Source organism: Cryobacterium sp. M23, assembly GCF_002929655.1.
GTDB lineage: Bacteria > Actinomycetota > Actinomycetes > Actinomycetales > Microbacteriaceae > Cryobacterium > Cryobacterium sandaracinum.
Genome location: NZ_PJJV01000056.1, coordinates 1 through 55260 on the forward strand (window position 1 = coordinate 1; position 55260 = coordinate 55260).

Below are 55260 nucleotides of genomic sequence, written 5' to 3' on the forward strand. Positions count from 1 at the left end.
TCCCCGAACTCGCCGCCGCCTAAACTAGGATCACTGACCCGCATGGTGTTGAGAAATTCCACCACTCAGCGGGACGTGACCCGCGGCACTCAGCGAAAGCGATCCCGCGCGCTACAACCCGACTAGGTTCCAAGTCACCCTAGCCAAGGCTCTGCTTCACGATTCGTCCGCGGTTGTTTTGACTCCAGCCAGGCTGACTCAGGAAATTGCGATTGCCAAGTCTCCGCTCGCGAATCCCACACCTGTACCTCAGACCTGGCCGAAGCTGCCAAGGGGACTCAAAGAGACAATCAACGATGAGCTGTTGGGCATCACTGTGGAGTCACAGCCGATTCCTCGCCTCGCAGAAAATAGCAGCCTGGCAGACTGGATTGAGACTGGCATGCAGTTTCACGCGCCTGACGACGTCTGTAAATTCTGTCAGCAAGGGACTGTTACAGCTGAATCACTGGGCGCTTATGCACAACACTTCAGCGAAGCTCTAGACGCGCTCAGGGAGCGACTGCGGAAGGCAGTCGTGTACCTCACGGACAATCGCGCTGACGTCAGGGCTTGGCTCGACACGCTTCCGTCGCCACACTCGCTTCTCGTAAACCACCGGGACGCAATCCAGATCGAAGTGGAACGGCTAGCAAAACTGGGCAGTGCACTCCAAACGCAGATTGACACTGCCATCACCCTTATCGAAGCGAGACTGGCCGACCCACTCAAACCCCTTGGTGCTGAACAACGTCTCACTGATGACTTCCACGACCCCGATGCCTCCGAACTCCTGCAATTGGTCAATGGGAACAATGCGGCATGTAGCCAGCAAGCAGAGAGAAAGAAAGAAGCTCAGACCGCTGTAGAAGGGCACTTCGGTGCAGCCTACGGGGTTGCCTACAGGCGCTGCGAGGGTCGAATAAGGCTTTCCGAGCGAGCAGCTTTAACTCTCGACAGACGCGAGAGATCTCTCCAGACGCGCGCTGGCGAGCTTGAGCAAGCTCAGGAGGACACGGGCCGCATGGCGATCGCGATCGATGCAGATCTTCGCGAACATTTCGGACACGGACACCTCAAAATCTCAGTGTCCGAGGACGGAAAGGGCTATCTGGTTGAGAGAGGATCAAAAGGCGCAAAGCGACTGAGCGAGGGCGAGCGAAACGCGATCGCATTCGCATACTTCCTCCGTTCGCTTGAGAGCGAAGGCGTCGATCCCGCACAGACGATCGTCGTAATCGATGATCCCGTGTCAAGCATGGACAAAGAGTCACTCTTCGCTGGCTTTGCTCTCGCCGAGGAACGCACCAAGTTGTTTGCCCAGGTGATCGTCCTCACACACGATTACGAGTACTTCCGTCTTCAGCTCGGACAGCGCGCGAACGCTCGAAAAAGCTCAGAGAAGAAGATCCGGGAGAACGACTCGAACGAACGAGCGTTCCCAGCAGTTTCCATCCTGGAGATCCGCGCATCGGTGAACCCCACCAGTGACAGTCGCGTCAGCTCAATGCGAAAGCTGCCTCCGAGTCTTTTGCAGCATCCCAGCGAGTACCACTACTTGTTTCTCAAAGTGGCTGAGGCAGTCCGAGACGGCGATCACGAAACGCTTCCGCTCCTGGGCAACGCGGCCCGAAGGCTTCTCGAAGGCTTCATCTCGTTCCGGGCACCGAGCGGCGGCAACTTTCAACAGAAAGTCGATTTGATCACGAAGGCGGCGTCCATCGACGGCGTTCTTGCGCGTCGAGTAGTCAAGTTCATGCATGGTCAGTCTCACCGGGAGGAACCACGCCCGACCTCTGCCCTGGACTTTCCTTCAGTAGAGGCAGAGCTGAGGGCGGCGCTCGATTTCATGCGCCGCGCCGATGGCCCCCACTTCGAGGAGATGTGTAAGGCCGTCGACGTTGATCACACGACCATCATCGCGGCGTTAGGGACTAACACGGTGACGCGCCCGGCGGCCGCCTAGTCGAAGAGTTGCGGTTCGCCTTAGCTCGTCTGCATCGTACGAGGAAGTGGACACTAGATGTGTTTGGCCAAGCGGTCGGGGGGGCTGGCGCAGAAGTTTGGTTCAACGGGAGGCCGGCGAATCGCGTGGCTCGGTTGAAACTTGGTTCAAACTCGCCGAAGCATTCGGCATAGAAATCGGTGGACTCCTGTCCGCACCATATGTGCCCTACTCGCCAACGTCGTCGCTGAAATACTCCTGCTGCATCACAAATTCTTCTTTCACGAAGAAAGCACTGGAACAGCCCGCCCTATGCGCTCGGCTCCGTAGGCGAATCGATTGCGGGGGTGGCGAGGTACCGGTAAATCGTCGCCGTCCCGACACCGAGCATCGTTGCTATCTCGGCTACGGCGTGATTGCCGGACTCATACAACGTCCTGGCGGTCTTCGTCTTCTTCAGGTCCATTACCTTTGGTCGTCCACCAACGCGCCCCTGCGCCTTGGCCGCTGCGAGACCAGCGCGCGTGCGCTCGATGATGACATCGCGCTCCAACTGATTGAAGGCAGCCAGAACGGTGAGCATGGCCTGCCCCATCGGACCTGTCGTGTCCAGACCCTCGGTGATGCTGCGAAAACCTACCCCGTTCGCCTTGAGCTGGTCGATTGTCTCCAGGACGTTCTTGGTACTTCGTCCCAGGCGATCTAGCTTCCACACGACGAGCACGTCGCCCTCCCGCACGTATTCGAGCGCCTTGTCCAGCTCTGGACGCGAGGCGAGTGTTCCGCTGACGCCGTGGTCTCTGAACACTTTCGCTATCCCCGCATCAGCGAACGCCTTGTCCTGAAGAGCGAGGCTCTGGTCCGCAGTGCTTACCCGTGCATAACCAACATCAACCATGTGGCTCCTCTTCATTATCAATACTCGTCTATCATAACACCCGAGCGCCCTTAAATATGGAGACGAGTTTTGAGAGACCAATCCGCGCGCTTATTGCCCATACGAAGGTCTCGGACTGTGTCGCAGATAAACGACCGTTAGTGAGAGGCAACAAGTCAAGGGGAGTCGGGGATTGCTAGCCCCGCCAGTCGGTCGGCGTTGCATGAAGGAGAACTGAGAAGACGTGCTCTATGGTCTGGTGTCGGAGCCAGACACCGGACGGTGCGACTCTCTGCCTCCAGGAGACCATCCACGTCGAAGACCGTGCAAAACGCTCTTTTTGGGCGTCTAGTGGCTGGACGCTGACCGCATGTCTGGCGGCTAGAAAGAACGATGGACAAATCGAAGGCGCAGGTTGCTCACGAGGTTGTCACCCTGTCCTGTTGAATATTGTGTCGCTCCGCTGTAGGCCACCGCCAGCCAATCGCCAATAGAAACGATCCGGTGCGCAGCCGCAATCTAGAGCATGAAGCCTTTGAGAGCCATCGAGAAAATGGTGCCCACTCCCCCGAGCACTATCCCCCAAATGGCACGCCTACGGCCGATGGGATCATTTCCTTCGCGCTCCCACTTGTTGGCACGTGCCACCCCGAAGCTGCCCCACAAAATGGCACCAATCCCAAAGAGCAGAAACGGATTGATCAAGAGCGAGATGATTCCAAAGACAAGGCCGTTGGTGGCAAGCGTGTTCTTGCCCGCAGCGAGGTCACGCCCCGGCTTGTAAGGGCTATACCCGCGCCCGTTCAGTGTCACTTTTTCGCCTACCAGGATCGACGCAGGTGCGGCCTTGGACGGCACCGCCAGAGCTGTGGGTGCCGGCACGGCAGGGGCCATCGGGGCCGTCACATAATGCTGGGGCGTTGGGACGACCGGATCGGCGGAGACCAGTGGCGCTAGGTGTTCCGTCCAAACCTGTCCATTCCACCATCTCGACTGGCCCGCCACATTCGAATCGGGATACCACCCGGCCGGGGGAAAGGTTGGTGCTTGATCCGTCACTTGAACCTCGAGTCTGTCGAATGCCTACTCCAGCGACGGTAGTGGTAGCGCTCCGAGTCCGCATCGTCCCCGAAAGGGGCGATGCGATCCCAGCGCAACTGGCACGTTGAGAATCTCTAAGATCTCGTCACGAATCCGCCGACAGGCGAAGCTCCGGCCTGGGGCTGCTCTACACATCGCTGGGTCCCAGCACCCGAGCATGTTCGGCGCTCGCCATCGAGTCAAGTTTGTCCAGGTGGTAGACAAGGAGGTTGAACCAATCATGTCCAGCGCTTGGACAGTGGTGCCCACGGGCCGTCCCCAGCAGTTGGACGGTCGCACCCGCGTGGTGTGCCTCTACATGCGAGGTCAGAGCCCTAGCCAGTACTCATCAAGGATTCGTTCGTGCAACCAGCGACTCTGAACCCCGGATTGCCAAATGTAATCAGCGGATTACACAAATCGTTGGCCTTCGGATTACATTCCTTTTTGAAAACGAGCAACAGCCCCGTTTAAATCCGCAGCCAGCACTCCGACTGCATCCTTCAGAATTCGATCACACCAACTCTGCGGGACGGAAGCTTCAGCTAACTCTTCCCACCGTGGCCACGGAAGGCACCACCGGTGGCGCGCCAGTTTCGGCGCTTCTTCTGTGCGAAGAACTTCGCGAACTCCAGCCAGAGGCCGGCTGCATCCGCGTCGCCCTTCTGGTACTCAGCCAGGATCTCGGCGAGGGTCTGCTGCCCTTCGCGCTTGGAGGCGGTCATGATGCCCTTCGTGGCGTATTTGACGCTGCCGTGTACGTCGGAGTGCACCTTGATGTCCTGACCCCGCAGGGACGCTCCTACGCCCTTCTGCCGGGCTGCATCGCACCAGCGGTTTGGCACGTCGTTGAGGAGGAGTGCAACCTCCGCGTGGCGGCTCGTTTCCAGAAATAGTAACCAGTGCGTGTGGACGTGCCAGCCGGCAGCAGAGTGCGTGATTTCCGTTTCGCGCATCCAGGCGCTCGTGCGCTTGGTGAGCCAGCGGTTGGAGAGAAACTGTGTCGCGACCGTCCTCTGCGCTTCCCAGCCGTCGTCGAAGGTTTCAAAGCTCTCGGTTGTACTGGTCCAGGCGATGGCCTGGTTGTAGGTAAGCGCCAGCGGCTGGACACTGCGGCGGGTGCTTGCCGTGACGCGGCGAGCGCACCATGGACAGAACCTCCGCTTGCAAGGGTTGCGTTTGCTGCAGTGCTTCATTGCTTTCATGTCGCTGTGCTCGAAGATGAACTGTTGAAGCTCTGCAGTGAGAGGGAGAACACTTTTAGGTCTGTCATTGAGATGGACAGAGAGTGAGGATCGATCGAACTGGACCCGATGCGTGCCGCCCTCTGGCGGTGCGATGACCATCGACAGGCCTAGACCGAGATTGCCGGCTGTCGACCCGCGTCAACGAAGGCATCGAGGTCCCTGGTGTCGAACCGTACGAGGTGGCCGAGCTTGACGAACGGGATCTTACGGTCTCGCACCAGGCGTCGAACAAAGTGGATGTTGACGTGCAGGTATTCAGCCGCCTCAGGGACGTCGCGGAGCAGCGGATTCTGCGGAGAAGAAGTTGGTTTCATATCAAGTGCTACGCCGCTGAAGCTTGATCGACCACCGTGCCTACGAGCGGATGTGCTCAGCATTCAAAATGCCCACAACGAAGACTCCACAACACGATCCCGAGTCGCCCGCAAGCTCCTCCAAAGCACTACCTGCTAGGACAATTGCCGTCCAACCCGCCAGAATGGAAATGAGAGCAGGGGGCGCTCATGAATTTCGACTATTACGTCAAAGAGGACATCGGCAGGCTGTTTCGGTGGGTCCCGGCCACCAATCGGCAGGAGCGGTGGGATGACACCACCAGCACTTGGATCAATGTGGCTCCCAACCTCGCTGACGATATCTTTTCGGGTCGGGTAGATCTAGACGAGATCACTGCCGACAAGGCAAAAAAGGACTACCCGAAAGCATTCGGCGAACGTCGATTCCTCACCGTGGACATGATGAATAGGATCCAGGTCGCCATCGCACAGAAGACCACTGTCGAGGAGTTCATCGCCGACTACCCGGTCCCCGGGCCCGAACAGGCCGCAGTAGAGAAGTTCTACGCTGACCTCCACAAGGAAATGTCGGAGCGCAAGCTGGCCCCCGGTCAGTTCTGGGACGTCTCCTCCGAGTGGAGTTGATCTAGGAGATGAAGCGCGCGGTCTCGCCACTGGGCTAGGACCGCGCCCGGTGAGGAGCGGATGATCTTCCGCGCTGACTTGAAGACGAAGACCACGGAGGTGACGACACTATGGCCAAGCAGGTAAGTCTGGATGGATTCGACGAAGCATTCCCCGCCCGTGCCGCGTATGTCCTCCCTGAGGGCAAAGAGCACTTCGAGGTCGTGCACTTCGAGGTCAAGGACGAGCCGGTTATCGGCCTGCTCGGCTGGGCACTTCCCAACAAGGACATCGTTCTCATCCCCACCGCCATCGAGATCCGGGACGATGGGTGGGTCCTCACGACCGCTGAAGGCCGGTACCTCCTGAAGCCAATGGGACAGGCCAAGGCGACGGCCATAGAAATCGCAATGGAGGACTTCTGATGCTGTACCTAATTCAGAAAACAATGGTTGGGGAGCCGGTCGGCATCCACAGCGAGGATGGCCAGAGCTACTTCTGGCCGGGCCGTGACCAGCAGGCCGGGCTCGGCAGGGCCATCGCGGGCACCAAGGGAACCAAGGTCCCCTGGGACGTCTTCGTGGACCACAAGTCGGGAGCGGTGAACCATCAGATGTTCTGGGGCGCGGCTGACTCCGACACAGATCTTCAGTCCACTCTGAACCAAGCGCGGGACAAGTACTTCGCTAACCACAGTTAAATCCCGTGCCCTTCGCGCGCCCCTAAGGGTGCTAAATAGGGGCACACAGCGCTAAACAGCGCTCAATACAAACCCTCAGCTTCGTTGCAAACACGCGGAACTTAGGGCATCCTGACAGAGCTTGGATCTAATTCCCAAGCTGATAGCGCGGGTTCGATTCCCGTCATCCGCTCACTTGCCATATTTCCCGGTCCTGTGATGCGGCTCTGTGATGAGGCTCTGTGCTGCCCCACGTCGGCGGCCTCCGGTATCGTCGAGACCATGACCGACCCGACACTGCGTATGCCGAACACCGTGCTGCGGGTGGTGCTCGACCTCGGCGTGCTGCCCCTGGACATCCCCCCGCTGCCCCCGCGTTTCCGGCACCCGGAATTCGACGCGGACTGGGACGACGAGGAGCAGGTCGCCGGCATCTTCCTCGGCTTCGACGACGGAGAGTTCCACCTGGACATCCTGGAAGAAGGAGTCGAGTACCACTTCCACAACGCGGACGGGTCTTCGAGCGATGACAGTCCGTGGCCGGCCGCCGACACCCAGGCCCTCGTCGACTGGGCGACCGGCTTCGTGCTGCACGTCGCACCGCGCCTCCCGGATCTGCTGGAAGACGCGGATGAGGCCGCCGAATGGCACCATGTGGGGCTGCCGGTGTACTCCCGCGATTACGGGCCGGTCCCGCTCGAAATCATCGACGTGGAGTTGGAGGGCGAGCAGCTGATGCTCCCCTGGCTCGGCTCCGGCCACATCGCCGACGATCACCTCGACGGATCTGACCACCCGATCGCGCTCCTCTGGAATCCGGAGCACGAAGATCCGGATATCCCGATCGCACGGGTGTGGCTGAACCCGAAAACCGGGGAACCGACAGCGCGCGCGGAAGCAGGGGTGGACTGGTCGGCCGTGGGGCTCACTAAAGCGGAAGTTCTGTCATGGGCGGAGAGCCTGTACCTGAACAATCACGTGATCGGTGACCCGGCCCAGATGATCATGCGAGCCGCACTGGAACGCATGGCAGGGCTCGACCGCTAACTGTGTGAGTCCCAACCCGTTGGGTTGCATGGCTCCCGATAGCTCCGATCCGACAGCCCGCGTGGTCTTTGTTCCTCAGCGGCGGAGCGCCGGGTCCGTCGTCGCACCAATTCGACGGAGATTCTCGTATATGGGACCATTTTTTCGGGTTTCCGGGCCGTTTCGGGCAAAAACTCCGTCGAATTCGTTCGTGCCGGCGTTGAGGCCCGACGATCTCGGACTCGCTCGGTCAGCTGCGTGCAGCGAACGGGCGGTCTCACGTCCGCAGTAACGTTCAGGGTCACCTCGATCAGACGGCGCCGGCGGTCGAGGCTCTCCTCACCGCTCGATAACTTAAAAGCCGCGATGATGAGTTATTTTTCGCGGAAACGGTATGTTTATCGCGGGGGGCTTGACGGGGCGATTTTTGGGCCGATTTTTTTCCCCAACCACCGCGTCAAGGGAGAACAATGAATCGTCGTTTGCAGACCGCACTCATCGCGACAATGGCCGTCGCCGCCTTGGGCCTGACCGGGTGCGCGTCGGATGCCGGCGGCGGAACCGGGGCCGGCGGCGAGCTCACCTACGAGGACAGCCCGCTCAATAAGTACCTGTCCGCCGCCTATGGCGACTACGACGAGGAGCAGGCGATCGCCGACTCCAAGAAGTCCGAAGAGGCAACCGCGGCCTGCATGGCCGAGGAGGGCTTCGACTACATCCCCGTCGACCAGTCGCAGAACATGTCGTTCGACGACGCCGACATGGAGGAACGTGAGACCGAGGAGTGGGTCGCGGCCAACGGCTATGGGATGACCCAGAGCCCCGAGGAAATCGCGGCCCAGCAGGAGCAGTCCGAAGCCTACGTCGACCCCAACCAGGACTACGTCGCCTCGCTTTCGGAGACCGAACAGAGCGCGTTCTACGAAGTGCTCTACGGCCCGCCGCAGACGGAAGACATGACGAACGAAGACGGTTCGTCGGAGTACAACTGGGAAGACGCCGGATGCTCGGGGGCAGCCCAGCACGAAATCAACGGCGACAATCCCTACGAGGATAAGGCCCACAAGCCGCTCTTCGACGCGATCAGCAAGCTCTACGAGAACCTGGCGAAGGATCCCGGCGTTCAGGCGCTCGACGCCGAATGGGCGTCGTGCATGGCGGACTCGGGCAACCCCGACTTCTCCGCCAAGCAGGACGCCATCAACGCGGCGAGCGAACTGTCGAACGTCCTGTACAACAACGAGACCGGCGAGGCCCCGAGTGACGAAGACCTCGCCGAGGTGCGCGAGGGCGAGATCGAGATCGCTCTCGCCGACTTCACCTGCAGCGAGAAGGTCGACTACACCGCCGCGATGCTCAAGCTGCAATTCGCGCTGGAAAAGCAGTTCGTGGCTGACCACAAGGCCGAGCTTGAGGCGTTCTCCGCCGACTACAAGCAGGGTGAGTAGTGTCCGAACGATTCGCAGAGGGCAGCCCGAACGTGCCGGGAGCCGGTGACCTGCCGGGGATCGGTGACCTCGAGGCTGCCGATGCGGGCGTGTCCACGCGCAGCCAGGGCTGGGGACGGTTGCTGAACGGGAATCGCACAATCTGGGTTGTGTCGGCCATCGCCGTCGTGGCTCTGGCGGCCGGGCTCGTGCTCGGCCGGTTCGTCGTGTCGCCGGCGGATGCCGCGAACAACGCCACGGCTCCCGAACCCGGCCTGATCACGGTTCCGGTGGAGAAGAAGGTGCTCGGCAACGACATCACGATCCGCGGTGACGCCACCTACGCGGACTCGGTAGAGGTGACCATCGAAACCGGCGACCTCGGCGGTCCGGCGATCGTCACCGGCCAGGTCCCGGATGTCGGGGCGACCCTCGAGGCAGCGGCGATCGCACTCGAGGTGGCCGGCCGGCCGGTCATCGTGCTTCCCGGCGATCTGCCGGTCTACCGCACCCTGCGCCTTGGGGTGGCGGGCCCGGACGTGCTCCAGCTGAAGCTGGGACTTGAAGCGGTGGGCATCGAAGCCGGGGACGAGACATCCAATCGGTTCGACGCCGACACGGCAACCGGCGTGCGGACCCTGTATGAACGCATCGGCTACCCGTCCCCCGAGGCACCGGAGGGCGTCGCCGCGGCGGTGCAGTCCGCCACGGACCAGGTACGCTCGGCCGAGGACGGCGTGACTCTGGCCGCGCAGTCCCTCGCCCTGGTGAGATCCGGCCCGTCCGCCGTGGACCGGGTTGAGCAGGACAACCTCGTGCGCAGCAGCGAGCGCGCCCTCGCCGCGGCGAAGACGGGCGGAGAACCCGATGCGATCGCGGATGCCGCGGACGCCCTCACCCTCGCGAAAACCCGGCGCGATTCGGTGCTCGCGGCTCGTGACACCACGGCCGAGACATCCGCCCTGCGGTCCGCCGAACAACAGGCGACGAGCGCGCGTGACGCGCTCGCCACGGCGAACGAGGCCACCATGACCTATCTGCCGGCCAGCGAAATCCTGTACCTGCCGGGTCTCCCCCGCCGGGTCGACGAGGTCACCGTATCCCGCGGCACCTCGATCACGGGCTCCGTGATGCGGGTCTCCGGTGCCACGATCCAGATCAGCGCCTCCGCCTCGGCGAGCGATGCCAAACTCATGAAGGTCGGCGACGCCGCCGTGCTCTCGATGCAGGACGATTCCGAGCACGGCGCCACCGTGACATCCGTCGCCGTGGCCGAGGCTAAAGAGGGAACGGATGCGGCGAGCGGACGCTTCACCATCCTGCTCACGCCCGACGACCTCACACCCGGGCAGCTCCAGAGCATCCAGGGCAGCAACCTGCGGGTCACCATCCCGGTCAGCTCCACCGACGGGGAGGTGCTCGCTGTGCCGTTGGCCGCGCTTACCGCCGGCCCGGGCGGGGAATCCCGGGTCGAGGTGTCGACCGGCTCCGGAAAAAAGACCGTGCTGGTCGAGGTGAGCGCCGGGCTCGCGGCTGACGGTTTCGTCGAGGTGCAGGCGGCCGACGGTTCCCTCGAGGAAGGGGACCTCGTCGTGGTCGGGCGATGAGCCGACCGGCCGTCGTGGAGCTCATCGACGTCACCCGCTCCTTCCCCGGCCCGCCCGAGGTCCAGGCGCTCAAATCAATCAACCTGCGGGTAGAGAAGCAGGACTACCTCTCGATCGTCGGGCCGAGCGGGTCGGGCAAGTCGACCATGCTCAACATCCTCGGCCTGCTCGACCGACCGAGCGTCGGCGAGTACTACCTCGACGGAGCGCTCACGGGTCTGGCCGGCGAGGCGGAACGCGCGGCGCTGCGGGGCGGCAAGATCGGCTTCGTGTTCCAGGCCTTCCACCTCATGCCGCACCGCTCGGTGCTCGACAATGTGCTGCTGGCCACGATCTACAGCGGAGTTCCGCGCGCCGACCGCGAACGACGGGCCCGCGCCGCCCTGCACCGGGTGCACCTGGACCACCGGATCGACTTCCTGCCCGGCACTCTCTCCGGCGGCGAGCGCCAGCGGGTCGCGGTCGCGCGGGCCGTGGTGGCCTCGCCCCAGCTGCTGTTGGCCGACGAGCCGACCGGCAACCTCGACGCCTCCACCTCCGGGGAGGTCATGGACCTGTTCGAGGAGCTGAACGCCGACGGCCTCACGCTCATCGTCATCACCCACGACCGGGCCGTGGCGGATCGCGCCGGGCGCACCATCAGCATCACCGACGGCCGCGTGAGCGAAACGACATGAAATTGCGGATGCCGAACCGCCGTCGAGCGAGCAGCGCTCCGGCCCCGGTAAGCGACGGTGACCGCGGGAACGCGCCGGCCATCACCCGCGCCGACCGGTTCTCGGTGCAGGACCTCATCGTCGAGGCCGGCTATGGCATCGGGGCGCGCCCCACCCGCCTGATCATGACCACGCTCGGGACCACGATCGGGATCGCCTCCCTGGTGGTGACAATCGGATTCGCCCAGACGGCGGCCAGCCAGATCGCCCGCCAATTCGACGCGGTCGCGGCTACCCAGGTCGTGATCGAGCCGGGGAGCACCGACGGGATGAACGGCTCGGAGCGCGCGACCGGGCGATTGCCTTGGGATGCCCCGGACCGGGTCAGCCGCCTGGCCGGGGTGGAGCTGGCCGGCCTCGTCAGCGAGGTGCCCCTCGATGCCGTGACCATCACCGCGGTGCCGGTCAACGACCCGTCGGAACCGACAACCCTGGGCCCATCGCTGATGGCCACCTCCCCCGGACTGCTCGACGCGGTTCGCGGCAACATCGTGACCGGCCGGTACTTCGACACCGGCCACGATGCCAGGGCCGATCGGGTGGCGGTGCTCGGTTCGCGCGCGGCTGAGCGCCTGGGCATCAACCGCGTCGACAGCCAGCCCTCCATCTTCATCGGCGACTCCTCCTATACCGTGATCGGCATCATCGAGGGGATGGAGCGACGCTCCGACCTGCTCGACGCGGTGGTCGTGCCGATGGGCACCGCGCGCGCCGACTTCGGCCTGACCGGCCCGGATGAACTGCAGATCCGGATCGCTCTCGGCGCCGGCAAAGTGGTCGCGGAACAGGCTCCGATCGCCCTGGACCCCAACGCTGCGGAGAACTTCGAGGTACAGGCCCCGTCGGCTAGGTCCGCCCTGCGCGAGAACGTGCAGGCCGACGTGAACGTCATCTTCCTGATTCTCGGCGTGCTCGCCCTCGTCGCGGGCGGACTGGGGATCGCGAACGTCACCCTGCTGTCGGTGATGGAAAGGGTGGGCGAGATCGGGCTGCGCCGGGCCCTGGGCGCCACCAAGCGCAACATCTCGAGCCAGTTCATGGTCGAATCCGTGGTCATCGGCCTACTCGGCGGCCTGATCGGAGCCGCACTCGGGGTCTTCGCGGTGGTGATCGTGTCGGCCATTCAGCAGTGGGCGCCGGTCGTCGACCCCTGGCTCGCAGCCGGGTCGGCGCTGCTCGGGGCCGTCGTCGGCCTTGCCGCCGGGGTCTACCCCGCTCTGAAGGCGTCGAATATCGAGCCGATCGTCGCCCTGCGCGGGGGCAACTGACGCACCCTGTCGGCCCCGCCTCGCATCAGCCGCGCGCCTCGTCGGCGGCGAGCGCGAGCTCCACGAACGCGCGCACGGCAGCCGACGCGCGCCGCTTGCGCGAGGCCGCCAGGTACACCGTGAAATCGGGCAGATTCGCCACGGGAAGCCGGTGCACGTCGAGCGCGTCGTGGGCGGTGAATTCGGGCAACAGGGCCACTCCGAGGCCGTTGGTCACGTATTCGGCGGCCGTTCCGATATCGGAGACCTCGATCATCACCCGCCGCTCGAGGCCGGCAGCGGTGAAGGCATCGTCCACGATCTGACGGCTGGCGTAGCCGGGCGGCAGATCGATGAACTCCTCCGGCACGAGGTCGCCCAGGCCCACGGCCGACGCGGAGGCGAGCCGGTGGCCTTTCGGCACCACCAGCACCATCGGCGACGAAGCGATCGGCACGGCCAAGAGCGCCGTCGGCGCCGGGCCGCTGAGGGCGAGGAAGGCCAGGTCCAGTTCGCCCGAGACGAGCTCGTCGACCAGCCCGGCCGACCCCCGCCGGGCCGCGCGCAGCCGCACGCCGACGCCCGGATGGCCGGCGCGGAAGAGACCGAGCAGCCGAGGCACATTGACGAGCGTGACCGAGGTCATCAGCCCGATCACGATGGACCCGGTGACGGCGCGGGTGGCGTCCTGGGCGGCGTCGCGCACCTCGTTCACGGCGTCGAGGGCGTCGCGCACCTTCGGAAGCAGCAGTTCGCCAGTCGTAGTGAGCCTGATCTGGCGGCGGCTGCGATCGAACAGTTCGACGCCCAATTCGCTTTCGAGCGATCGAATGCCGGCCGAGACGGCTGACTGGGCGATGGTGAGCCGGTCCCCGGCGCGCGTGAAGCTCAACTCACCGGCGACGGCGCTGAAGAATTCGAGCTGTCTCAATTCCATGGGCCTAAGCATCTCATTTTCAGATCGTTTGCATCGCTACTCGGCGTTGCTTCTTATTGAATGAGCAGCGACGATGGAGGGGAGACCGATTCTGAACGGCGATCCGGGAGGCATCACAATGACCACTACTTCATCGCTCCAGAGCGACGACGACACAACCGAGACCACGCTCGTGCGCTCTGACGCCGACACCCCCGCTCCGTCCACCCGCTCCGCCGAACGCGTGGTGGAATGCCTGAAGGCCTACGGCGTGCAGTGGGTCTTCGGCGTTCCCGGCGCCAAGATCGACCCGGTCTATGACGCTCTCATCGACGACGGACCCGAGGTGATCGTGGTGCGTCACGAGCAGAATGCGGCCTTCATGGCCGCGGCCGTCGGGCGTCTGAGCGGCCAGCCGGGCGTCGTCCTGGTGACGAGCGGCCCAGGCACCTCCAACCTCGCGACGGGCCTGCTGACGGCGACGACCGAAGGCGACCCGGTGGTCGCCCTCTGCGGCGCGGTTCCGCGCGCAGACCGGTTGAAGCGTACCCACCAGACAATGGATGCCGTGGGCATGCTGTCCGCCGTGACCAAGTCCGCCGGCGAGGTGAGTGTCGCCGACAACGTGCCGGAAGCAATCGCGAACGCGTTCCGCGAGGCAACCCAGGAGCCCAAGGGCGCCGCCGCGGTTGTTCTCCCCTACGACGTGCTCACGGACTCGACGACCGTGTCGATGACGCATCCGCACTGGGTGCCGCAGCTGGGCGCCGCACCCTCCAAGAGCGTGCAGCGCGCTGCCGCCCTGCTGAAGGATGCGCAGTTCCCGGTCATCCTCGCCGGCGCGCGGTCCGGCTCGGACCAGGCCGTCGCGGCGCTGCACCGCCTGCTGGGCGTCGCCGGACTGCCCGTCGTCGAGACGTTCCAGGCCGCGGGAGTCATCTCGCACGAGCTCGAAGAGCACTACCTCGGACGCGTGGGCCTGTTCCGCAACCAGCCCGGGGACATCCTTCTGCACAAGGCCGACGTGATCCTGACCGTCGGCTACGACTTCGTCGAGTACGAACCGTCGAAGTGGAACAAAGACCACCTGCGCGTGATCATCCACCTCGACGAACTCTCCGCCGACCTCGACGACTACTACCGCCCCACGCTCGAACTGCGCGGCGACGTCGCCGAGACCCTCGACGCCCTCGCCCGCCAGATCAACGGGCTGTCGATGCCGGTCGCCGCCGCGGCCGAGGTCGCCGAGCAGCGCGCCCGCCTCGCGCACGCCGACCAGCCCACCGGTCGCCGGGACGAGTCCGAGGGCGTGCACCCGGCCGACCTCACCCTGATGATGCGCGAACTGCTCCCGGATGACACGACGGTGCTCTGCGACGTGGGCTCCCACTACATCTACATGGCCCGGCACTTCCGCACCTACCACCCGCGCACCCTGCTGTTCTCGAACGGCCAGCAGACCCTGGGCGTGGCCCTGCCCTGGGCGATCGCCGCGACCCTGGTGCGCCCGGGCACACCAGTCGTGTCCGTGTCGGGCGACGGCGGTTTTCTCTACTCCGCCATGGAGCTGGAGACGGCCGTGCGGCTCGGCTCGACGTTCACCCACATCATCTTCAACGACGGCACCTACGACATGGTGGCGTTCCAGCAGATGGGCAAATACGGGCGCACCTCCGGCGTGCAGCTGGGCGATTACGACGCCGTCGCCTATGCCGAATCGTTCGGCGCCCACGGCCACCGGGTGACGCACCTCGACGACTTCGCCGGCATCCTGGCGCAGGCCCTGGCCGAACCCGGCCCGAGCATCATCGACGTGCACGTCGACTACCGCAACAATAGAGATGACCTGATGGCCGATCTGGAAAGCGATGTGCTGCAATGAGCAAATTCACTGTCACCCGACACGAAATTTTCCAGACGAGCCTGATGAGCGCGCTGCTCGACGGCGTCTACGAAGACGAGATGACCGTGCGCGACCTGCTCGGCCGCGGCAGTTTCGGACTCGGCACGTTCAACGGACTGGACGGTGAAATGCTGATCATCGACGGCACCTGCTACCAGCTGCGGGCCGACGGCGGGGTGTCGAAGGCCGACCTGGGCGCGCACACGCCCTACGCCGTCGTCACGAATTTCGTGCCTCATATCGAGAGCCAATTGCCGCAGAACATCGTGCGCGCGGAGGCGTCGACGTTCATCGACAAGCTGACGGCGTCGCAGAACTACATGTACGCCCTGCGCATCGACGGCGACTTCGAGTGGATCCGGATGCGCACGGTCGTCAAGCAGGAGAAGCCCTACCGCCCCATGGTGGAGGCAACCGACGAGGACGCGATCATTGAGTTGCACGACGTCTCGGGCGTCGTGGCTGGCTTCCGCACCCCGCTCTACGAGCAGGGGATCGGCGTGCCCGGCTGCCACACGCATTTCCTGACCGACGACCGCACGGCCGGCGGCCACGTGCTCGACTTCAAGCTGCGCTCCGGCACCGCTGCCCTGTGCCTCGGCACCGACCTGCGTTTGCAGCTGCCGCTGACGGATGCCTTCAAGAACGCCAACCTGTCCCCCGACGACCTCGAGTGGCAGATCCAGAAGACCGAAATGCACCAGTAGCCGAGCGATCCGAATCGATTGGTTGTGTCGCTCTCGAAAGATCACAGCTCAGCGCACCGAGTGAATGCTGCTCATCACAGGGACTCCCTGCCCGGCGTCCAGCCAATTCGACGGAGATTCTGGTGCAAGTCGGCTTCTTCTCAGGATTTACGGCCATTTTTGGGCAAAATCTCTCCGTCGAATTCGTCCGGGATACGGGGTGGAGCGGCTGATGGAGGTGCGAAGCGCGCACGCGCTGCCGCTCATCCGGCGCGCGTTGTGGCCAATTCAGGAGATCCGTCCGGCCGGGCCGAACATCCGCCCCGGTTCCGCACTGGTCCGTGGCGGCCGATGGACTTGGCTGACGGATGTCCTGAGTTGGCCACATGTGTCGGCTCGGCCGGGCCTAACCCACGCACGAGGGCAGCGCGACCGCCATCACGGTGGGCACGAAGGTGCGGGGTATCCGTCTGCTGGATGGCGTGGGCGACCACGACATCGACTGCAAGGTGGACGGATTCGGCTCAATGCGGCTGAAGTCCAGCGTGGTGAAGAAGGTCCAGCCACGAACCGCCCGCTAAGGGGACCGTCAGCGTCCGGAATCCAGCGCTGCCCGACGGTTCGACATCAGCGCCGCCAGATCGGTGTTCACCAGAGTCCGCACCCGTTCCGCCCGCCGCTGCGCGTAGTCGGGCTCCCGGCGGTCGACAACCTGTTCGACCAGCCGGGCGGCGAGCGCGGCGCCGATTTCCTCGCTGGCGTCCGTGCGGGCCCGCTCAAGCAGGTCGGCGACCTGCTCGTCGTCGACGGCCACGGCCCGTAGGGCACCGGCGAGCTTCAGGTGCACACGCCGTCGCAAGGCCAGGTGGCGCACGTGGAGCCTGTCATCGTCGGTGATCTCGAACGCGCTCCGCTGCCGGCCCAGGACTTTCCGCTGCCGGCCGACACGCTCGGCATCTTCCTCGTTCTGCGTCGCCAGCCGGACCAATTCGGAGCGGACGGCCGCGGTGTAATCGGCATCGGCGAAGTCGCGGTGCTCGCGCAGCGCCCCCACGATGATGTGGTTCTTCACGGCCATGCGCACCGCGGAGAGCCCGATGAGAACGCCCTCGTCGACAATCCGCTCAAAGGAGGCCATGGCGATACCCTATGCCCCACGCGCCCGCGGGGGTCTCATGGGCTGCATGACGGCAGGAACCGAAGCCTCGACACGCTGGCCCACCATCCCCAAGAATGTTCGCGCCCTCACGGTGCCGCCCAACCTCGTCGACTATGACGAGACCTGCGCCACCTTCACCTGGGACGAGGCCCGCCACGCTCTTTCGGGGCTGCCCGGCAATCGGGGGCTCAACATCGCCTACGAGGCGGTTGACCGGCATGCCGCCGGTGCCAGGGCCGCTCACGAGGCCCTGCGCTTCGTGCGCGGCGACGGCACGACCCACTCCCTGAGCTATGCAGAGCTCGCCGAGCAGACCGGCCGCTTCGCCAGCGTGCTGCCGGGCCTCGGCATCGGGCGGGGCGACCGGGTCTTCTCCCTCCTCGGCCGCGTTCCCGCGCTCTACGTCGCGGTGCTCGGCACGTTCAAGAATGCCAGCGTCTTCTGCCCGCTGTTCTCCGCCTTCGGGCCGGAGCCGGTACGCCAACGGCTCCAGCTGGGCGGCGGCCGGGCCCTGGTCACAACGCGGGCGCTGTACCGCAAGAAGGTGGCGCCGATCCGGGTCCAGCTGCCGGACCTGCGGCACGTGTTGCTGGTCGACGCCGACGGCCATCCGGACCCGGGCACGCTCGATCTGGCGGCCCTGCTGCGGGAGGCCCCGCCCTACGGCGAGATCGCCGCCACCCAGGGCGAGGACATGGCTCTGCTGCACTTCACGAGCGGCATCACCGGCAGCCCGAAGGGTGCCATCCACGTGCACGACGCCGTGACCGCGCACTACGCGACCGGCCGGTTCGCCCTCGACCTGCACCCCGGTGATGTCTACTGGTGCACCGCCGACCCCGGCTGGGTCACGGGCACCTCCTACGGCATCATCGCTCCGCTGGTGCACGGCGTGGCCGCCATCGTCGACGAGGAGGAGCTGGACGCGGACCGGTGGTACCGGGTGCTCGCCGAGCAGCGCGTGACCGTCTGGTACACGGCGCCGACCGCCCTGCGAATGCTTATGAAAGCCGGCTCAGACCGGGCCGCCGGCCACGACCTGTCCGCGCTGAGGTTCGTGGCCAGCGTGGGTGAGCCGCTCAACCCGGAGGTCGTGGTGTGGGGCCAGGAGACGTTCGGGCAACCCGTGCACGACAACTGGTGGCAGACCGAGACCGGCGGGATCATGATCGCGAACTACGCGGCCACGCCCATCCGCCCCGGCTCGTTGGGGCGGCCTTTGCCCGGCGTCGAGGCAGCGCTGGTGACCGAACCGGATGCCCTGGGCGAGCTGGCACTGCGGCCCGGCTGGGCGTCGATGTTCCGCGGGTATCTGGGCGAGGAGGAACGTTACCGACGAACTTTCGTCGGCGGCTAGTACCTCACCGGCGACCTCGCCCGGCGGGATTCCGACGGGTACTACTGGTTTGTCGGCCGCGGAGACGACGTCATCAAGTCGTCCGGGCACCTGATCGGGCCCTTCGAGGTGGAGAGCTCGCTGATGGAGCACGAGGCGGTGGCGGAGGCCGGCGTGATCGGCATCCGGATCCGGTTGCCGGCGAGGTGGTCAAGGCCTTCGTGGAACTAAAGACAGGGTGGGAGCCCAGCGAGGCGCTGCGCCTGGACATCATCGGCTTCGTCCGCAAGCGCCTCGGCCCGGCCGTGGCGCCGCGGGAACTGGACTTCATCACCTCACTTCCCAAGACCCGCAGCGGCAAGATTCTGCGCCGGCTACTCAAGGCCCTCGAACTGGGTCTGCCCGAAGGCGACACGTCCACCGTTGAGGTGCCCCGATGTGCGCGGAACGGGCGGAGCGTGCCGAGAGGTGTGCGGGCCGCATCACGGCGAACCCGGAGCACGCCCGCGGCCTGCTGCACCAGATGGTGCGGGTGCGGCGGTTCGAGGAGAAGTGCCTCGAGCTGTACAGCGCCGCGAAGATCCGCGGGTTCATGCACGTCTGCATCGGCGAGGAGGCGGTGGCAGCCGGCGTTCTGGTGACGCTCGAACCGGAGGACGCCGTCGTGGCGACCAACCGCGAACACGGCCACGCGCTGCTGCGGGGGTCGCCGCCGGCGCAATCCTGGCCTAGATGTACGGATTCGAACAGGGATGCTGCCGGGGCCGCGGCGGGTCCATGCACCTTTTCGACGCGGCCACCCGGTTCTTCGGGGGCAACGCCATCGTCGCCGGCGGTCTTCCTCTCGCCATCGGTCTGGCTCTGGCCGACAAGATGGCGGGCCGTTCCCGCGTCACCGCCTGCTTCTTCGGCGAGGGCGCCGTCGAGGAAGCCACTCGGCGCGCCGTCGCCGCCGTGAGAGCCGGCGCCGGACCGCACTTCCTCGAGCTCCGCACGTACCGCTTCCGGGCGCACTCGATGTACGACCCCGAGCGCTACCGCGAGAAGGCCGAGGTGGCCCAGTGGCTGGAGCGCAACCCGATCGACCTGCTGCGCGCCGCGCTGGAGGCCGCCGGCGAGCTCCCCGAGCGCATGTGGGCCGACCTGCAGGCATCCGTGGACACCGAGGTGCAGGCCGCCGTCGACTTCGCCGAGGCAGGCACCGCGGAACCGGTCGAAAACCTCACCCGCCACGTGTATACCGAGAGAGACGTCACCGAGCAGGAACGATCATGAAACGGATGCCGAGATGAAAACCACCTATCGCGAGGCCATGCGGGCGGCCATCCGGGAGGCGATGGCGCGCGATGACCGGGTGTTCATGACGGGGGAAGACGTCGGGGCCTACGGCGGCTGCTTCGCGGTGAGCCTGGGTCTGCTCGAGGAATTCGGGCCCGAACGCATCCGGGACGCCCCGCTCTCGGAAACCGGGTTCGTGGGGGCCGGGATCGGCGCGGCCCAGGGCGGGATGCGCCCGATCGTCGAGATCATGACCGTCAACTTCAGTCTGCTCACCCTCGGCCAGATCATGAACAACGCGGCGACCCTGTCCTACATGTCGGGCGGGCAGTTCAGTGTGCCCGTGGTGATCCGCATGACCACCGGCGCCGGGCGCCAGCTGGCCGCCCAACACTCGCACGGCCTCGAGGGCTGGTACGCACACATCCCGGGCCTGCGTATCCTCACCCCGTCGTCCCTGGCCGACGCCCGCGGGATGCTGTGGAGCGCCCTGCAAGACCCTGACCCGGTGCTGATCTTCGAGCATGGTTCGCTCTACAACACTGCCGGCGAGCTCGACGATGACGCCGGCGCGGTCGACATCGACACCGCGGTCGTGATCGACGAAGGCTGGCGCAGCGGCAGCATCTCGGCCGAGATCAGCGCCCGCATCACCGAAACAGCCTTCTTCGACCTGGATTCTCCGGTCGGCCGGGTCTGCAGCGCCGAGGTGCCGCTGCCCTACGCCCGGCACCTGGAGCAGGCCGCCCCGCCATCGGCCGCACGCGTCATCGCCGCCGCCCGGGAGGCGGTGGGCACCCGTGGGTGAGTTCCGGATGCCGGCGCTCGGCGCGGACATGGAGCAGGGCCGGGTGGTGGAGTGGCTGGTCAAGCCGGGCGACTACGTGCATCGCGGCGACATGGTCGCCGTCGTCGACACCGAGAAGGCGGACATCGACGTGGAGTCATTCGAGGAGGGCGTGGTCGCCGAGCTGCTCGTCGAGGTCGGCACGACCGTTCCGGTCGGCGCACCACTCGCCCGGATCACCCAGACCCCGGCGGCCGAGGTCGAGCCCACGGTGCCGACCACGTCCGCGCCGGCCCCGGCGCTCGCCCGGGCGGTCCCGGTGCCGGGCTTCGTGTCTCCCCCTGTGCGCCAGCTTGCACACCGGCTCGGCGTCGACACCGACGCGTTGCACGGAACCGGGAAGCACGGCGCCCTCACCCGGGCCAACGTGGAGCAGGCCGCAACCGCGCTGTCGACCGCCGAACAACCGCCTGCCCGGCACCGGCCGCCTGCCGAACAACCGTCTGCCCCGGCAGCAACCCCGCTGACGGTCCGCCGGGTGCGGTCCTCCCCGCTCGCGCGGCGCGTCGCCGAGAGTCTCGGCGTGGACCTGGCAGTCGTGCCGGGCACCGGCGCCGGGGGCGCCGTCACCGAGGCCGACGTGCGCAGCGTCACCACCGCGCCACCCGTCGCAGAGCCGGCCGCCGCACCAGTGGTCGCACCAACCGCCGGGCCAACCGCCGCTCCAACGGACGCTGCCGAGCGGGCCGCGGGCCTGCTCCGCGCCATCGGGTCGCTGATGGCGCGCTCGAAGAAGACCATCCCGCACTACTACCTGAGCACCACCCTGGATTTGCGGGCGGCACTGGCGCGGATGGAGCAGTACAACTCCGCCCGCCCGATCGCTGAGCGGCTCGTGCCGGCCGCCCTGCTCCTGAAGGCCTCCGCGCTGGCCGCCAGGGACGTCCCCGAGGTCAACGGCTTCTTCACCGAGGGTTCCTTCCAACCGAGCGCCGCAGTGCACCTGGGCGTAGCCGTGGCACTGCGCCGGGGCGGCCTGGTTGCCCCCGCGCCGCACGACGCGGAACCCTGCCGCTGGAGGTGCTGATGAAACAGCTGCGGGACCTGGTGAGCCGGGCGCGCGGCGGTCGGCTGCAGCGCGCGGAGATGGCCGACCCGACCCTGACCGTCACCAATCTCGGTGATCTCGGCGTCGAGAGCGTCTTCGGCGCGATCTACCCGCCACAGGTCGCCCTGGTGGGTTTCGGCCGGGTGCGGGAGGAGCCGTGGGCCCGGAACGGCCTGCTCGGCGCGCGTCCCGCCATCACGGCCACCCTGGCCGCCGACCACCGCGTCAGTGACGGACTGCGCGGCGGGCGATTCCTCGCCCGGATCGACGAACTGTTGCAGAACCCGGAGGAGCTATGACCGAACAGACCGAACAGGAGGCCCGAGCGGCCGTGTATGCGGCCATCCACCAGGTGGCGCCGGATGTCGACACCGACGATCTCGACGAGGGCGCGCGATTGCGCCAGGATCTGGAACTCGACCCGCTGGACTTCTTGCGGCTGATCGAGACGATCCACGAGGCGACAGGCGTTGACATCCCCGAGCGCGACTACGCGGTTGTCACAACGGTGCGAGACCTGATCACCTATGTCGCCCTGCACGGTTGATTCAGTTCTCGAGCATTATTCGGTTTCTTCCCGGCCGAGTCAAGGCCCTCGACGCAGTCCCGCCCAGGATATGTACTGATGTTCCAGCCCGAACTGGAGGAACCCATGACCATTACCGCACATGCATCATCCGTTGCCACGTATAACCGTGCAGCGACGGACGCGTTCGGCGACTACCTGAGAAAAATCGGCAGCGTTTCGCTCCTCACCGCCGAGGACGAGGTCGACCTGGCCAGACGCATCGAAGTCGGCCTGTTCGCCGAGCAACGCAGCGAGCAGGGCGAAATTGAACCCTCTCTCCTCCGCGAGCTGGCCTGGCTTGCCCATGACGGCCGCCGCGCGAAGAACCACTTCATCGAAGCGAATCTGCGCCTGGTGGTCAGCATCGCCAAGCACTACTCCGGACGCGGAATGCCCATCATGGACCTCGTGCAGGACGGCAACATCGGCCTCGTCCGCGCCGTCGAAAAATACGACTTCANGACAAATCCCGCATGATCCGCATCCCCGTGCACACCGCGGAGAAGCTCAACAAGATCAAGCGCATCCGCCGAGACCTCACCAGCACCCTCGACCGCGAACCCACCGTGGCGGAGCTCTCCGAGGCCTCGCAGATCCTGCCGGCCGACGTGATGCGCCTGCTGCGCTATGACAACGAGCCGATGTCCCTGCAGTCGCCGGTGGGCGACGGTCTCGGCGACATCTCCGAGCTGATCATCGACGACGACCTGCCCCAGCCCGAGGAGCACGCCGTGCTCACCATGCGGGCTTCGGACATCGTTTTCTACATGAGTGCCCTGCCGCCGCGGGAGCGGTCGATCCTGATGTCCCGGTTCGGTCTCGACGGGGGCGCGCCCCAAACGCTGGACCAGATCGCCGTCGTTCAGGGCGTGACCCGGGAACGGGTGCGCCAGATCGAGAAGCGCGCACTGGCCCTGCTGAAGGTGCCGTGCCTGGAGCAGTACCTGCGCGATTGACCGCCTCTGGGCGGGGGCCTGACCGGCTGACACAGCGGCCGACGCGACTCGAGGAGTCACGTCAGCCGCTGCGGTTACTCCCCCTGCGCATCCATGGCGCCTAGTGGTTCGGGTCGAAGGCGATTTCAGTGACCCTGCCCAGCGGGGCGTCGATCGGCATTAGGCGCTCGGTCGCGGGAAGCGCGAAAATGGGCTCATGTCCTCCGTAAGCGCTGCACCCAGGTCTCTGCCCGCATCCGTTCGAATCGGAGAGGGCCGCGGTGGTCTCACCGTGGTGAGAGTGGTCGGTCGCGCCGGCTCCGCCGAGATCTACCTGCACGGCGCGCACGTCACCGACTTCACCCCGGCCGGCGGCCGGCCAGTGCTTTTCCTGAGCGACCTGAGCCGGTTCGAGGCCACCGCCGCGATCCGCGGCGGCGTGCCGATCTGCTTCCCCTGGTTCGGTGCGAACGCGCTCGACCCGGCCGCGCCGTCGCACGGTTTCGCCCGCCTGATCGAGTGGGAGCTCGTGGATGCCCACGAATCCGACGACGACGTCGTGCTCACCTTCAGCCTCACCGACACTCCCGCCACACGCACCTCGGCTTGGCCCCACCGCTTCGAGGCCCGCTACACGGTCACCGTCGGCGCCCGCCTGACCCTCGCCCTCCGGGTGACCAACCGGGAGACGGATGCGCTCAGCTACGAAGAAGCGCTGCACACCTATCTGCGAGTGAGCGATGTGCGCGGCACGACGGTCTCGGGGCTGCAGGGCACCGCGTTCCTGAACCAGCTGACCGCTCTGACCGAGCCCGCGGAGAACAACCCCCTGGGCTTCGGCACCGAGACGGACCGCCTCTATCTGGGCAGCCGCGGCAGCGCCACCGTCGCCGACCCGGACGGCCGCACCGTCACGATCGAATCCGACGGATCCGACAGCACCGTGGTCTGGAACCCCTGGGCCGACAAGGCCGCCCGGATGAGCGACTTCGGCGACGACGAGTGGCCCGGCATGGTCTGCGTGGAAACCGCGAACGTGCGCCGGGACCAGGTACGTCTGGACGCTGGCCAGAGCCACACGACGACCGTCGTGTTCGCGGTTTCGGCCTGAGAACCGACCTTCGGGACTGCCCCGCAAAAACTTTCTTTCGGCGCTAGCGTGACGAATTCCCGTCGACCCACGTCATACTAGTGTCGCCCGGCTCGTGCCACGCGCCGCGACAGATTGGAGCACGCCATCGTTGAACAGACGACCTCCGCACGACCAGCCGTCCCTTCAACCGGACCAGGGACGACTGTCATCGCCGATGGCGTCGTCGCGAAGGTAGCCGGCATCGCCGCACGCGAGGTGCCGGGCGTTCACGCGCTCGGCGGAAGCGCGGCCAGGGCTCTCGGCGCCATCCGGGAAGCCCTCAGCGTCGCCGACCTCTCCCCCGGGGTGAGCGTCACCACCGAGGGCGCCGCGGCATCCATCGCGATCTCCATCGTCGTCGAGTACCCGCATGAACTGCAGAAGGTCGCGGGCGCAGTGCGCAACGCGGTCGAGACGGCGATCGAGACAATCGTCGGCATGCAGGTCACCTCGGTCGATGTGACCGTCAAGGACGTGCACCAGGCGTCAGATGACACGGTCGCGGACGTCGACGAGGCAGACACCCCGGACTAGTCCGGCTCTTTTCTCCACTTGACCAGAACTTACCCTCATCAGTTCGCAAACAACAGAAAGACGCAAGGACAAATTATGGGCTTCATCGGATTCCTTATTCTCGGACTCATCGCCGGCGCAATCGCCAAGGCAATCCTGCCGGGCAACCAGGGCGGCGGCTGGGTCATCACCCTCATCCTCGGCGTGCTCGGCGCGTTCCTCGGTGGTTTCCTCGGCTCGGTCATCTTCGGCACCGGTCTCGAGAACTTCTTCGACATCTCGACCTGGCTTCTCGCCATCGCCGGCTCCGTCATCGTTCTCGTGATCTACGGCGCTCTCACGGGGCGTCGTCGCCGGGCCTAAGTCACGGCAGCGCGACAAGCGCGAACGAACGGGCGCACTATTAGGGGGTGCGCCGGTTCGTTCGTGCTTTTTTTTGTTGACTTGTGCCTGCTGACAACCGATTGCCGGTATTCTGCGTGCCGGTGGCGTCAGTCGCCGGCGACGTCGTGCAGGTGGTGCACCGGATCGTGCACGAAATATTGCCCCATCGTGGTGACGGTGAACCGGGCACCGTCGCTGCGGCGACCGGTTCGGCCCTGGTCTGCGGGCGAAACGGCGGCGAAGGAGCCTGCGACGGATGCCGCGGCCTCGGCGAGTTCGCGGGCCACGACCGCCGGCTCCTGCTCGTTATAGCGCTCCATCACCGCGGTGGCGTCCTGGTCCCAGTTCGGGAAAGCCGGGTCGTCCTCGGCGAGCATGAGGGTGAGACGCTCGTCGAAGATGCGGAACACGTCGCGAACATGGGCCGCGTATTCCAGGGCAGACCAGGTCTGCTCGTCGGGGCGCGACGCGACATCCGTTCGCTGCAGCACCGGCTGCCAGCGGGCCGCGTTCTCGCGCACCAGCCGCGGAATGTGCGCGAAATCGACGTCGGCGGCGGAGAAACCGCACTCCGGGCAGGGGCGCTCCAGCACCCAGGTCCAATCTTTTGTATCCGCGCTGATTCCCATCCGGTGATCCTATCCGGCGGTCACGGCTACGCACCGGTGCCCGGCCAAACCGAACCGTCGTTGATTCCGAACAATGGGCGAGCACGGATGCACCGTGACATCTACTGGAGGTCTTCTCATGCGTACATCCCCCAACCGCATCATTGCCACTGTTTTCGGTGCCGTCTACGTTCTGGTCGGCGTGCTCGGCTTCTTCGTGACCGGCGGCGTCGACTTCTTCGCCACCGATGGCGGCCTGCTTCTCGGCATCTTCGCGGTCAACCCTCTCCACAACACGGCCCACCTCCTGATCGGCGCAGCACTGTTGATCGCCGGTCTAGCCACGGCCCCCGCCGCGAAGGCCGTCAACACCACGGTCGGTGCGGTGTACCTGCTCCTCGGAATTGTCGGTTTCTTCATCGCCGACACCGCGCTCAACATCCTCGCCCTCAACACGGCCGACCACTTCCTGCATCTGACCAGCGCCATCGTGCTGCTTGGAGCCGGTCTCGCAGCCGACAAGACCGTACCGCGCACGGTCACCGTCTAGCCCACGCGCGCCACCCACACCGCGGACAGGAATCCCATGACGCAGATCACGCGCCTCTGGATCGCTTTCGCCGCCCTCGGGGCAGGGATTATTCACCTGGCCGTGGGCGCCGGCGCTCCAGCCCTGCTCGCCGTCACCTTCGTCGGGCTCGGCGTCGCCGAGCTCTGCTGGGGTGTGGCGACGCTCGTGCGAGGAAGGCATCTTTGGCCGAACCAGGCCCTCGTCGCCGCCCTTCTCCCGGGCGTCGTTTGGGCTGCAATGGTGGCGCTCCGCAGCACCTCGGCGGTGCCAGCCGACGCCACAGTGCTGCCGGTCTTCCCGATGTCCATCGCCACCCTGTTCGGCGTGTTCGTGGCCGTCTCCCTTGCCCTCACCCGGCGGCGTGCCAGATGCCGGGCGGCGGCATTCGACACTCCTGCCGGGGTGACCGGGGCGACCGAACCCGCACCGCAGGGCTGGCGTTTCCTGGCCGCGCTGACGCTCGGCGGCCTGCTGGTTTCCGGCCTGACCACTCCGGCCCTGGCCGCGACGGATGCCGGCACGCAGGCGGTCCCGCACGGGTCCCCCGGTCACTCGGGCCCCGCCGTTCTGCCCGGCGCACCGCACTCCCACCACTGACCGGCTGCGGGCCAAAGATAATTCCCGGGTCTCGCTGGGCCCGGCAGCCCTTCTAGTCCGGCTGCTGCGATCCGCAGACGGCGACAGCCCGGATTTCGCCGGCGACTTGGTTTTCGGTCCAGGGCAGGTTCAGCTGGGGTGCCGGCACCTCTCCGGACGCGGGCGCAGCGCCGGCGACCGCGGCAAGTCGGCGGGCGACCGCCTCGGCGAACCCGCGGCCGGAGGTCGAATTGTTGAAGGCGACCACTACCGTGAGTCCGCTGACCGGGTCGGCCATCGCCGCCGAAATGAAACCGGGGATCTCCCCGGACTGACCGAGCAGCGGGCCGAACCGCTCGACCCCGAGGCCGTGTCGATGCCAGGAGAGGGCTCCGGCACCCGGCAGAACCGGCGCCCACTGCGCATCCGTCGATGTTTTCGACAGGAGGGTCCCCGCGGCCAGCGCCTGCGCCCAGATCTTCAGGTCGTCGAGGTTCGAGACCGCCCCCGCCGCCACTCCGCCCACCGAAGGCGACAGCTGCGTTACATCGAGCACGCTCCCACAGCGGGCCCTGCCGACCGGATCAAGGGCCGCGGCATAGCCGCGGGGACTCGGCCCCGGGATCGCAAGCTCGCCCGGCGATGGCAGGCTGGTGTTCGTCATGCCCAGCGGTTCGAACACGTAGTGCCGGTAGAGCCACGGCCAGTCGCGTCGGGTTGCCTGCTGCAGGGCGAGACCGAGCAGCACGACCCCGGTATCCGACGCGGACCAGATTCCGCCGGGCAGCGCCACCCGAGGTGCGCCCGTGCCGCTCGCGATGACTTCGCGCGTCGACCATTTGCGACTGGGGTTGGCCATAATCTGCGGAGCCATCAGGGAGGCGTGATCGGCCAGGCCGGACGTGTTGCGGCAAAGCTGCCCGAGGGTGATTTTGTCCAGCCCCACCACCCGGGGCACGTAGTCGGACACCGGATCCTCCAAGCGCACCTGCCCCTCCTCGACGAGCCGGAGCAGCACCGTGCAGGTGAGCGCCGTCGTGTTGGTGCCGATCCGGAATCGCATCTCCGGGGTGAGGGCACCCGGTGTCGTCCTCGAGACGGACCCGGGCGACGCGACCCAGGTGCCGGCCCACGGCGCCCAGACACCGGCAATGGCCCCCGAGGAACCGGACAGGGTCTTCGCTTCGGCGAGCACGTCATCCAGCCGGGACGTGACCTTGGACGAGAACGGGGCCGCCGCCTGCGCGCGGGCCTCCGGGGACGCATCCGTCGCCGCGGTGCACGCCGTCAGCACGAGGGCGGCACTCACGACGAGAGCCGGCACGCGGTGGTGGCGTGTGCGGGGGCTCGCGTGACGAGGTGCGGAGCCGGCTGGTACAAGGCCGGCTGCGGCCTGGCTGATCGGTGCCTGTCCGAGCTTCATCGCCTGACCCCCGTCGCGTCGCGGCCCACACAGGAGCGCCCCTGCACGAGGGAGTGTACCCACGCCGCCGTCCGGCCGCACCGTATTGCTGCCGGCGGCCCCCCGGCTCTCGCTCTTGCCCCTACTGCCGCCCTCGTCCCTAACGAATTCGACGGTGATTTTGGGCTAGAGACTCTAGTTTTGGGCTGTTCTGCACCGTTTTCGGCAAAATCTCCGTCGAATTGGTTCGTAGGCAGCGGCGGGAGAGGCAGCCGCGAGAAGGGCAGCCGCGGCGGTAAACACGGGGCTAGTCGGCGAGGGTGACCGGGCAGGGGGTCTCGGTAGGGCGCGGGCCGCGCATGAACCGCTGCACGTTCTCGTCCACGATCATGTCGCTCGGGCGCAGCGGACGGGTCAGATAAAGGCCGTCCAGGCTGGTCAGCCGGCTGAGGGCCACATAGGTCTGGCCGGGGCTGAACACGCGCGCGCCGAGGTCGACGACCGCGCGTTCATAGGTGGCGCCCTGCGATTTGTGGATGGTGACCGCCCACGCCAGCCGCAACGGGAACTGCGTGAACTCGGCGACGACGTCTTTGCGCAGCTTCTTCGTGGTCGGGTTGTAGGTGTACTTGAACTTCTCCCACACCGCCGGTTCGACCTCGTGCGTTTCGCCGTCGATGTCCACGTACACCGTCGAATCGACCCGAGTGACGGTGCCGATGCTGCCGTTCACCCAGCGCGGGCCGCCGTCCTGGTTGGAGTCGTTGCGCAGAAACATGACCTGCGCCCCGACCTTCAGCTCGAGCACCTCGTCGGCGGGGAATGTGCGCCCGCCGAAGTCGCCGGTGACGTCGGCCTTGGCGGTCAGCGCCTTGCCGGGGAGGCGTTTGAGAGCGGATGCGTTGATCCGGTTCACGGAATCGTTGCGGGTGGCCAGCGTGATCACGCCCTCCCTCGGCGGGGTGCGGGCGCCCGCGGCGTTGAGCGCGCCGCCGATCTCGGCCGTGACCTGCCCGTGCCGCACCGCGTTGAGCATGTGTTTGAAGTCGGCGTCGCGCTGCCGGTGCACCTCGGTGAGCTCGAAGATGCGCAGGTCGGCCCCCTGCCAGACCTTCGCGTCGAAGAACCACATCGACCGGTAGGTGTCCGCGAAGTAGGCACGCTCGTCGGAATCCCCCGGGACCGGGGCCAGCTGGTACGGGTCGCCGAAAAGCACGATCTGCGCGCCGCCGAACGTGTCGTTCGGCCGTTGCCGCGCCTGACGCAGGCTGCGGTCGATCGCATCCATTAGGTCGGCGTTGACCATCGACACCTCGTCGATGACGACCGTGTCGATCGTGTTGAGCAGTTTGCGTACCTGGTCGGACTGGTCGATCGCGTTGTCGGCGATCACGCCGATCGGCAGGCGGAACAGGGAGTGGATGGTCTGGCCGCCGACGTTCAAGGCCGCCACCCCGGTGGGAGCGGCAATCACGATCTGCTTGCTCGTGTTCCAGGCGAGGTGATTGAGCAGCGTCGACTTGCCGGTGCCGGCGCGCCCGGTCACGAACACGTTCTGCCGGGTTCCCTCGATGGCCTCGAACACTTCGGCCTGCTCGCGCGACAGCGGAATCTCAGACACGGGGGGCGCTTTCGATGGGGTGCGGACGGGACATACCACTGTATCCGGCCCGGCTGCACGCGTCGGCCCCGGTCTACGGGTTGGGGGAGAACCGGCCCCGTAGGATGTGGGGGTGAGCAACCGGGACGGCAGGCGCCGGCGTAACGAGCGGCGCGCCATCGTGGCCGTGGTCATCGTTGCCGCCCTCCTCGGCGCAGGCCTGGTCGCGACGATCGGGTCGCTCAACCGCGACCTCTACAGCGCCGGCAGCTTCGTGGGGCAGTATCTCGACGCCCTGGCCCGCAAAGACACCGCCGGTGCGCTGCTGCTTCCCGGGGTCAGACCCACGGCTGCGGAGCTCGAAGCGGCCGCGCTGCCGAAGGACCTGCCGGACACCCTGCTGCGGAACTCCGTGCTGGGGGAGCTCACCGACATCCGTCTGACCGCTGACGACGAGTCGGCCGATGGACGGCACACGGTCGACTACGAGTTCCGGCTGAACGGCACACCCGCGGCGATGACCTTCCAGGTGGAGAGCGCCGGCACGTTCTTCGGCGTTTTCGACAGCTGGCGCTTCACCACCAGCCCGCTGGCCGTGCTGCGAGTGAACGTGCTGCACCAGGCCACGTTCTCGGTGAACAGGCTGACCCTCGACACGCGTGCGCACGCCGCCGATGGCGCGCCGGAAACGTTCTCGAACCAGGCGGCCTACCTGGCCTTCGCACCAGCCCTCTACTCGTTCGAGCACTCCTCCACCCTGCTCGACGCGGCCTCGCAGACGGTGCCGGTCGTCGCGTCCGGGGTGACGGATGTCACGGTCGACGCCCAGCCCAACGCCCAATTCATCGGTCAGGTCCAGGCCGAGCTGGACCGTTTCCTCGACGATTGCACCACGCAACAGGTGTTGCAGCCCACGAACTGCCCATTCGGCATCGAGATCAACGACCGGGTGCGGGACGACCCGATCTGGTCGATCGCCCAGTATCCCCCAGTCACCCTCGTGGCCGGCGACTCCACCTTCGAGATGCCCGACACCGAGGGGCAGGCGCACATCGTGGTGGAGGTGCAGTCGCTTTTCGACGGCGATGTCGAGGTGCGGGATGAGGACGTGGCCTTTGCAGTCGCGATCAGCGTGACCGTGAACCCGGACGGGTCGCTCGCCCTCCAGCTGCGCTGACCGGCGGCGGCTGCCCTGCTGAACGCTTTCTTGCTACTCCGAGCGGTCGTGCGCGGCGAGGCGGGCCAGGCCTGCGTTGTACTGGAGCAGTTCGGCGTCGCCCGTGCGGGCGGCGTTTCGGTCCTTGCGGCGGGTTTCCTTCTCGTCGCTGCGGCTCCATTGGATGGCCACCGCAATGGCCAGGGCGATCGTTGGGATCTCGCCGACGCTCCAGGCGATGCCACCGCCCATCTGCTGGTCCTCGATGCCGCTGAGCCCCCAATCGCGCCCCATGGCCCCGTACCAGTCGGAGAGGAGCAGCCCGGTGCCCGTCATCATGGTGACACCGAAGAAGGCGTGGAAGGCCATCGTGCCCAGAAGAAGCAGCAGGCGGCCGGCGTAGGGCAGGCGGTAGGGCACCGGGTCGATGCCGATCAGCGACTGCACGAACAGGTAGCCGGTGATCAGGAAGTGCACGATCATCCACTCGTGGCCGATGTGGTCGGTCGTCGCCCAGCTGAATAGCGAGGAGTAATAGAACACCCAGAGTGAACCGGCGAAGAGCACGGCTGCGACCAGCGGATTGGCCAGGAACCCCGCGTACGTCGAGTGCACGGCCAACAGGATCCACTCGCGGGCGCCGCGGCTGCCATCCTGCCGCTTGCGGATGGCCCGGGCGGCGAGAGTGACCGGCGCCCCGGGAACCAGAAAGACGGGCACGAGCATGGTCAGGGCCATGTGCATGAGCATGTGGGAGGAGAAGAGGTACTTCGCGTAGAGGTTCGCGCCGCCGTTGGTGATGTAGAACAGGATCAGCATGCCGGTCACCCAGAGCACGGTGCGGAAGACGGGCCACTTATCGCCGCGGCGGGCCAGGCGGCGCACCCCGGACACGTAGAAGAAGATGCCGAACACGCAGAACAGCACCCAGGCCAGGTCGAAGTTCCACTCGGTGAAGTAGCGGCTGAAAGTGAGCGGCGGCGGCAGGAGCTCGCCGGTCAGGATCTGGGCGGGCGTCGAGGTGGGGATCTCGGTCGCCGTGATCTGCTCGACCGGCGTCGCGGTCTTGGCGAGGGCGGCGGCAGCCCCGGAGGCGAGCCCCATGAACGCCAGTTCCGTGACGATGAGCCACCAGAACCAGACGCTCCGGCGGGGTGCGGGGGTCTGGGCGTCTGCGGGGGTGCTCCGCAGCATCCGCCCGATCACGTACCGGCGTTGCAGCACGCCGAACGCGCCGAGCACGGTGAGGGCGAAGACCTTGACCAGAACGAGGATGCCATAGGGCGAGAGCAGCCGGTCCCAGGCACCCAACCGCAGTTCGGCGCCGACGTAGCCGGACGCAGCGACGACGATGAAGGAAACGAGGGCGAGCGAGGAGTAGCGCGCGATGACCGGATCGAGGCGGCCGCCGGCCAACTGCTTGCGCAGCACGATGATGGTCAGCAGCCCGCCCAGCCAGACCGCGGCGAAGACCAGGTGCAGACCCAGGGCGGTGATGGCCACGTCGTGCCCCTCGGCGCCGGCCGCGTGCCCCTGTAGTGCAATCGGCACCAGGGCACCCACGGCGAGGACCGTGACGAAGACGAGCCCGGTCAGTGAACGCACCGCGAAACACAAGACGGTGACGAAGGCCGCGATCAGGGTGGTGATCAGCCAGGCCTGGCCGATCTCGATGTCGCTGAAGAACTGTCCGGCGGTGGCGCTGAACCGGTCATCGAAGCTGAGCGGAATGGTCGTCACCTGCAGGAAGGTGAAGAAACCGGTGAGGGCGGATGCCACGGTGAAGACAGCGGCGGACCCAGCGGCGAAATCGAGGGCCGCGTTGTATTCGGGTTCCCGAGGGCTCAGGGCGAAAAGGGTGAGCACGAGGGCGCCGATGGTGCCGGCGGCGCTGAGGTTGACGAGGAGCTTGGCCAGCGGGAGACCCCACCGCACGACTGGTCCCGGATCGGCCAGCAGTTGCGCCGAAGCGCCCCCGCCATAGGCTAGCGCGACGAGCGTCGCCAGCGTCGCGACCAGCAGGAGCACTGCCGGACCGGAGATACGCACGAGACGAAGCACTGACTCAGCCTAACCGTGCCCGGTGGACGCACGCTGCACGAGGCTCGCTGACGTGTGACGTCACAGACGAAAGCAGGGCGCCGACCGAAGCCGACGCCCTGCTTTCTTGGTTCGCGACCTACTTGGCGGCAGCCTTGAGCTTGCTACCAGCGGTCAGCTTGACGCGGTGGCCCGCGGCGATGGCGATCTCTTCGCCGGTCTGCGGGTTGCGGCCGGTGCGCGCTGCGGTAGCGGTGCGCTCGACTCCGAGCCAGCCCGGGATCGTGACCTTGCCGTCGTTCGCGACGGTGTCGGCGAGAGTTGCAAAGAAAGCGTTCAGAACGCTGTCAACTGCAGCCTGGCTCTGGCCAGAGTCTGCGGCAACCTTGGCAACGAGCTCGGTCTTGTTCAGCGACTTGTCAGCCATTGAGTGTCCTCCTCGGACCTTTGTCTGTAAAAACAGGGATTCACGTATTGCGGGCGACGCTCCGAGGAGCGACTCCGTTTGGCCGGTTGGACCGGGTTGAATCTAGCAGACAACCGCGGAATTCCGCGGATTTGCGGCGTTTCCAGCCGGTTTGGCTGCCGTAACGGCTTCATTTTCGCTGTGGGCGAAAAAAAGAGGATGCCGACCGGAGTCGACATCCTCTCGCTTCAGAACCGAGGTTCCGAATGACCGGCTAAGCGGCTTGGTGCGGTGTTACCAGCTGGACTTGGTGATGCCGGGCAGTTCGCCGCGGTGAGCCATGTCGCGGAAACGCACGCGCGAGATTCCGAACTTGCTGAGGTGTCCACGGGGACGTCCATCGACCGCGTCGCGGTTGCGCAGGCGAACCGGCGACGCGTTGCGGGGAAGCTTCTGCAGGCCGAGGCGAGCAGCTTCGCGGGACTCATCGGTGCCGGCCGGGTTGACGAGGGCCTTTTTGAGCTCAAGGCGCTTCGCGGCGTAGCGCTCGACGATAACCTTGCGCTGGTTGTTCTTGGCAATCATGCTCTTCTTCGCCATTTTTAGCGCTCCTCACGGAAGTCGACGTGCTTGCGCACTACGGGGTCGTACTTTTTGAGTACGAGACGGTCGGGGTCGTTGCGACGGTTCTTCTTGGTCACGTAGGTGTAACCGGTGCCGGCCGTCGAACGGAGCTTGATGATCGGGCGGACGTCATGCTGCTTGGCCATTAGATTTTCTCCCCACGAGCGAGAAGGTCCTTGACGACCGATTCAATGCCACGAGCGTCGATCACCTTGATGCCCTTGACGGACAGGGTCAGCGTGACGTTGCGGCGAAGCGACGGTACGTAGTACTTCTTGGTCTGAACGTTCGGGTCGAAGCGACGCTTGGTGCGTCGGTGCGAGTGCGAAATGTTGTGTCCGAAGCCGGGGACGGCTCCGGTCACCTGGCAAGTAGCTGCCATGGTTCTCCTCCAATACCGAAGGGCGAATGCCCTTCCCAAGATCTCTTGTCGGCTGGCATGACGACACTCCCGCGAAGCGGAAGCGAGCGAACCAGCAGTGCACGCACAGATATGCGCAGCAGCGTTTAATATTACGCGGTGCTCTCCCCCAGCGCAAACTGAACCAATTCGACGGAGATTTTGCCGATTCAGGCCCTAAAACCGGCAAAACCGGGTTGTGGGGGCAGAATCTCCGTCGAATTCGTTCGGGACGAGGACGAGTCCGGCGCGCGGCGGTGGGCGCGCGGCGGTGGGCGCGCGGCGGTGGGCCTAGTCCACGGATGCGGCGGAGCAGGCCGCGCAGAGACCGAACACGTCGACCACGTGGGCGGCCTGGCTGAAGCCGTGCTCGGCGGCCACGTTCTTGGCCCAGTTCTCCACGGCGTCCGCTTCGATCTCGACGGTTTGTCCGCAGTTGCGGCAGATCAGGTGGTGGTGGTGGTCGGTCGTGCTGCAGGCGCGGTAGAGCGCCTCACCGTCGGGCGACTGCAGCGAGTCGGCCTCGCCCTCGCCGGCCAGGTCGGCCAGGGCCCGGTACACCGTGGCCAGGCCGATGGGCGAACCGGTGGCGTGCAGGCTGGCGTGCAGACCCTGGGCGCTGACGAATCCCTCGGCGTCGCTGAGCGCGGTGCGCACGGCCTCGCGCTGCCAGGTGTTCCGCTTCATGCTTTCAACCGTAACCGCGCCCGGACCAGCCGGCGACCGCCCAGGGCCACCAGGAAGAAGACGGCCGCGGTGAGGGCGATCGCCGGCCCGGCGGCCACGTCGATCGCCCGGGACAGGAGCACTCCGACCAGGCCGGCGGCCGCGCCCAGCACCGGCGCGAGAACCAGGATCTGGGTGGCGGTGCGCGTGACCAGGCGCGCGGCGGCGGCCGGGGCCGCGATCAGCGCGATCGCGAGGATCGCCCCGACGGCCGGCATTGCGGTGACCACGGTGGCGGTGATCAGGGCGAGGGTGAGCAGCTCGATCGGCCATTCCCGGAATCCGGCGGCGCGGAATCCGCTCGGGTCGAAGGTGGAGAACAGGATCTCCTTGCCCAGCAGCACCATCACGGCCACGGCCACCCCGAGCACGCCGACGGCCAGCCAGACGTCACCGGTCGTGACGGTGAGGACCGACCCGACCAGGTAGGAGTCGACCTGCACCGGCAGCGACGGGTTGAGGGCCTGCAGAAGCACGCCGAGCGCGAAGCCCGCGGTGAGCAGGATGCCGGACGCCACCTGGGTGCCCTGCCGCTTCACCCGGCCGATCAGGGTCATGATGCCGACGATGAGGATGCTCGCCAGGGCCGCCCCGAGTGGGATGCTCACGCCGACGATCGTGGCGGTCACGGCGCCCGGGAAGGTGGCGTGGGTGAGGGCCTGGGCGAAGAAAGTGCGGCGGCGCAATACGACGAGGGATCCGACCAGCCCGCTGAGGGCGCCGATCACGGCGGACGCGAGGAGTGCCTTCTCGAAGTAGCCCATCACGTCACCAGCTGTTCGTGCGGCGGCGGGGTGCGCGGCTGCGGGGACAGCGGCGGCGGGGTGCGCGGCGGCGTGGTGTGCTGCGGCCGCAGACGGGGCGAACCCAGCCGCCGAAGACCGTCGATGGACAGGCGCAACAGCAGCACCACGGCGTAGCCGGCGACCAGCACCAGCACCACGGTCGCGCCGCTGGGCAGGTCGAGACCGGCCTGCACGGATGCCTGGAAACCGAGCACGAGCCCAAGCCAGGCACCGAGGGCCGCGAAACAGGCCGCGATCGGGAACAGCAGCCAGAGCCGGTCAGTGATGAGCCGGGCCACGGCGCCGGGCACGATCAACACGGCCAGGACGAGGAGGTTGCCGACGGCGCTGGAGGCCGCGACGACCACGAGGGCGATGGCCACGTTGAGCACGAGGTCGAGCGCGAGCGTGCGGTAGCCGGCCGCGGCGAAGCCGACCCGGTCGAAGGCGCGGAACACCTCCTCCTTGAGCGTGAGCCCGATCAGGACCAGCGCCACGAGGCAGATGGCGACGGTCTGCACGACCTCATTCGGGCTGACCGTGAGGAGGCGGCCGAAGAGAAGCTGCTCCAGCTGGCCGACGTAGTTCGTCTCGCGGGAGACCAGGATGATGCCCACGCTGAACATGGCGGTGAAGACGATGGCGATCGCGGCATCCGAGGACACGGACTGGCGCACGATCAGGGTGAGGATGACCGCTGCGAACAGGGCGGCGACCATCGCGCCGGCGAACAGCCCCTCGCGCCCACCCCAGACGAAGCCGATCGCGATGCCGGGGAAGACCGCGTGGGTGAGACCGTCGCTGATGAACTCGAGGCCCCGCAGGTTGACCAGCACCCCGACGACGCCGGCTACCAGGCTGAGCGCACCCAGCACGAAGAGGGCCCGGGTCATGAACGGCAGGGCAAAGACGTCGATCAGCGGGCTGAGGAAGTCCATCTCAGTGACCGGTGTGCCCGGGCACAACTACGGTGTGCTCGTCGATCTCCACGCCGACCTCTCGGAACGTGCGTTGCACGTTCTCCAGGATCAGCACCGACTCGCGCGGCCCGAACGCCACCTGGGCGCCATTGAGCAGCAACACCTGTTCGCAGACCTCGCGGGCGAGCTGGAGGTCGTGGGTGGAGACGACCACGGCCACCCCCTCCTCCTTCAAACGCTTGACGGTGCCCACGAGCGCGTCCCGATTCTGCTGGTCGAGGCCGTTGAACGGCTCATCGAGCAGCAGCAGGCGGGGCCCCGCGGCCACGGCCCGCGCGAGCAGTCCGCGCTGCTGCTGGCCGCCGGAGAGTTCCCCGAAGCGGGTTTTCGCGCGATGCGCGAGGCCCACCGCGTCGAGTGCACGGGCCACGGCCTGACGGTCGCGCTTACCGGGCAGGCGCAGCCAGCCTAGCGAGCGGTAGCGCCCCATCATGACGACCTGCTCGAGCGTGACCGGGAACTGCTGGTCGATCTCGTCGGCCTGCGGCACGTAGCCGATGGATCCGGCCGGGGCCGCTGCCGCTCCCAGCACCTCGACGGTACCGCTCACGCGCTGGATCAGACCGAGGATGCCCTTGAGCAGCGTGGACTTGCCGGACCCGTTGGGCCCGATCAGCGCCACGGCCTCGCCGGCGTGCACCTCGAAGTCGATGTCGGCCAGGGCAGGGCTCTGGCCGTAGGAAAAGGAGGCGCCCGCCACCTTGAGCGCGACAGGCACGCTCGGCCGTACTTGAGAAGGGTTCTCGATCACTGACTAACTATCGCAGGTCTGCGGGCACCGCGGTGGGCTCGGCTCCCCAGGATTCGAGGATCAGGCCGACGTTGTGCAGCTGCGAACTGATGTAGGTGGCGCCGTCACTGTGCCGCGCACCGAGGGAGTCGCTGTAGAGCGCATCCTCTCCCGAGTACACGATGACGCCGGCCTCGCCGGCGATGGTGTCGGCGGCCTTCGGGCTGATCGAGGCCTCGGAGAATACCGCCTTGACCCCGGTGGCCGTGATGGCGGCGACGAGTTCGTCGATCGCGGCGGCGCTGGGCTCGGCGTTGTCGTCGAAGCTCGGGACGATGGAGCCGACGTAGGTGATGCCGTAGGCCTCGGTGAAGTAGCCGAATGCGTCGTGGTTGCTCACGAGCAGGCGCTGCTCGGCGGGCACGGCGTCGATGTTGGTACGGATCCAGTCGTCGAGCTCGGCCAGCCGGCCGGTGTAGGCGGTCGCGTTGGCCTCGAAGTCCGGGGCCAGGTCCGGCTGGGCATCACTGAGGCCCGTGACGATGGTGACGGCCATGGTCTCGGCATTGGACACGTCGGTCCAAATGTGCGGGTTGCCGCCCTGGTGGGAGTGCTCGGCGCCATCCGTCGCGGCCTTGTCGTCGGCGTGGTCCTCTTCGCTGGCTGCGATGTCCTGGATCTCGATGCCCTCGTCGGAGTCGATCGTCACGCCGTCGAAGCCGCTGGCGCTGATTGCGTCGTCGAGCCACTCCTCGAGGCCGACCCCATTGATCACGAGCACATCGGCCTCACCGAGGGCCGTCAAGTCGGCCACGGACGGGTCATAGCTGTGCGCGCTCTGGTTGGGCTGGATGAGCTGGGTCACTACTACGCCCGCGGTGTCGCCGACGACGTTGCGGGTGAGGTCCGCCACCTGGGTGGTCGTCGCGACCACCTTGAGGTCGCCGGCGGCGGCGCCATCCGCCGAACCGCCGGTCGGAGTGCAGCCGGCCAGGGTCAGCGCGGCAACGGCGGCCAGGGCGGTGAGGGCGGTGAGGACGAATCGATTGTTGATCACAGGGCCGACGTTACGCCTAATGATAATGATTGTCAACACCAATAAGGGCTGCCGCCGGGATCTCCTCCGGGACCTTACTCGAGTAGCAGCGCGGGCTCCTCGATGATGCTCGCGACATCCGCCAGGAAGCGGCTCGCGACATCCCCATCGACCACGCGATGGTCGAAGCTCGCGCCGATGGTCGTCACCTGACGCACCCGCACCTCGCCGTCGACGACCCACGGTTTGGGCTTGATCGTTCCGAGGGCCACGATGCCGGCCTCGCCGGAGTTGAGGATGGGCGTGCCGGTATCCATGCCGAAGACACCGATATTGGTGATCGTGATCGTGCCGTTCGACATCTCCGCCGGCGAGGTCTTGCCGTCCCGCGCGGTGAGCGTGAGCTTCTCAAGGGCGCGGGCCAGTTCAAGCAGGCTCATGTCCTGCGCTTCCTTCACATTGGGCACGATGAGCCCACGGGGGGTGGCCGCGGCGATGCCCAGGTTCACGTAGTGCTTGATCACGATTTCCTCGTCGGTGAAAACCGAGTTGACCGTGGGGTTGCGCCGCACGGCCCAGATCATGGCTTTGGCCATGATCAGCATCGGGGACACGCGCACGCCCGCGAAGTCGGTGGACGCCTTGAGCCGCTTGACGAACTCCATGGTGCGGGTGGCGTCCACGTCGACAAAGAGGCTCACGTGCGGTGCGGTGAAGGCGCTGGAGGCCATGGCCTGGGCGATGGCCTTGCGCACGCCTTTGACCGGGACGCGCTCCTCACGGTCGCTGGGCCATTCCGGCGTCTGGATGTTGCGGAACACGCTGGCCTGGGTGGCCTCCCGCAGCACGTCCTCGCGGGTGACGTCGCCGACCGGGCCGGTCGCCTCGACCAGGGACAAGTCCACACCGAGGTCCTTGGCCAGCTTGCGGATCGGCGGCTTGGCGACGACGGGGCCCGCGGATGCCGCGCGCGGCAGCTGCGGGAGCTGCGAAGTGGCCGGGCGCGTGGGGTGCACGGGCGGCGGCGCGATCGACTCGTGGGCGACGGGGGTGACCCCGTGGCGCTTGCGCCGGGTGGGCATGGTCGCCGCGGCGCCGCGCCCGACCAGGACCGCGCCCGGCGTCTCGGCCGGCTCGTCCGTGATGGTGGAGCCGGCATCCGCTGCCGCGCTGGCCAGCTCGCCCGCGCCGTTCGCGATCGCACTGCTCGACGCAGACGCGACGGCGACGGTCTCGGCCACGATGGTGATGATGACCGTTCCGACGTCGACGGTCGTGCCGGGTTTCACCAGGATCTCCCCGACCACGCCGACGTACGGCGACGGCAGCTCGACGAGCGACTTCGCGGTCTCGATCTCGACCAGCACCTGGTTGATCGACACGGTGTCGCCGGGCGCCACCTTCCACTCCACGATTTCGGCCTCGGTGAGACCCTCGCCGACGTCGGGCAGTGTGAATTTCGACACGCTCATCGAGTACGCTCCTTGCGATTGGTGAGGCGAGAAGCCCTGGTGCGACTCATATCAGTAGGAGAGGGCGCGGTCGACGGCCTCGAGCACGCGGTCCGGGCTGGGCAGGAAGTGCGTCTCGACGGCGGCCGGCGGGAACGGGGTGTCGAAACCGGAGACGCGCAGCACGGGAGCCTCGAGCAGGTAGAAGGCCTTCTCCGTGACGGTCGCGGCGATCTCCGATCCGACGCTGACGAAGCCGTGGGCCTCCTGGGCGACGACCAGATGCCCGGTCTTCTCGACCGACGCGAGGATGGGACCGTAGTCGATCGGCGAGATTGAACGCAGGTCGATGACCTCGACGCTGGTTCCCTCCGCCGCCGCGAGATCCGCCGCCTGCAGCAGGACGCTGACCATGGCGCCGTGGCCGACGACCGTCGCATCCGTGCCGCTGCGTACCACGCGGCTGGCGTGCAGGGGCGTGCCGCTCTCGGCAAGGTTCACCTCACCCTTGGGCCAGTAGCGGCTCTTGGGCTCGAAGAAGATGACCGGGTCGTCGGAGGCGATGGCCTCCTGCAACATCCAGTAGGCGTCGTGCGGGTTCGACGGGCTGACCACGCGCAGGCCCGGCGTGTGCGCGAAGTACGTCTCCGGGCTCTCCTGGTGGTGCTCGATCGACCCGATGTGGCCGCCGTAGGGGATGCGGATCACGACGGGCATGGAGACCTCACCCTCGTGCCGGTTGCGCATCCGCGCCAGCTGGCTGGTGATCTGGTCAAAGCCGGGGAAGACGAACCCGTCGAACTGGATCTCGCAGACCGGGCGGTAGCCGCGCAGGGCCAGGCCGATGGCCGTACCGATGATGCCGGACTCGGCCAGCGGGGTGTCGAGCACGCGCTTGTCGCCGAATTCGGCGATCAGACCCTCGGTGACGCGGAAGACCCCGCCCAGCGGGCCGATGTCCTCGCCCATCATCAGCACCCGGGGGTTGTCGCGCATGGCCTGGCGCAGGCCCGCGTTGAGGGCCTTCGTCATGGGCAGGTTCGCCGTTCCGGTTCCGGGAATAGCCCGCTTGGCGGCGGCCGGGTGTCCCGGGGTCGGCATCGCGGTGGTCGGTGTGGCGAGGCCGGTGGTGCTCGTCACGATCGTGTCGCTCACGCGTCGCCTCCTTCGAAGGATGCCTCGTAGTGGTCGAGCCAGGCCTTCTGTTCCTGGATCAGCGGGTGGGGTTCGGCGTAGACGTTGTCGAAGATGACGGCCTTCTCCGGGGAGTGGATGTCGAGGGCCCGGCGGCGCACATCCGCGGCGTAGTCGTCGGCCTCCTCGTCGACGGCGTCGAGGAACTCCTGCTCGACGCCCAGTCCCTGCAGGTAGCTGCGGAAGCGCACGATCGGGTCGCGGGCCACCCAGTAGGCCAGCTGCTCCGGGTCGCGGTACTTGGTGGGGTCGTCGGCCGTGGTGTGGGCACCGACTCGGTAGGTCAGGGCCTCGATCAGGGCGGGGCCGTGGCCGGCGCGGGCGTCGTCGAGGTGCTTGGCCGTCACCGCGAAACTGGCGAGCACGTCGTTGCCGTCGATCTGGGTGCCGGGCATGCCGAAGCCGGCGGCACGCAGGTAGAGCGGAGTGCGGGACTGCCGGGTCACGGGAACCGAGATGGCCCAGTGGTTGTTCTGCAGGAAGAAGACCTGCGGGGTCTGGTAGCTGGCGGCGAAGACGAGCGCCTCGTTGGCGTCGCCCTGCGACGAAGCTCCATCGCCGTAGTACACGATGACGGCCTGGTCGGTCTCGGGATTGCCGGTCGCGGTCGCGCCGTCGAGCTGCATGCCCATCGCGTAGCCCGTGGCGTGCAGGGTCTGCGAGGCCAGCACCAGGGTGTACAGGTGGAAGTTGCCGTGGTCCTCGGGGGTCCAGCCGCCGAGGGTGACGCCGCGCAGCATCCGCAGGATATCGACGGGGTCGAGTCCGCGGATCATGCCGACGACGTGCTCGCGATAGGACGGGAACACGTGGTCCTGCGGCCGGGTTGCGTAGGCGGAGCCGACCTGGGCGGCCTCCTGGCCGTGGCTGGGCACCCAGAGGGCCAGCTGGCCCTGCCGCTGCAGGTTCGCAGCCTCGGTGTCGAACCGGCGCACCACCACCATGTCGCGGTAGAACCGCCGATGGTCGGCCTCGGTCAGTCGATCGAGGTAGGGCAGGAACTCGGCCGCGGAATCGCTCGGGGCGAAGACACCCTCCGGGGAGAGCATTCGCACCGTGGGAGAGGCACTCGGGGTCGCTGACACCGTACTAACCTAGCTTCCGGGCTGGGTGCCCCGTTGGTAGATCGTCAACAATGTCGGCGCAAATACCCAGGAGCTTCTCCACGGATTCTTCCTCACCGATCGAAATTCGGATGCCCTCGGGGAACGGGCGCACGATCAGGCCGACGGCCGACAGGACATCGGCGATGTCGGCGGTGTCCTCGGCGGTGGGCAGCCAGACGAAGTTTCCCTGAGGCACCGGAATGTTCCAGCCCTGCTCGCTCAGCAGGCGCCAGATCCGGTCGCGCCGCTCGGTCAGGGCACGCACCCGCCGCAGCAGCTGGTCGGCGGCGTCGAGAGAGGCGATCGCGGCCGCACCGGCAACACCTGTGACCGAGAGCGGGATCGCGGTGGACCTCGCCGCATCGAGCACGGCGACGGGACCGAGGGCGTAGCCGACGCGCAGGCCGGCCAGGCCGTAGGCCTTGGAGAAAGTGCGCAGCACGACCAGGTTCGGGAACCGGGACAGCAGTGGCAGGCCGGTGACCGCCTCGGGGTCGGTGACGAACTCGCAGTAGGCCTCATCGAGGATGACGAGGAGGTCCGGCGGGACGACGGCCATGAACGATTCGAACTCGTCGCCCGTGACGGCGGTCCCGGTCGGATTGTTCGGACTGCAGATGATGACGACGCGGGTATGGTCCGTGATGCGGGTGGCCATCTCGGGCAGGTCGTGGCCATGGTCGGCCCGGTTCGGAACCTGCACGCTCGTGGCACCGGCGACGGTGACCAGGCCGGGGTAGGCCTCGAAGGAGCGCCACGAGTAGAGCACCTCGTCACCCGGTCCCGCGGCGGCGAGGATGAGCTGGGCCAGGAGGGCCACGGAGCCGGCACCGATGTGCACCTCGTCGACGCTCAGGCCGAACTGCGTGGCCAGCCGTTCGCGCAGGGCCAGCGCCGAGGCATCCGGGTACCGGTTGTACGCGGTCTCGGCGTTCACGGCGGCGATGACGCCGGGCAGCGGATCGAAGGGGTTCTCGTTGCTCGAGAGTTTGAACGCACTGGCTGCGGCAGCTTGACCCTGCCGATAGGCCGGGAGGGCGACAATCTCGGGGCGCAGGCGGACCGAGGGCGGGTCTGATGGGCTCACTCGGCGATTCTACGCCGCGGCATATTCACGTGGCCGCATGGTTAGGCCCCGGGCTGGCCCATCCGTGCGACCAGTCACCGGCGATGCCATAGTGGAGTCATGGCCAGATTCCTGATCAAGCTGATCCTCAACTCCGTCGCCCTGTGGCTCACGACCCTGCTCGTCAGCGGGGTGCGGGTCGATCCGTTCGCCGAGGGCACGACCGCCCTGATCGCCACCTATCTGTTGGTCGCGCTGGTCTTCGGCCTCGTCAACAGTGTGATCGGCGGCTTCGTGCGGGTTGTCGCGTTCCCGGTCTACATCCTCACGCTCGGCCTGATTTCCTTGATCGTGAATGGTTTCCTGCTGATGATCGTGGCCTGGTTCTCGGGCCTGGTCGGCTTCGGGCTCGTGGTGGACGATTTCTGGTGGGGTGTGCTCGGCGCACTCGTGCTGGGCATCATCAGCTGGATTCTCGGCGTGCTGATCCGACCGGTCACCCCCCGCTCGTAGCGATCTCCAGCCGTCGGGTCAGCCGTCGGGTCAGCCGTCGGGTCAGCCGTCGGCCAGGCGGAAGCCCCGCCACCGGGAGGACTCGCCGGCTTCCGTGCCGAGGATCTTCCCGAGGGTCTCCCGGAACTCCTGCAATCGTGGTTCCTCGGAGCCGTCCATGAGCCGCCCGGTGTCCCGGTAGGCGGTGAGGGCGTGAGCCGGCAGCGGCCGGTCGACCGGCACCTCCGCCTCAGCGAACACCTCGCGGCGCACCACCAGGCGCTCATCGTCGCCGGTGGCCGTTCCCCCCAGGGCAGGGACAAGGTCGTCGGTGTGCTCGACCATGACGGCCTCCACGTCTGCGGGCAGGGCCACTTGGGCGGTGAGTCCCCCAAAGGTCGCCACCGCGACGGTGTTGAAGTCCCCGGACGCCGCTAGCTGCGCCGCGATCAACCCGCCCTGCGAGTGACCCACCGGAACCACCGGGTCGCCCGGCGCCACCCCGGCCTCCCGCATGGCATCGACGACCGCCCGATAGGAGCCGGAGCCCTGGTCGGCGAGGGCGACGAGGTTGGAGGTGAGGTCCCACGGTTGTTCCCCGGCGACCGGGCTCCACGCCGCGGTGCCGCCGATGTAGACCACCCAGGATGCGTCGTCCGGACCGCCATAACGCTCGATGCGCACCTGCGGGGCGTCCTCCGACACCGAGGGGATGCGGGCAGCCAGGTCCTCGAAGCCGGCCGGCGGAGCGACGGGCCGGCCGGGGAGAGCGGCGCCGGGCCGCACGGCACCCGCAGGCGGCGTGCCGAGGGGGCGGGTCCCACCGTCGAGCCGCTCCACCGACACGGGAGTCTCGCGCAGCAGGCCGAGGGGGCGGGCGAGCCCGACCAGGCCCGCCGCGGTCGTCGTGACACCGAGCAGGCCGAGGCCCTCGTCGCCGAGGGCCAGTGACACCGGGAACGGCACCCCGGCACGACCGGTGGCCGCGTCGTCGGCCGAGGAGACGATCACCCGCACCGCCTCGACCAGGACCGGGTTGGTCAGGGCCCGCGGATGCGCGTGGACCCAGGCGCCGATCTCGGCGGGCGCGTCTCCCGGACGCCGGCCGGTGAGCAGACCGCCGAGCACCAACCCCACCACGCCGACCGTGAGTCCGGGCACGGCCGCCAGGGCCAAAAGAGGTGCCAGCAGCCCGAGGGCGGAGCCCAGCCAGGCCCCGGAGAGGCTTGCTCCCCAGTCCCGCACGCGCTCGGCCCTGCCGTAGCCCTCCGCCGCCGCGATAAGAGCGTCGGCGAGGGTCTGGCTGCGCTCCGCGACTCGCTCCAGGGCGGAGCGGGCCGCGAACACGTTCATCCCGGCGTTGGGCAGGCTCATCACCGGACCGAGGGGCTGGTCGGAATCCAGTGCCTGGATGCGCGCCACCCGCACCAGCCAGTCCTCGGCGTCACCCTGAAGCAGCCGCAGCCGCGCCGCCTCGGCCAGCAGCGTGTCGGTGGCGACGAGCGTGCTCCCGCCGCCGGACACGATCAGGGTGTCGCCGGGGCCGCCAGGCTGCTCCCCCGTCATCGCACCGCCCGGGCTGGAGCCGGGCCGGGTGCCAGGGCCGGGACCGGCGCCCGGGCCTCGGCCAGAGCAGCCCCGCCCTGATCGATCGCAGCCACCACCTCGGTGAGGGCGGCGTCGAGGAGCCCGGCGGCTCGGCGGAGCTCGCCGGCGAGGTCGCTGCGCTGACGGTCGTAGCTCCGCTGGGCCTCTGAGCGCCACGAGCCGGTCAGGTCGCCAGCCGTGAGCCGGCCCGCCGCCATGTCGACGTCGTCGCGCAGCAGGCGCAGCAGCATCCGTCGCTGCCGAAGTTCGTCGAGGCGCGCCTCCAGCGCGTAATGAGTCACGATCGTGCAAGTCGAGCTGGTGCCGCCCGGAATCTCCATCTCCGCCCTTCTGCGCGCTGCGGATTCGCTGCCAGTGAGCGTGCCACCCCCGGCAGACGTGGTCGCTGCGAATCCGAGAGTTCACGGAACATGCCGCACGACGGCGGCTGGGGAGGGGGCCGGGTGCAACACAATGGGGAGATGGACATTGTGTCGATCACACCCGATGAGTCGACACCGTTCCGCATTATTTTCGTCTGCACCGGAAACATCTGCCGTTCGCCGATGGCCGAAGTCATGCTTCGCGACCTGATCACGCGCTCCGGCCTGGGTCGTTTGATCACCACCAGCTCCGCCGGCACCGGCGACTGGCATGTCGGCGAGCAGGCGGATCAGCGCACGATCGCCGCCCTGGCCACCCGCGGCTACGACGGCAGGCATCATCGGGCCCGCCAGTTCGACCCCGAGTGGTTTGCCGACCTCGACCTCGTCGTGGTGCTCGACCGCGCGCAGGAACGCATCCTGCGCAACTGGGCCACGACCGAGCGTGACCGCAGCAAGGTACGCCTGCTGCTCAGTTTCGATGCGGCCCAGGCTGCCCTGCTGGACGTTCCCGACCCCTACTATTCCGACGATGCTTTCTTTGACACGGTTCTTGGCATGATTGAAAGCGCAAATGAAGCGCTCTTCGCGCAACTTGCACCCGCAATCCGACAGGGAGTCCGATGAGTCCGTTACCGCCCCAGGTCCTCAGCCCACTCGATGGCCGCTACCGCGCCGCCGTCACCGAACTGGGCGAGTACCTATCCGAGGCAGGCCTCAATCGGGCCCGGGTGCAGGTCGAGGTGGAGTGGCTGATCACCCTCACCGACCGCAGCCTGTTCGGCTCCGTACCGCTGAACGCGGAGCAGAAGCTCGGCCTGCGCGCTCTGGTCACCGACTTCGGCCAGACCGAGATCGACGAGTTGGCCGTGCTGGAAGCCACCACCCGGCACGACGTGAAAGCCGTCGAGTACCTCGTGCGCCGCCGCCTGAGCACGCTGGGCCTCGACCACATCAGCGAGCTCACCCACTTCGCCGCCACCAGCGAGGACATAAACAACCTGTCCTACGCGCTGACCGTGAGCGACGCTGTGCGCGAGGTCTGGCTGCCCAAATTCCGCGCCGTCATCGGCGCCCTGCGCCTGCGCGCCCTCGAATACCGCGCCGACTCCATGCTGGCCCGCACACACGGCCAGCCGGCGACACCCACCACGGTGGGCAAGGAGCTCGCGGTCTTCGTCTACCGGCTCGAGCGCCTGGCCCAGCAGGTCGAGGACAGCGAGTACCTGGGCAAATTCAGCGGTGCCACCGGCACCTTCGCCGCCCACGTCGCGGCCGATCCCTCCGTCGACTGGCCGGCCGTGTCGCGCGGCTTCGTCGAGGGCCTCGGGCTCACCTGGAACCCGCTGACCACCCAGATCGAGCCCCACGACTGGCAGGCCGAGCTCTACTCGCGCGTCTCTCATACGAACCGGGTGCTGCACAACCTGGCGACGGATGTCTGGACCTACATCTCGCTCGGCTACTTCCGCCAGATCCCGCAGGTCGGGGCCACCGGCTCATCGACCATGCCGCACAAGATCAACCCCATCCGTTTCGAGAACGCGGAGGCCAACCTCGAGCTGTCCAGCGCGATCCTCGACTCGCTCGCGGCGACACTGGTGACCTCGCGGCTGCAGCGCGACCTGACCGACTCCACCACGCAGCGCAACATCGGCGTGGGCTTCGGGCACTCCCTGCTCGCCCTCGACAACATCCTGCGCGGCCTCGGCGAAATCGACATCGACCGCGCCATGCTCGCCCGCGACCTCGACGCCAACTGGGAGATCCTCGGCGAGGCGATCCAGACCGTGATCCGCGCCGAGGTGTCTTCGAGGCGCTCTACGATCGAGGACCCCTACGCCCTGCTCAAGGAACTCACCCGGGGCAAGCGGATCAACCGGGACGATCTGGTGGCCTTCGTCACCGAACTGGAGATCGGCGACGCCGCCAAGGCGCGGCTGCTCGAGCTGACCCCGGGCAGCTACGTGGGTCTCGCGGACCCGCTTCTCGACTACCTGACCTAGCGGCTGCGCGGGTGCTGCGCCGTTCCGCTGGTGGCGTGCCACTTGCGCAGCGGCGCACCCCACGCGCGGCGTCAGAATGCTCGTGGCGTCGGAGTACGCGCGGCGCCTCAGTTCAGAGGCCGCGGTCCTGCTCGTCGAGGTCGGACCTCTCGGCCGGGTTCGGCTTCATGCCGAGCACGAGCATCGCGATCACGACGAGCACGAGGATGAACGTGCCGCCGAAGCCGATCAACGCCAGCACCACGTCCCGAGTGCTCATCAGCACGACCAGGCCGAGGAACACGGCCATCGCGGCCGAGAAGCCGACGAGCTCGATCGGCTTGAGCTTCTCGGAACGGCTGGGTGTGCGCGGGGTGTTCTGGGTCACAGGGTGTCCGAATCGTTGGGTGAGGCCGTGAGGGCGCGGGCGGCATCCGTGCCGGACCACTTGAGGGAGAACCCGGCGATGGCGAGGTAGACGCCGAGCATCACGAGGTAGGCGCCGAACAGGCCGACCGACACCACTGCGTTGGGCGGCAGCAGCAGGAAGATCACGGCCAGCAGGGCGGTGACGGCGCCGACCAGCAGCCAGTCACGGTCGGCCGGGTCGCGCCGACGCGCACGGATGCCGCTGTACAGCTCGAGAAAACCGGTCACCACCGCCCAGACCGAGACCAGGAAGAGGAAGAAACCGAGCCCGCCCGCGTGGAAGAGCAGCGCGAGGAGGCCGGCGGCGACACCTACTGCGCCCTGCACCACAAAGAGGGACCGCTCCCGCGGATCGGCCAGCGTGCGCCGGCTGAGCAGACCCACCGTGAGGCCGCTGAGTAGCGCGAAGGCGCCGAACACGAGAAGGCCGAATTCCGCCGAATGATCGGCGTTGAAGGTAATCGCGGCCGCCGGCACAAGGGTGAGGGCGGCCCGCAGCACCGGCACCGGCCAGTACCGGCCGGTGGTGGAGTGTGGAGCCTGGGCGTTCGCCACGCGGCGACCTCTTTCATTGCGGGTTGAGACGGATACAGTCTACGCGGGCGGCCCTGGCCGCCCGCTGGGCCCCGGTGCGCAGATCGGTCAGAACAGGGTGTCGCCGATGTAGCCGTCCGTCGCGCATCCCGGCGGAATCGCGAACACCGCGGAACCGATCGGGGTGGTCCACTGGTTGAGCAGGTCTAGGGTGTCGAGGCGCTGCTGGATGGGCACGAACTGCGCGTCGACATCCGCCTGGAAACACGCGAACAGCAGTCCGGAGTTGGAGACGCCGGAACCCTGAGGCGCGTCGTCATAGTTGTAGCCGCGGCGGTGGATGCGCTGGGACCGGTCCTCCGACCGGGCGCGACGCAGGTGGGAGTACTCGGGGATGACCGGGAACCCGAGCGCGTTCGTCGCCGTGAAGTCGGGCTCGTCGCGCTCCTTCGTGCCCGTGAGCGGCGCCCCGACGGCGAGAGTGCGTCCGACCGCGGACTCGCGGCCCGAGCGGTCGAGCCCATCCCACGTGTCGAGGTTCATGCTGATCCGGCGTAGGACGAGGCTGGTTCCACCCACCAGCCAGCCGGGACCGGAGGCCGTGCCCCAGACCAGGGCATTGAAGTCGGCCGTTCCGGCGGCCGGGTTCGCGGTGCCGTCCACCTGGCCGAACAGGTTGCGCATGGTGGTGCCGGGCTTCTCCGAACCGGCCGCTCGGCGGAAGCCGGACTGAACCCACCGCACCGACGCGAAGGAGCGCAGGTCCTTCAGAAGCATCCGGGTGGCATGGGCGACCGTCATCGGGTCGTCGGCGGCGATCTGCAGCAGCAGGTCACCGTCGTTCCACTCCGGCTGGAGCCGGTCGATCGTGAACGCGGGCAGCGGCCTCAGCCAGCCGGGAGCCTCTCCCCCGGCGACGGCGACGAGGCCGGGCCCGAAGCCGAAGGTGACCGTCAGCCGGGCCGGCACGACGGCCAGCTCGGGTTCCGAATCGGCCAGGGCGCCCTCGCCCTGGGTGAGCCGGGCGGCATCGTCGGTCAGGATGCGCATCATCCGCCGCAGCGCGGCCCGGTCGATCTGCGCGAGCAGGTTGAGCGCCACGAACGTGACCCGGGCCTGCGGGTCGGTGTCCACCCCTGCCTGGTGCACCCCGAAGAAGGGAACGGCGTCGGTGCCGCGAAAGAGCGGTACCGATGGAGCGGCAGAGCCGCCGATCCCGGCCTTGGCCACGAGGTCGATGCCCATGGCTCCGGCCGCACCGATCCCGGCGGCGGCACCACCCAGAAGAAGGTGGCGCCGGCTGAGCCGGCGGCCCGACTGCACGGACGGTTCGGGCGGTCCACTCCGTTCATTCTCTGTGAGGGAACTCACTGGCTGTCGGTATCCATGTCCATTTCGGTGTCGCCCTCGTATGTTTCGTCGGCCCCGGTGTAGTCCTTCACCGGGGCCGAGAAGTCCAGGCTCGACCCGTCGGCGAGGTCGAGGGTGAAGGCGGCTGCATCGCCGGCGGCGAGCGGGCCGGTGAGCCCCATCAGCATGATGTGGCGGCCGCCAGGGACGAGTTCGATGGAGCCGCCGGCCGGCACCACGAAGCCATCCGGATTCTCCTGCATGACCATGTCGCCGGCGTCGTTGGCCACGGTTTCGTGAAGTTCGATCATCGAGGCTGCGGATGTCTCGGCTGAGACGACCGTGATGTCGTCGGGTCCGGAGTTCTCGAGCAGGCCGAAGGCGCCGGTCATGCCGGACTCGCTCGCCTTGACCCAGGCATCCGTCATGGCCAGGGTGTCGGCCGAGGTGGGGCTGTCGGTCGTCGCCGCGGGTGCCTCGGTCGCGCCGGCGCAGCCCGAGAGGGCCAGCATCAGAGCGGCGGCGGCAACGACGAATCGGGTGGGAACGGTGTTGAGCTTCATGAGGGGTTCTCCTGGTGTGGTGCGTTGGGTGCTCGGGAAACGATGCGGTGTGTCAGGTGCTTCAGGTGCTTCAGGTTTTTCACGGGTTGCCGCGGCGCCTGGCTCGCCAGGCAATGAACAGGGCGACGGCGGCCAGTCCACCGAGGGCACCGAGGAGACCCACCGCGACCACAGAGAGTCCCGTTCCGTCGGCGGTCTCTTCCGAGGCGGCGGATGTCGCGGCGCCGGACGGGTCCGGCGCCGCGGTCGCACCCGCAGTCGACTGTGACCGGGGCTGGGCCGCGGCGCCCACGGTGAAGGCGAAGGCGCCAGAGACCGGGTGACCGTCGGCGGACACGACCCGCCAGCGCACGTCGTAGGCACCGTCGGGCAGGTCGGCCGCCACCGGCTGGGTGGCCTGCGGCCCGTCGAGCCGCATATCGCCCTCTGCCCAGTTCTTCTCCTCGGTATCGACAACCATGACGATGGCGCCGACCTCGAGGATGTCGTCCGTGAACGTGATGGCGATCTCGGCGGGAGCGAGGTCGACGTTCTCACCGTCGGCCGGAACGGTCAACGCCACCTGGTCGTGCGCGTCGGCCGCCGGAGCCACCGGGCTGAATATGGACAGAGCGATCACGGCCAGGGTCAGGAAAACGGCTGCTGCCGGGCGTCGCGGTAGGGCAAAAATCATTGAAATCTCCGATTCGTGGAGGGAAGAGAAGGGGGGGTGCGACGGCAGATTCACCGGGCACAGACGTGCCGGTGGCCGGGTGCGCAGACGCCGGCGACCTCACCGAGGTCGAACGGAATCGTTCGGGCCAGGTGTCAGCGGCTCAGCGGGTCAGCGGCTCAGCGGGTCAGCGGGTCGCGCGCAGGGTACAGCGCATCGGGATCAGAGCGCACGGGTGAGAAGGTCAGAGCCTCACGGTGCCAGGGCGCGCAGGGGCGGACCGCGGCGGAGCACACTGGAGAGCAGTACGCCGAGATCGGCCGGAACGAAGACCCGGCGGAAAGCAGGGCGCACCGTCGCCGCATCCGTTCCGATCTGCGCCGGAGCGAGGCGTTCGATCAGGACCGCGATGAGACGGATCGTCGTCTCCTCGAGCAGCGCCCAGAACGTCTTCTCGCCGCGGTACAGGGCGGCGATGGTGACGAGGGCAGCCAGGGCGTGTGCCACCCACATCCAGCCACCAGGCAGGGCGCCGACCGCGTGCATCAGGTGGGGGGTCGCGTCGGCCGGGGTGACGGCTCCGTGATGGGAGGTGCTCGTCATCGTCGCGCTCGAGGCCCCGCCGAGGCCGAACAGAACGTGCAGCAGAAGCTGGCTGACCCCGACGGAGAGGGAGAGACGCAATAGCGACAAGCTTGTGCCGGCCAACAGTACGGACGCGATCCCCGCGAAGGCGAGGGCCAGACCCACGCTGAGCCAGCCGGGAGCGTTGCCGCCGCCGGCGATGTGCGAGAGGGCGGCGACGAAGACGGCGACGGATGCGGTCAGCCAGCCGCGACCAAATCGCGCCCACCTGCTCGTCATGGCTCTCCCTCGCACCGGAACCGCCCCGATCGGGGTCAGGGTCGGGTCCCTGACTGAACCCTACCGCCCTGACCTGTGCGCCGGGGCCGGGGCCGGGCGGGCACCGAACTCAGAGCGCGTTGACCGCGCCGAGCATCTTCGTCAGAGAGTCCTTGGCGTCGCCGAACAGCAGCGTCGTCTTCGGGTCGTAGAGCAGCTCGTTCTCGATGCCGGCGAAACCGGGACGCATCGACCGTTTGAGGAACACCACCTGCCGGGCATCACCGACGTCGAGGATCGGCATGCCGTAGATCGGCGAGCCGGGCGACGTCTTCGCGGCCGGGTTGACCACGTCGTTGGCGCCGACGACGAGGGCGACATCCGTGTTCTTGAATTCGGGGTTGACCTCGGCCATCTCCTTGAGCGCCTCATAGGGCACATTCGCCTCGGCGAGAAGCACGTTCATGTGCCCGGGCATGCGCCCGGCCACCGGGTGGATGGCGAAGACGACCTCGACGCCGCGCGCCTCGAGGGTGGTGGCGAGTTCGGCGATGGTGTGCTGGCCCTGCGCCACGGCGAGGCCGTAGCCGGGCACGATGACCACGCGCTGGGCGTAGTTGAGCAGCACGGCGACGTCTTCCGCATTGGAGCTGCGCACGGGCCGGTCGCTCTGGGCGGTCGACCCGGCGGTGGAACCGCCCTTGAACGCCCCGAACAGGATTCCGTTCACGCCGCGACCCATGGCGGATGCCATCGCCCGGGTCAGGATCGTGCCGCTGGCGCCCACGAGGGTGCCGGCCACCACAAGGAGCAGGTTGCCGAGAACGATGCCGGAGGCCGCGACGGCCAGACCGGTGAAGGCGTTGAGCAGGGAAATCACGATCGGCACGTCGGCCCCGCCGACGGGGAGCACGAGCAGCGCCCCGACGAGCAGTCCCAGCACGAGCAGGCCGATAGCCCAACCGGCCGCACCGGTGGCGACGACAAAGCCTCCGGCCACAAGGGCGGCCAGCACGATGCCGCCCATCACGATCGCGAGGCCCGGGAAGATGAGCGGCCTGGAGCTGATCAGACCCTGCAGCTTGCCGACGGTGACCGCGGAGCCGGATAACGAGACGGCGCCGATGAGCATCGTGAAGACCACGGCCACCTTGCTCCACGGGATGTCGGTGCTGCCGAGCTCCAGCATGGCGACCAGTGCCGCGGCACCGCCGCCGACGCCGTTGAACAGCGCGACGAGCTGGGGCATCTGCGTCATCTCCACGCGCCGCGAGATGGGAGCGGCGATCGCCGATCCCACCGCGATGGCGATGAGGATGGCCGGGATGTTCTCGATCCGGGCGGAGAGGAAGACGGTGATCACGGCCAGCAGCGCGCCGGCGGCCCCGATCAGGTTGCCGCGGCGGGCGGTCTTCGGCGAGGAGAGCCCGCGCAGGGCCAGGATGAAACAGACCGCGGCGATCAGGTAGAGCAGGCTGGTCCACTCGGGGCTGAGCAGGCTCATTTCGTCGCGTCCTTCGGATCGGTCTTCGGGCCGGCGCCGGCCGGTTTGCGGGGGGCGAACATTTTGAGCATCCGGTCGGTCACGACGAAGCCGCCGACGAGATTCGCGGTGGCCATCACCACGGCGAGCAGGGCGACCGCGAGCAGCCACGGCTCCAGGGTCTGCCCGGCGACGATGATGGCGCCGATCAGGATGATGCCGTGGATGGCGTTCGCCCCGCTCATCAGTGGGGTGTGCAGGGTGCTCGAGACCTTCGAGACGACCTCGAAGCCAACGAAGACCGCCAGCACGACGACGGTCAGCAGGGTGATTGGATCCATCAGTGTTCTCCTGTCGCGGCGGCGGCCACGGCGGCAGCCACGGCGGCGGCCGTGGGTTCGTGCCGGATGGTGCCGTCATGCGTCAGGCAGGCCCCGGCGACGACCTCGTCCGTGAAGTCGGGCGTCACCGTGCCGTCGACGGTCATCAAAGCGAGCAGGTTGGCCACGTTCTTTGCGAAAAGCCGCGAGGCGTCCGCCGGCATCGTGGAGGGGGCGTCCTTCATGCCCACGAGCGTGACGGAGCCGTCACCGGCCTGGGTGGGCACCAGGGTGTCCACACCGGCGAGAACACCCTCGACGTTCCCGCCGGTCTCGGCGGCCAGGTCGATCACGACCGAGCCTGGACGCATCGCGGCCACCATCTCGTGCGTGACGAGCAGCGGGGCCGCGCGACCGGGGATGGCCGCCGTGGTGATCATGACGTCGGCTGCGGCCACGTAGGGTGCGAGCAGTTCGCGCTGGCGCACGGCACGGTCTACGCTCAGTTCCCGGGCGTAGCCACCCGTACCCTCGACGGCGTCCAGGTCGAGGTCGACGAAGGTGCCACCCATGGAGATGACCTCATCGGCCGAGGCCGGGCGCACGTCGTAGGCCGAGACCCGGGCACCAAGGCGCTTGGCCGTGGCGATTGCCTGCAGTCCGGCCACGCCGGCCCCGAGCACGAGCACTCGAGCCGGCGGAATCGTACCGGCCGCGGTCATGTAGAGCGGGAAGAAGCGGGGGAATC

The 55260-nt window shown here is 67.3% G+C and carries 61 protein-coding genes and 4 pseudogenes (1 of these 65 only partly in view); 30 read left to right on the forward strand and 35 right to left on the reverse strand.

Annotation, left to right across the window (positions count from 1 at the left end; genetic code table 11):
- Positions 1–304 precede the first annotated feature (304 nt).
- Complete coding sequence (locus CXY82_RS04090; RefSeq protein WP_370443678.1) at positions 305–1945, forward strand: AAA family ATPase; 1641 nt, start codon at positions 305–307, stop codon at positions 1943–1945.
- 289 nt (positions 1946–2234) lie between these two features.
- Here the strand turns inward: CXY82_RS04090 and CXY82_RS04095 are convergent, their stop codons facing one another.
- The 5 genes and pseudogenes from CXY82_RS04095 to CXY82_RS04110 form a co-directional block, all read right to left on the reverse strand.
- Positions 2235–2822 (reverse strand): recombinase family protein, encoded by a 588-nt coding sequence (locus tag CXY82_RS04095; protein ID WP_104169844.1) that lies wholly within the window; start codon positions 2820–2822, stop codon positions 2235–2237.
- A gap of 498 nt (positions 2823–3320) precedes the next feature.
- Positions 3321–3659, reverse strand: a complete 339-nt coding sequence (locus CXY82_RS17850) for a hypothetical protein (protein ID WP_233199194.1) — start codon at positions 3657–3659, stop codon at positions 3321–3323.
- Between the two features lie 84 nt (positions 3660–3743).
- Positions 3744–3860 (reverse strand): annotated as a pseudogene (locus tag CXY82_RS18500) (DUF2510 domain-containing protein); the annotation flags it as partial.
- Positions 3861–4426: 566 nt separating this feature from the next.
- Positions 4427–5227 (reverse strand): protein rep, encoded by an 801-nt coding sequence (locus CXY82_RS04105; RefSeq protein ID WP_146069048.1) that lies wholly within the window; start codon positions 5225–5227, stop codon positions 4427–4429.
- A gap of 8 nt (positions 5228–5235) precedes the next feature.
- Positions 5236–5442: a helix-turn-helix domain-containing protein gene (locus tag CXY82_RS04110; protein ID WP_104169807.1), complete on the reverse strand. Its 207-nt coding sequence runs from the start codon at positions 5440–5442 to the stop codon at positions 5236–5238.
- Between the two features lie 189 nt (positions 5443–5631).
- Here CXY82_RS04110 and CXY82_RS04115 point away from each other — a divergent pair, with 189 nt between their 5' ends.
- From CXY82_RS04115 to CXY82_RS04150, 8 genes are all read left to right on the forward strand, one after another.
- Positions 5632–6048 carry a hypothetical protein gene (locus CXY82_RS04115; protein WP_104169808.1) on the forward strand — a complete coding sequence of 139 codons (417 nt, stop codon included), beginning with the start codon at positions 5632–5634 and terminating at the stop codon, positions 6046–6048.
- Between the two features lie 110 nt (positions 6049–6158).
- The gene (locus tag CXY82_RS04120; RefSeq protein ID WP_104169809.1) at positions 6159–6452 is read left to right on the forward strand and encodes a hypothetical protein; all 294 of its coding nucleotides are present in this window, start codon (positions 6159–6161) and stop codon (positions 6450–6452) included.
- Positions 6452–6727, forward strand: coding sequence for a hypothetical protein (locus CXY82_RS04125; protein WP_104169810.1), 276 nt, complete (start codon positions 6452–6454; stop codon positions 6725–6727). Before CXY82_RS04120 ends, CXY82_RS04125 begins: the two co-directional genes overlap by 1 nt.
- A gap of 261 nt (positions 6728–6988) precedes the next feature.
- Positions 6989–7753: a hypothetical protein gene (locus CXY82_RS04130; protein ID WP_104169811.1), complete on the forward strand. Its 765-nt coding sequence runs from the start codon at positions 6989–6991 to the stop codon at positions 7751–7753.
- 449 nt (positions 7754–8202) lie between these two features.
- On the forward strand, positions 8203–9180 hold the full coding sequence (locus CXY82_RS04135) for a hypothetical protein (RefSeq protein ID WP_146069049.1): 978 nt from the start codon (positions 8203–8205) through the stop codon (positions 9178–9180).
- Entirely contained in the window at positions 9180–10766 is a 1587-nt protein-coding gene (locus CXY82_RS04140; protein WP_233199195.1) for a hypothetical protein, read from the forward strand. The genes CXY82_RS04135 and CXY82_RS04140 overlap by 1 nt, the downstream gene beginning before the upstream one ends.
- Positions 10763–11443: an ABC transporter ATP-binding protein gene (locus CXY82_RS04145; RefSeq protein ID WP_104169813.1), complete on the forward strand. Its 681-nt coding sequence runs from the start codon at positions 10763–10765 to the stop codon at positions 11441–11443. Before CXY82_RS04140 ends, CXY82_RS04145 begins: the two co-directional genes overlap by 4 nt.
- 8 nt (positions 11444–11451) lie before the next feature.
- Complete coding sequence (locus tag CXY82_RS04150; protein WP_199180879.1) at positions 11452–12750, forward strand: ABC transporter permease; 1299 nt, start codon at positions 11452–11454, stop codon at positions 12748–12750.
- A gap of 25 nt (positions 12751–12775) precedes the next feature.
- On the opposite strand, the gene CXY82_RS04155 is transcribed toward CXY82_RS04150, so the two are convergent.
- Complete coding sequence (locus CXY82_RS04155) at positions 12776–13666, reverse strand: LysR family transcriptional regulator (protein WP_233194115.1); 891 nt, start codon at positions 13664–13666, stop codon at positions 12776–12778.
- Positions 13667–13784: 118 nt separating this feature from the next.
- On the opposite strand from CXY82_RS04155, the gene alsS reads away from it, so the two are divergent.
- From alsS to CXY82_RS04170, 3 genes and pseudogenes are all read left to right on the forward strand, one after another.
- Positions 13785–15527, forward strand: a complete 1743-nt coding sequence (alsS, locus tag CXY82_RS04160; protein ID WP_104169846.1) for an acetolactate synthase AlsS — start codon at positions 13785–13787, stop codon at positions 15525–15527.
- The gene (gene budA / locus CXY82_RS04165; RefSeq protein ID WP_104169816.1) at positions 15524–16255 is read left to right on the forward strand and encodes an acetolactate decarboxylase; all 732 of its coding nucleotides are present in this window, start codon (positions 15524–15526) and stop codon (positions 16253–16255) included. Before alsS ends, budA begins: the two co-directional genes overlap by 4 nt.
- A 398-nt stretch (positions 16256–16653) precedes the next feature.
- A pseudogene (locus CXY82_RS04170) lies at positions 16654–16815 on the forward strand (PhnA domain-containing protein); the annotation flags it as partial.
- An 8-nt stretch (positions 16816–16823) separates the two neighbouring features.
- On the opposite strand, the gene CXY82_RS04175 reads toward CXY82_RS04170, so the two are convergent.
- Positions 16824–17372 carry a hypothetical protein gene (locus CXY82_RS04175; protein ID WP_104169817.1) on the reverse strand — a complete coding sequence of 183 codons (549 nt, stop codon included), beginning with the start codon at positions 17370–17372 and terminating at the stop codon, positions 16824–16826.
- Positions 17373–17418: 46 nt separating this feature from the next.
- Here CXY82_RS04175 and acsA point away from each other — a divergent pair.
- The 12 genes and pseudogenes from acsA to CXY82_RS04220 all read left to right on the forward strand — a co-directional run.
- Positions 17419–19163: pseudogene (acsA, locus tag CXY82_RS04180) on the forward strand (acetate--CoA ligase); the annotation flags it as partial.
- 89 nt (positions 19164–19252) lie between these two features.
- Positions 19253–19417 (forward strand): annotated as a pseudogene (locus CXY82_RS18505) (thiamine pyrophosphate-dependent enzyme); the annotation flags it as partial.
- 89 nt (positions 19418–19506) lie between these two features.
- Positions 19507–20004 carry a thiamine pyrophosphate-dependent enzyme gene (locus tag CXY82_RS18510; RefSeq protein ID WP_370443679.1) on the forward strand — a complete coding sequence of 166 codons (498 nt, stop codon included), beginning with the start codon at positions 19507–19509 and terminating at the stop codon, positions 20002–20004.
- Between the two features lie 13 nt (positions 20005–20017).
- The gene (locus tag CXY82_RS04190) at positions 20018–20815 is read left to right on the forward strand and encodes an alpha-ketoacid dehydrogenase subunit beta (RefSeq protein ID WP_104169818.1); all 798 of its coding nucleotides are present in this window, start codon (positions 20018–20020) and stop codon (positions 20813–20815) included.
- Positions 20808–21881 (forward strand): E3 binding domain-containing protein, encoded by a 1074-nt coding sequence (locus tag CXY82_RS04195; RefSeq protein ID WP_255408568.1) that lies wholly within the window; start codon positions 20808–20810, stop codon positions 21879–21881. The genes CXY82_RS04190 and CXY82_RS04195 overlap by 8 nt, the downstream gene beginning before the upstream one ends.
- Entirely contained in the window at positions 21881–22201 is a 321-nt protein-coding gene (locus tag CXY82_RS18265) for a 2-oxo acid dehydrogenase subunit E2 (protein WP_255408569.1), read from the forward strand. Before CXY82_RS04195 ends, CXY82_RS18265 begins: the two co-directional genes overlap by 1 nt.
- A complete protein-coding gene (locus CXY82_RS04200) occupies positions 22198–22449 on the forward strand; it encodes an acyl carrier protein (protein ID WP_104169819.1) in 252 nt (83 codons plus the stop codon). The genes CXY82_RS18265 and CXY82_RS04200 overlap by 4 nt, the downstream gene beginning before the upstream one ends.
- 78 nt (positions 22450–22527) lie before the next feature.
- The gene (locus tag CXY82_RS17865; RefSeq protein ID WP_233199196.1) at positions 22528–22947 is read left to right on the forward strand and encodes a sigma factor; all 420 of its coding nucleotides are present in this window, start codon (positions 22528–22530) and stop codon (positions 22945–22947) included.
- Complete coding sequence (locus tag CXY82_RS17870) at positions 22944–23426, forward strand: sigma-70 domain-containing protein (RefSeq protein WP_233199197.1); 483 nt, start codon at positions 22944–22946, stop codon at positions 23424–23426. Before CXY82_RS17865 ends, CXY82_RS17870 begins: the two co-directional genes overlap by 4 nt.
- 196 nt (positions 23427–23622) lie before the next feature.
- Positions 23623–24516: a D-hexose-6-phosphate mutarotase gene (locus CXY82_RS04210; protein WP_104169820.1), complete on the forward strand. Its 894-nt coding sequence runs from the start codon at positions 23623–23625 to the stop codon at positions 24514–24516.
- 114 nt (positions 24517–24630) lie between these two features.
- The gene (locus CXY82_RS04215) at positions 24631–25071 is read left to right on the forward strand and encodes an Asp23/Gls24 family envelope stress response protein (protein WP_104169821.1); all 441 of its coding nucleotides are present in this window, start codon (positions 24631–24633) and stop codon (positions 25069–25071) included.
- 75 nt (positions 25072–25146) lie between these two features.
- On the forward strand, positions 25147–25413 hold the full coding sequence (locus CXY82_RS04220) for a GlsB/YeaQ/YmgE family stress response membrane protein (RefSeq protein ID WP_104099742.1): 267 nt from the start codon (positions 25147–25149) through the stop codon (positions 25411–25413).
- A gap of 128 nt (positions 25414–25541) precedes the next feature.
- On the opposite strand, the gene CXY82_RS04225 is transcribed toward CXY82_RS04220, so the two are convergent.
- A complete protein-coding gene (locus CXY82_RS04225) occupies positions 25542–26063 on the reverse strand; it encodes a DinB family protein (protein ID WP_104169822.1) in 522 nt (173 codons plus the stop codon).
- A 118-nt stretch (positions 26064–26181) separates the two neighbouring features.
- Between CXY82_RS04225 and CXY82_RS04230 the strand changes: the two genes are divergently transcribed.
- Both CXY82_RS04230 and CXY82_RS04235 read left to right on the forward strand, forming a co-directional pair.
- On the forward strand, positions 26182–26592 hold the full coding sequence (locus tag CXY82_RS04230; RefSeq protein WP_104099744.1) for a DUF4383 domain-containing protein: 411 nt from the start codon (positions 26182–26184) through the stop codon (positions 26590–26592).
- 36 nt (positions 26593–26628) lie between these two features.
- Entirely contained in the window at positions 26629–27210 is a 582-nt protein-coding gene (locus CXY82_RS04235; protein ID WP_104169823.1) for a hypothetical protein, read from the forward strand.
- Between the two features lie 52 nt (positions 27211–27262).
- Here CXY82_RS04235 and CXY82_RS04240 read toward each other — a convergent pair whose 3' ends face one another.
- Positions 27263–28612 carry a serine hydrolase gene (locus CXY82_RS04240; RefSeq protein ID WP_146069050.1) on the reverse strand — a complete coding sequence of 450 codons (1350 nt, stop codon included), beginning with the start codon at positions 28610–28612 and terminating at the stop codon, positions 27263–27265.
- Positions 28613–28898: 286 nt separating this feature from the next.
- Positions 28899–30212 (reverse strand): ATP-dependent RecD-like DNA helicase, encoded by a 1314-nt coding sequence (locus CXY82_RS04245; protein WP_104169825.1) that lies wholly within the window; start codon positions 30210–30212, stop codon positions 28899–28901.
- A 112-nt stretch (positions 30213–30324) separates the two neighbouring features.
- Here CXY82_RS04245 and CXY82_RS04250 point away from each other — a divergent pair, with 112 nt between their 5' ends.
- A complete protein-coding gene (locus CXY82_RS04250; protein WP_104169826.1) occupies positions 30325–31368 on the forward strand; it encodes a hypothetical protein in 1044 nt (347 codons plus the stop codon).
- Positions 31369–31401: 33 nt separating this feature from the next.
- Here CXY82_RS04250 and CXY82_RS04255 read toward each other — a convergent pair whose 3' ends face one another.
- From CXY82_RS04255 to CXY82_RS04320, 14 genes are all read right to left on the reverse strand, one after another.
- Positions 31402–33408, reverse strand: a complete 2007-nt coding sequence (locus tag CXY82_RS04255; protein WP_199180880.1) for a cytochrome c oxidase assembly protein — start codon at positions 33406–33408, stop codon at positions 31402–31404.
- A gap of 118 nt (positions 33409–33526) precedes the next feature.
- Positions 33527–33814, reverse strand: a complete 288-nt coding sequence (locus CXY82_RS04260; protein WP_104099750.1) for an HU family DNA-binding protein — start codon at positions 33812–33814, stop codon at positions 33527–33529.
- 273 nt (positions 33815–34087) lie between these two features.
- On the reverse strand, positions 34088–34393 hold the full coding sequence (gene rpsN / locus CXY82_RS04265; protein ID WP_104099751.1) for a 30S ribosomal protein S14: 306 nt from the start codon (positions 34391–34393) through the stop codon (positions 34088–34090).
- 2 nt (positions 34394–34395) lie between these two features.
- Positions 34396–34563 (reverse strand): 50S ribosomal protein L33, encoded by a 168-nt coding sequence (rpmG, locus tag CXY82_RS04270; protein ID WP_104099752.1) that lies wholly within the window; start codon positions 34561–34563, stop codon positions 34396–34398.
- Entirely contained in the window at positions 34563–34799 is a 237-nt protein-coding gene (gene rpmB, locus CXY82_RS04275; RefSeq protein ID WP_104099753.1) for a 50S ribosomal protein L28, read from the reverse strand. The genes rpmG and rpmB overlap by 1 nt, the downstream gene beginning before the upstream one ends.
- A gap of 309 nt (positions 34800–35108) precedes the next feature.
- Complete coding sequence (locus tag CXY82_RS04280) at positions 35109–35504, reverse strand: Fur family transcriptional regulator (RefSeq protein ID WP_104169827.1); 396 nt, start codon at positions 35502–35504, stop codon at positions 35109–35111.
- Positions 35501–36307 (reverse strand): metal ABC transporter permease, encoded by an 807-nt coding sequence (locus CXY82_RS04285; RefSeq protein ID WP_104169828.1) that lies wholly within the window; start codon positions 36305–36307, stop codon positions 35501–35503. The genes CXY82_RS04280 and CXY82_RS04285 overlap by 4 nt, the downstream gene beginning before the upstream one ends.
- Positions 36307–37266 (reverse strand): metal ABC transporter permease, encoded by a 960-nt coding sequence (locus tag CXY82_RS04290; protein WP_104169829.1) that lies wholly within the window; start codon positions 37264–37266, stop codon positions 36307–36309. Before CXY82_RS04290 ends, CXY82_RS04285 begins: the two co-directional genes overlap by 1 nt.
- A 1-nt stretch (position 37267) precedes the next feature.
- The gene (locus CXY82_RS04295) at positions 37268–38026 is read right to left on the reverse strand and encodes a metal ABC transporter ATP-binding protein (RefSeq protein WP_158252046.1); all 759 of its coding nucleotides are present in this window, start codon (positions 38024–38026) and stop codon (positions 37268–37270) included.
- Between the two features lie 40 nt (positions 38027–38066).
- Positions 38067–39095 carry a metal ABC transporter substrate-binding protein gene (locus CXY82_RS04300; protein WP_104169831.1) on the reverse strand — a complete coding sequence of 343 codons (1029 nt, stop codon included), beginning with the start codon at positions 39093–39095 and terminating at the stop codon, positions 38067–38069.
- Between the two features lie 74 nt (positions 39096–39169).
- Positions 39170–40546 carry a dihydrolipoamide acetyltransferase family protein gene (locus CXY82_RS04305; RefSeq protein WP_104099758.1) on the reverse strand — a complete coding sequence of 459 codons (1377 nt, stop codon included), beginning with the start codon at positions 40544–40546 and terminating at the stop codon, positions 39170–39172.
- Between the two features lie 51 nt (positions 40547–40597).
- On the reverse strand, positions 40598–41557 hold the full coding sequence (locus CXY82_RS04310) for an alpha-ketoacid dehydrogenase subunit beta (protein WP_233194121.1): 960 nt from the start codon (positions 41555–41557) through the stop codon (positions 40598–40600).
- A 119-nt stretch (positions 41558–41676) separates the two neighbouring features.
- Positions 41677–42768, reverse strand: a complete 1092-nt coding sequence (locus CXY82_RS04315) for a thiamine pyrophosphate-dependent dehydrogenase E1 component subunit alpha (RefSeq protein WP_104169832.1) — start codon at positions 42766–42768, stop codon at positions 41677–41679.
- 40 nt (positions 42769–42808) lie between these two features.
- A complete protein-coding gene (locus tag CXY82_RS04320) occupies positions 42809–43912 on the reverse strand; it encodes a histidinol-phosphate transaminase (protein WP_104169833.1) in 1104 nt (367 codons plus the stop codon).
- 99 nt (positions 43913–44011) lie between these two features.
- On the opposite strand from CXY82_RS04320, the gene CXY82_RS04325 reads away from it, so the two are divergent.
- Positions 44012–44404: a phage holin family protein gene (locus CXY82_RS04325; protein WP_104099761.1), complete on the forward strand. Its 393-nt coding sequence runs from the start codon at positions 44012–44014 to the stop codon at positions 44402–44404.
- 42 nt (positions 44405–44446) lie between these two features.
- On the opposite strand, the gene CXY82_RS04330 is transcribed toward CXY82_RS04325, so the two are convergent.
- Positions 44447–45949, reverse strand: a complete 1503-nt coding sequence (locus CXY82_RS04330; protein ID WP_104169834.1) for a hypothetical protein — start codon at positions 45947–45949, stop codon at positions 44447–44449.
- Entirely contained in the window at positions 45946–46311 is a 366-nt protein-coding gene (locus CXY82_RS04335; RefSeq protein ID WP_104169835.1) for a hypothetical protein, read from the reverse strand. Before CXY82_RS04335 ends, CXY82_RS04330 begins: the two co-directional genes overlap by 4 nt.
- A gap of 141 nt (positions 46312–46452) precedes the next feature.
- Here CXY82_RS04335 and CXY82_RS04340 point away from each other — a divergent pair, with 141 nt between their 5' ends.
- Together CXY82_RS04340 and purB are read left to right on the forward strand one after the other, a co-directional pair.
- The gene (locus CXY82_RS04340; protein ID WP_104099783.1) at positions 46453–46980 is read left to right on the forward strand and encodes a low molecular weight protein-tyrosine-phosphatase; all 528 of its coding nucleotides are present in this window, start codon (positions 46453–46455) and stop codon (positions 46978–46980) included.
- Positions 46977–48359, forward strand: coding sequence for an adenylosuccinate lyase (gene purB, locus CXY82_RS04345; protein WP_104169836.1), 1383 nt, complete (start codon positions 46977–46979; stop codon positions 48357–48359). Before CXY82_RS04340 ends, purB begins: the two co-directional genes overlap by 4 nt.
- Positions 48360–48471: 112 nt before the next feature.
- Here the strand turns inward: purB and CXY82_RS04350 are convergent, their stop codons facing one another.
- From CXY82_RS04350 to CXY82_RS04390, 9 genes are all read right to left on the reverse strand, one after another.
- Positions 48472–48726 carry a hypothetical protein gene (locus tag CXY82_RS04350; protein WP_104169837.1) on the reverse strand — a complete coding sequence of 85 codons (255 nt, stop codon included), beginning with the start codon at positions 48724–48726 and terminating at the stop codon, positions 48472–48474.
- Positions 48723–49322, reverse strand: coding sequence for an HdeD family acid-resistance protein (locus CXY82_RS04355; RefSeq protein ID WP_104169838.1), 600 nt, complete (start codon positions 49320–49322; stop codon positions 48723–48725). Before CXY82_RS04355 ends, CXY82_RS04350 begins: the two co-directional genes overlap by 4 nt.
- 87 nt (positions 49323–49409) lie before the next feature.
- Positions 49410–50672 carry a Dyp-type peroxidase gene (locus CXY82_RS04360; RefSeq protein WP_233194113.1) on the reverse strand — a complete coding sequence of 421 codons (1263 nt, stop codon included), beginning with the start codon at positions 50670–50672 and terminating at the stop codon, positions 49410–49412.
- Positions 50669–51214: a copper chaperone PCu(A)C gene (locus CXY82_RS04365; RefSeq protein ID WP_104169839.1), complete on the reverse strand. Its 546-nt coding sequence runs from the start codon at positions 51212–51214 to the stop codon at positions 50669–50671. Before CXY82_RS04365 ends, CXY82_RS04360 begins: the two co-directional genes overlap by 4 nt.
- A 79-nt stretch (positions 51215–51293) precedes the next feature.
- Positions 51294–51887, reverse strand: a complete 594-nt coding sequence (locus tag CXY82_RS04370) for a copper resistance protein CopC (RefSeq protein ID WP_104169840.1) — start codon at positions 51885–51887, stop codon at positions 51294–51296.
- A gap of 231 nt (positions 51888–52118) precedes the next feature.
- Positions 52119–52730 carry a hypothetical protein gene (locus CXY82_RS04375; RefSeq protein ID WP_104169841.1) on the reverse strand — a complete coding sequence of 204 codons (612 nt, stop codon included), beginning with the start codon at positions 52728–52730 and terminating at the stop codon, positions 52119–52121.
- Positions 52731–52839: 109 nt separating this feature from the next.
- Complete coding sequence (locus tag CXY82_RS04380; protein ID WP_104169842.1) at positions 52840–54213, reverse strand: NAD(P)(+) transhydrogenase (Re/Si-specific) subunit beta; 1374 nt, start codon at positions 54211–54213, stop codon at positions 52840–52842.
- Complete coding sequence (locus CXY82_RS04385) at positions 54210–54533, reverse strand: NAD(P) transhydrogenase subunit alpha (protein WP_104099771.1); 324 nt, start codon at positions 54531–54533, stop codon at positions 54210–54212. The genes CXY82_RS04380 and CXY82_RS04385 overlap by 4 nt, the downstream gene beginning before the upstream one ends.
- Positions 54533–55260, reverse strand: partial view of an NAD(P) transhydrogenase subunit alpha gene (locus CXY82_RS04390; RefSeq protein ID WP_104169850.1) — the 3' portion only. The gene runs 442 nt beyond the window's last position; only the last 728 of its 1170 coding nucleotides appear in the window; the start codon falls outside the window, past its right edge; its stop codon occupies positions 54533–54535. Before CXY82_RS04390 ends, CXY82_RS04385 begins: the two co-directional genes overlap by 1 nt.

Coding starts and splice junctions, on each gene's coding strand:
- CXY82_RS04190 (WP_104169818.1), top strand. CDS start 20,018: ATGAAAACCACCTATCGCGAGGCCATGCGGGCGGCCATCCGGGAGGCG.
- CXY82_RS04095 (WP_104169844.1), bottom strand. CDS start 2,822: ATGGTTGATGTTGGTTATGCACGGGTAAGCACTGCGGACCAGAGCCTC.
- CXY82_RS04385 (WP_104099771.1), bottom strand. CDS start 54,533: ATGGATCCAATCACCCTGCTGACCGTCGTCGTGCTGGCGGTCTTCGTT.
- alsS (WP_104169846.1), top strand. CDS start 13,785: ATGACCACTACTTCATCGCTCCAGAGCGACGACGACACAACCGAGACC.
- CXY82_RS04230 (WP_104099744.1), top strand. CDS start 26,182: ATGCGTACATCCCCCAACCGCATCATTGCCACTGTTTTCGGTGCCGTC.
- rpmB (WP_104099753.1), bottom strand. CDS start 34,799: ATGGCAGCTACTTGCCAGGTGACCGGAGCCGTCCCCGGCTTCGGACAC.
- CXY82_RS04240 (WP_146069050.1), bottom strand. CDS start 28,612: ATGAAGCTCGGACAGGCACCGATCAGCCAGGCCGCAGCCGGCCTTGTA.
- CXY82_RS04155 (WP_233194115.1), bottom strand. CDS start 13,666: ATGGAATTGAGACAGCTCGAATTCTTCAGCGCCGTCGCCGGTGAGTTG.
- CXY82_RS04365 (WP_104169839.1), bottom strand. CDS start 51,214: ATGAAGCTCAACACCGTTCCCACCCGATTCGTCGTTGCCGCCGCCGCT.
- CXY82_RS04110 (WP_104169807.1), bottom strand. CDS start 5,442: ATGAAACCAACTTCTTCTCCGCAGAATCCGCTGCTCCGCGACGTCCCT.
- rpmG (WP_104099752.1), bottom strand. CDS start 34,563: ATGGCCAAGCAGCATGACGTCCGCCCGATCATCAAGCTCCGTTCGACG.
- CXY82_RS04370 (WP_104169840.1), bottom strand. CDS start 51,887: ATGATTTTTGCCCTACCGCGACGCCCGGCAGCAGCCGTTTTCCTGACC.
- CXY82_RS04290 (WP_104169829.1), bottom strand. CDS start 37,266: ATGGACTTCCTCAGCCCGCTGATCGACGTCTTTGCCCTGCCGTTCATG.
- CXY82_RS04325 (WP_104099761.1), top strand. CDS start 44,012: ATGGCCAGATTCCTGATCAAGCTGATCCTCAACTCCGTCGCCCTGTGG.
- CXY82_RS04115 (WP_104169808.1), top strand. CDS start 5,632: ATGAATTTCGACTATTACGTCAAAGAGGACATCGGCAGGCTGTTTCGG.
- CXY82_RS04260 (WP_104099750.1), bottom strand. CDS start 33,814: ATGGCTGACAAGTCGCTGAACAAGACCGAGCTCGTTGCCAAGGTTGCC.
- CXY82_RS04335 (WP_104169835.1), bottom strand. CDS start 46,311: ATGGAGATTCCGGGCGGCACCAGCTCGACTTGCACGATCGTGACTCAT.
- CXY82_RS04220 (WP_104099742.1), top strand. CDS start 25,147: ATGGGCTTCATCGGATTCCTTATTCTCGGACTCATCGCCGGCGCAATC.
- CXY82_RS04200 (WP_104169819.1), top strand. CDS start 22,198: ATGACCGAACAGACCGAACAGGAGGCCCGAGCGGCCGTGTATGCGGCC.
- CXY82_RS04130 (WP_104169811.1), top strand. CDS start 6,989: ATGACCGACCCGACACTGCGTATGCCGAACACCGTGCTGCGGGTGGTG.
- CXY82_RS04120 (WP_104169809.1), top strand. CDS start 6,159: ATGGCCAAGCAGGTAAGTCTGGATGGATTCGACGAAGCATTCCCCGCC.
- CXY82_RS04375 (WP_104169841.1), bottom strand. CDS start 52,730: ATGACGAGCAGGTGGGCGCGATTTGGTCGCGGCTGGCTGACCGCATCC.
- CXY82_RS04150 (WP_199180879.1), top strand. CDS start 11,452: ATGCCGAACCGCCGTCGAGCGAGCAGCGCTCCGGCCCCGGTAAGCGAC.
- CXY82_RS04310 (WP_233194121.1), bottom strand. CDS start 41,557: ATGACGAAGGCCCTCAACGCGGGCCTGCGCCAGGCCATGCGCGACAAC.
- budA (WP_104169816.1), top strand. CDS start 15,524: ATGAGCAAATTCACTGTCACCCGACACGAAATTTTCCAGACGAGCCTG.
- CXY82_RS04145 (WP_104169813.1), top strand. CDS start 10,763: ATGAGCCGACCGGCCGTCGTGGAGCTCATCGACGTCACCCGCTCCTTC.
- CXY82_RS04105 (WP_146069048.1), bottom strand. CDS start 5,227: ATGGTCATCGCACCGCCAGAGGGCGGCACGCATCGGGTCCAGTTCGAT.
- CXY82_RS04210 (WP_104169820.1), top strand. CDS start 23,623: ATGTCCTCCGTAAGCGCTGCACCCAGGTCTCTGCCCGCATCCGTTCGA.
- CXY82_RS04280 (WP_104169827.1), bottom strand. CDS start 35,504: ATGAAGCGGAACACCTGGCAGCGCGAGGCCGTGCGCACCGCGCTCAGC.
- CXY82_RS18510 (WP_370443679.1), top strand. CDS start 19,507: ATGCACCTTTTCGACGCGGCCACCCGGTTCTTCGGGGGCAACGCCATC.
- CXY82_RS04235 (WP_104169823.1), top strand. CDS start 26,629: ATGACGCAGATCACGCGCCTCTGGATCGCTTTCGCCGCCCTCGGGGCA.
- CXY82_RS04125 (WP_104169810.1), top strand. CDS start 6,452: ATGCTGTACCTAATTCAGAAAACAATGGTTGGGGAGCCGGTCGGCATC.
- CXY82_RS04340 (WP_104099783.1), top strand. CDS start 46,453: ATGGACATTGTGTCGATCACACCCGATGAGTCGACACCGTTCCGCATT.
- CXY82_RS04225 (WP_104169822.1), bottom strand. CDS start 26,063: ATGGGAATCAGCGCGGATACAAAAGATTGGACCTGGGTGCTGGAGCGC.
- CXY82_RS04315 (WP_104169832.1), bottom strand. CDS start 42,768: ATGCTCTCCCCGGAGGGTGTCTTCGCCCCGAGCGATTCCGCGGCCGAG.
- CXY82_RS04305 (WP_104099758.1), bottom strand. CDS start 40,546: ATGAGCGTGTCGAAATTCACACTGCCCGACGTCGGCGAGGGTCTCACC.
- CXY82_RS17870 (WP_233199197.1), top strand. CDS start 22,944: ATGATCCGCATCCCCGTGCACACCGCGGAGAAGCTCAACAAGATCAAG.
- CXY82_RS04285 (WP_104169828.1), bottom strand. CDS start 36,307: ATGGGCTACTTCGAGAAGGCACTCCTCGCGTCCGCCGTGATCGGCGCC.
- CXY82_RS04135 (WP_146069049.1), top strand. CDS start 8,203: ATGAATCGTCGTTTGCAGACCGCACTCATCGCGACAATGGCCGTCGCC.
- CXY82_RS04330 (WP_104169834.1), bottom strand. CDS start 45,949: ATGACGGGGGAGCAGCCTGGCGGCCCCGGCGACACCCTGATCGTGTCC.
- CXY82_RS18265 (WP_255408569.1), top strand. CDS start 21,881: ATGAAACAGCTGCGGGACCTGGTGAGCCGGGCGCGCGGCGGTCGGCTG.
- rpsN (WP_104099751.1), bottom strand. CDS start 34,393: ATGGCGAAGAAGAGCATGATTGCCAAGAACAACCAGCGCAAGGTTATC.
- CXY82_RS04175 (WP_104169817.1), bottom strand. CDS start 17,372: ATGGCCTCCTTTGAGCGGATTGTCGACGAGGGCGTTCTCATCGGGCTC.
- CXY82_RS04380 (WP_104169842.1), bottom strand. CDS start 54,213: ATGAGCCTGCTCAGCCCCGAGTGGACCAGCCTGCTCTACCTGATCGCC.
- purB (WP_104169836.1), top strand. CDS start 46,977: ATGAGTCCGTTACCGCCCCAGGTCCTCAGCCCACTCGATGGCCGCTAC.